Raw genomic sequence first — 57671 nt, 5'->3', positions numbered from 1 at the left:
TTCACCCCAACTGACTACCTGGCGGCCAAGGCGAACGTTGCCGGGGTTATTGCCGATGGAGTAGTTGTGGTAAACGAAGGCATCCAGCAGCTGGACCCCAGCGCCCTTCTGCAGAGGATGGCGGCCGGAGTCATCGATATCATAGAAACGCTGACTGCCGTCCTTGGTTTCGAAATCGTACCAATAGTTACCGCGGATAAAGGCACCTGAATCGCCGTAGCGCAATTCCAGATCGTGGGAGCCCTTGAAGATTTTGGAAAACACATCCCCCTTCTCATAATTCAGACGGCCATCGTCAGACGTTCGCGCAGCAGCTTCACCGCCCTGGTTTACGCCGTTGATTCCGGTCAGGGTATGGATAAAACGCTTGTCCGGATCGGCGGTCGACATGCTGGCACCGATGGAAAGCTGTGAATCGAACTGTCCTTGTATCTCTCCGATATTGAAGGTCGCTGCATTTGCCGAGCCTGTGAAGCTTGCGAGCCCGATTGCCAGGGGCAACGCGGCCAACGCCCAAGCATGCTTTGTTTTTGTCATTGTGCTGCTCCGTTAGTTTATATCCATACCAGCGGGCTTTGGGGAACCCGAAGGTCGGAATCAAGTCTGTCACGGCGCGCTGACATGATTTGTCTGATTCGGACCAATACCTTGGCCCGGGGGGACATTCATCTACTGAATGTGATCAATTTGCGATCAGGAATAGTCTGTTGTGATTTTTTGCACAATCGCTGCGATTACTCTATGTTATGTCTCAACGACAAGAATCGTTACAAATAAAAATAACAAGAGAGGCCGGTCATGAATATGATTCTCCCGCCCCTTCCCTGCCCCCGCCTTCAAGAGCGAGCGCTATGGGCCAAAGGCATCATCCAGACGCTGCCCCCTTATGGAAAACAGGCGCGCGATCTGCCTGAGGATTTGCGCCTTTACAATTCAACAGATGACATGAGTCTGGTGCACGTCAGCCAGACCAATATGAATCGTCTCTGGCACGCCGCCGCCAATCTCAGCCGCGACGATTGTTTTGCACTGCGCATGGGGCAGAGTTTCACCAGCCCAACCTCCCAGTTACTGGCGTTGGCTGCGCGGTCCAGTGAGACAGCCGAAGCCGGTATCCACCGCATAATACGTTTTGTACAAGTGTTCAGTACCCAGGCGCAGCTGTACTCGGTTGAAGACGAGCATCACCTGACCGTGTACTTCGAGCCCAAGGGCGCCGCTCATCCCTTGCACATTGAAGCGCTGCTTTCACGTTGCATCATCATGTTGCGCGAGCTGGAAACCCAGAATCTACCGCTGATCATGGAGGTGCGCCTGAGCGGCGACACTGAGAAACGACGCGAAGAGTGCGAGCGCATACTCGGCGCCCGGGTGCGCGTAGGCTGCAAGCGCGTCTCCGTTCGTCTCAACCGCCGCGCCCTGCAAGCCCCACTGCCGACCAGCGATGCCTTCCTGTTGAAACGCCTGGACAGCTCTCTGGAAGACATGCTGGAGCATCTGCCCAACGTGGATTTTGCCGAGCAGGTCAAACAGCGCATTCGCACCCTGCTTTCCGAACGGGAAGTATCCGAAAATCTGGTCGCCGCCCCATTCAACGTCAGCCCTCGCCACCTGAGACGCAAGCTCAGCGAGACCTGTACGACCTATGAAAAGCTGTTGGATGAAGTGCGTATGGAGCTGGCCATCAAACTGATCCAGGAACACCGCCTGAACCTCGGCCGCATCGCCTTTGAACTGGGATTCCTGGACCCGAGCAGCTTTACCCGGGCCTTCCGCCGCTGGACCGGCATGAGCCCCACCGCCTTCCGCGAGCAGAGCCACGGGAAACCTGAAAGCTCAGCGTTACTTTAGGTTTCTGATGGTGCCCTGGACGCTCCTGCGTCCGGTCTGGCAGCTTGCACGGTGGAGGGTTGGGACGCGGAGCTATCCCCAACCGATGGTGCCCACGCTCCAGCGTGGGTACCGCGCCTTGGACGCTCCTGCGTCCGGTCTGGCAGCTTGCACGGTGGAGGGTTGGGACGCGGAGCTATCCCCAACCGATGGTGCCCACGCTCCAGCGTGGGTACCGCGCCTTGGACGCTCCTGCGTCCGGTCTGGCAGCTTGCACGGTGGAGGGTTGGGACGCGGAGCGTCCCAGCATGCATTCCCACGCTGGAGCGTGGGAGATTCTATGGTTCATGCCAACCTTTTTTATAAGGTTTTGGGCCGATAAACCGTTTGATTCTGCATCAAGGCAAAGGCAATGCGCGCCAGCTTTCTTGCCAGCTTGATCAGCGCCTGAATGGGCTTGAGCCCCTGTGACAGATAGGTCTCGTATAACTCCTTCCAAGCAGCGGTTTTACGGGCAGCCATGGCTGCGTTGTAGAGTAGGCGGCGTAATTCCGGGTCGCCTTTCTTGGTGAGTTTTCGTCGGCCTACCTGCTTGCCAGAGTCTCGGACTTTGACATCCATCCCCAGATAAGCGATGAAGGCGTCACTGCTCTTGAAGCGACCTCGGTGGAAGGTGTTGGCGAGCGCCATTGAGCTCAGCTCACCAATGCCTTCGATGTCCATGCAGCGTCTTGCATCCGCGTCCCAGCCTACGTCTGCCAGGGCCTGTTTCAAGCGTTGGGTAATCAGCAGTTCAACGCGACGAATATGGGTATCCAGCTGTTTTCTCACCTGCTTCAACTCGGGTATGTCCTGCAAGCTCTGGCTCAACGCCACTCGGGTATGAACCAGGGAGGCTCGACGGCGTATCAGGCTTTGGATGCGGTAAAAGGCATCATGGGCAGGGATCCAAGGCTTGAGCTCCTCAAGCTCGTTCCTCAGATAACGCAGGATCAGTCTGGCATCAGACGGGTCGGTCTTGGCCCGGGTACCTACCCCATCGCGGTAACGACTGAGCCGATAACCATCCAGAAAATAGAGCTGGTGTGCTGCTGCATGAGCCAGCGTGGCCAACTGCCGATGATAAGTTCCGGTAGCTTCCAGAGCGATCCTTGAGCCCTGCGGCAACGACTTCAACCAGCGCTTGATAGCACTGGGGGAGTTGCTGATCGCTTCGATCTGAGGGGAGTCACTGCGAGCGATCACCAGTTCAGCCTTGCTGACATCGATGCCCACCAGGATAGATTCAACAGGTTTTGTCATGGCGCGTCCTCCAAGCTAAAGTAGTCTTTGACTTGTCAGGGCTCACCAGACGCTGGCTTGCAACGTATCGTCGGTCCGAGCGGCTTGGCTCTGCCGATGGATTCTCTATTGGCGTTTATGGTGAGGGTGGGGCGAAATCTCCCACAGTCCGTGCCGAAAGGCCGGAAAACGATTGAGCCCCTCCACCCTGACAGGTCCATTGTGAACCTGCAGGTGAACCATACAAACGATCGGTACTACTCAGCTTCCCAGTTTTTCTGATGGTGCCCACGCTCCAGCGTGGGCACCGCGCCCTGGACGCTCCTGCGTCCGGTCTGGCAGCTTGCACGGTGGAGGGTGGGACGCGGAGCGTCCCGGCAGGCATTCCCACGCGGGAGCATGGGAACGATCGGTACTACTCAGCTTCCCAGTTTTTCTGATGGTGCCCACGCTCCAGCGTGGGCACCGCGCCCTGGACGCTCCTGCGTCCGGTCTGGCAGCTTGCACGGTGGAGGGTGGGACGCGGAGCGTCCCGGCAGGCATTCCCACGCGGGAGCATGGGAACGATCGGTACTACTCAGCTTCCCAGTTTTTCTGATGGTGCCCACGCTCCAGCGTGGGTACCGCGCCCTGGACGCTCCTGCGTCCGGCCTGTCAGCTTGCACGGTGGAGGGTTGGAACGCGGGCTACTCAGCTCCCCAGTTTCTGATGTTGCTCATACAACAAGTCAACGATGCCGTTACTCGGCGCATAGCCTTGTACTGTAGACAGCAATGTCTCGCGGACCTGGTTGTAGTCGTCATCACGCACAGCCTGGCGCAGGGTGTCGAGGATGGGCAGGAGTGCGCTCCATGAGATGTGAACCTCGTTGGCACGGTGGATCTTACTGTGCGCGGTGGACTCGGGGTTGTCGCCGATCAGCAGCTCTTCGTACAGCTTCTCGCCCGGGCGTAGACCGCTGAAGGTGATGCCGATATCGCCGTTGGTATTGACCTCGTCACGCACCGTCAGCCCCGACAGCATGATCATCTTGCGCGCCAGATCCACGATGGTCACCGGCTCGCCCATATCCAGCACAAACACATCACCGCCCTGCCCCATGGCACCCGCCTGAATCACCAGCTGCGCCGCCTCGGGAATGGTCATGAAATAACGGGTGATATCCGGATGAGTCACTGTCACCGGCCCGCCGCGACGGATCTGCTCGCGGAAGCGCGGAATTACCGAACCAGAGGAACCCAGCACGTTACCGAAGCGCACCATGGTGAAGCGCGTGCGGTTCACCTGACTTACCGCCGGCTCTTCATCCCACAGACGTGGTGCCTGCTCCGCACTCAGCGCCTGCAATACCAGCTCAGCCAATCGCTTGGTAGAGCCCATCACGTTGGTCGGGCGTACAGCCTTGTCGGTGGAGATCAGTACAAAGTTCTCCACCTGGCACTTGATCGCCGCCTGCGCGGTATTCAGCGTGCCAAACACGTTATTCATGATGCCTTCAGCGATATTGTGCTCAACCATGGGCACATGCTTATAAGCAGCGGCATGGTAGATGGTGTTGATATCCCAGGCACCGATGACATCCTGAAGCCGACCGAAATTACGAATGGAGCCCATAATCGGCACCAACTGAATATCCAGCTTACGGCTGCGAATCCAACCCTCCAGCTCACTGTGAATCTGATACAGCGCAAATTCACTGTGCTCGAACAGCACCAGCGTGGTCGGACCGGATTGCACGATCTGACGGCACAACTCACTGCCGATCGACCCGCCAGCGCCCGTCACCATGACCGCCTGATCCTTGATGCAACGCTGAAACAGCGACTGATCCGGCGGCACCGGGTCGCGACCCAGCAAGTCGGCAACGTCCACCTCTTGCAGGTCATCCATCTTCACCTTGCCACTGGCCAGATCCATAATGCCGGGGATGGTACGCACGTGCACACCGTGACCCTGCAACATCGCGAGGATCTCCTGACGCCGCGCCCGAGTGGCCGACGGCAATGCCAACAGCAGTTCCGCCGCCCCGGTTTCGGCAATCATGCTGCCAACCTCGGCACCGGAATAGACCCGCAAGCCGGCGATGGTACGCCCCACCAAACACTGATCATCATCAACAAAGGCCACTGCCTTATACAGTCGTCCGACCTTCAGCGACGCCAGCAATTGCGTACCTGCCGCACCCGCACCGTAAATAGCCACAGGCCGACCGCCCGGTTCACCCTCACGAGCGGCATGCAGACCGGGCAAACCGGCCGTCAGCCAATCACCCATGAAATATTCACGCGCCAGCAGACGCAAACCACCGATCAGAATCAGGCTCAGCGCCCAATAGGAAAAATACACCGAGCGCGGAACGAGCACGTCCCAGCCGAAGTCCTTGGCTACCAGCAATATGAAAGCGAACGCCAGAAAGCCCAGGGTCACCGCCTTGGCAATGCAGTACAACGCGACGTTACCGAAATGCCGCATCACCGCGCGGTACATGCCCATCCGGACATACAAGGGCACGGCCAGCAGCGGCGCCAGCAAAAACAGAAAACCCTGACCGTTCTCAGGCCACAACCAGCCCTCCTCGCCCAACCGCAAAAACAACGCCAGCCACAGGGCCAGCGACAGCAGAATCACATCTGCCACGATCTGGATGGAACGCTTCTGGTTATGGCTCAGTTCAATTAATTGTTCTTTCAACACAGACTCCAGCATCTGATAAGGATACGCAGGTAGCTCACTCTGAATGCGACATCAGAATGTTACACAATGTTCCAGGTTATGATTTTTGTTCTAGCGGTAGCCTTCCGGGTTGCTCGACTGCCAACGCCAGGCATCGGCACACATTGCCTCCAACCCCAGAGTCGCCTGCCACCCCAGCTCCTTCGCAGCCAGTTCCGGATCGGCGTAGCAGCTGGCAACATCGCCGGGGCGACGCCCCGTCAGCGCATAGGGCAGCTCACGACCGCAGGCCTTTTCGAAGGCGCGCAGCATATCCAGCACCGAATAGCCCTTGCCCGTGCCCAGATTGAACGCCTTGATACCCAGCCCGCGCTCCAGCCATTGCAATGCTTTGACGTGCCCTTCAGCCAGATCCATCACATGGATGTAATCGCGCACCCCGGTACCGTCGTGCGTCGGGTAATCACTGCCGTACACACTCAGTTGCTCGCGGCGCCCCACCGCCACCTGAGCGATATACGGCATCAGGTTATTGGGAATATCCGCCGGATCCTCACCGATACGGCCACTGGCATGCGCGCCCACCGGGTTGAAATAGCGCAGCAAAGCGATATTCCAACTGGCATCGGACACATGCAGATCACCCAGCATTTCCTCGATCATCAGCTTGGAGCGACCATAGGGATTGGTCGCGCTGGTCGGAAAATCCTCGCGAATCGGCAGCGAGGCCGGATCGCCATAGACAGTCGCCGAAGAGCTGAACACCATGTTCTTCACACCGGCACGCTGCATGGCCTGGCACAACACCACAGTACCGCTGACATTATTGTGGTAATAACGCAGCGGCTCAGCCACCGACTCACCCACCGCCTTCAAGCCGGCAAAGTGAATCACCGCATCGATCGCGTGCTGCGCAAACAGCGCGTCAAGCAAGGCCGCATCGCTGATGTCGCCCTCGATAAGAGTCACCGCGTGACGGGCGATGTCTTCCACCCGCCGCACCGCTTCCCGGCAACTGTTGCTGAAATTATCCAGCACCACCACCTTGTACCCCGATTCCAACAGCCTGATGCAGGTGTGCGAGCCAATATAGCCTGCACCACCGGTCACCAAAATCGTTCTACTCATGCTTCTTTCCTTGGTCAGATGGCGCCTATGGCATCCAGCAACTTGTCTGTTTCCTGTTGCATCAGCGCTCGATCGCCCCGACTTTCCACGTTCAGACGGATCACCGGCTCGGTATTCGAGGCGCGCAGGTTGAAGCGCCATTCTGCGAAACGGATACTCAGGCCATCAGTGTAATCCACATCCAGCGCGCCCGGCGCATACTGCTCTTCGATTGTCTTGATAACGGCCGAGGCATCGCTGACCGTCAGGTTAATCTCGCCAGATGACGGATAGGCTGCAATGCGCTCACCCACCAGCTCGGACAGCGGCTTGCTCTTGCGGCAGATCAGCTCGGCCACCAGCAGCCAGGGGATCATGCCACTGTCGCAGTAAGCGAAATCGCGGAAGTAATGATGCGCGCTCATCTCACCGCCATAGGCCGCGTCTTCGGCGCGCATACGCTCCTTGATGAACGCGTGCCCCGCCTTGGTCTGCACCGCCACGCCGCCGTTCTGTTCGACCTGCTCCACGGTATTCCACACCAGACGCGGATCGTGAATGATACGCGCGCCCGGCTCCTTCTGCAGAAACGCCTCGGCCAGCAAGCCGACAATGTAATAGCCCTCGACAAAACGGCCCTGCTCGTCGAACAGGAAGCAACGGTCGAAGTCACCATCCCAGGCGATACCCATATCAGCGCGGTACTCCAGCACCGCATCGCGGGTCACCGCGCGGTTTTCGATCAACAGGGGGTTGGGGATACCGTTGGGGAAGCTGCCGTCCGGCTCGTGGCAAATCTTGACCATTTCCACCGGCATATGCAGCTCGGCGAAAGCCTGCTCCAGCGCATCCACCACCGGGCCGGCAGCGCCGTTACCGGCATTGACCACCAAGCGCAATGGCGTAAAGGCCGCAGGGTCGATGTAGCCGAGCAGATGCTCGATATAGTCGGCGCGGACGTCGATCAGCTCATAGCTGCCACGCTCTTCGTCCGCCACCTTGGGGTCGCGCCCGTCCACCAACTCATATACGTTGGCTTCGGCCAACGCGCGAATGTCCGCCAGACCGGTATCAGCCGAAATCGGCCGCGAGCCTTCGCGTACCAGTTTGAAACCGTTGTAATCGATCGGGTTGTGCGACGCCGTTACCTCGATACCGCCGTCAACGCCCAGATGGAAAGTGGCGAAATACACCTCCTCCGTGCCAACCATACCCAGGTCCAGCACATCCACCCCTTCATCACGCAGCCCATTGGCCAGGGCTGCCTTCAACACCGAAGACGTCTCCCGCACATCACCGCCCAGCACTACACGTTTGGGCTTGAGCCACTGCGCAAAAGCGCGGGCAATACGATAGGCAATGCCCTCATCCAACTGCGTGCCCAACTGGCCTCGGATGTCATACGCTTTGAAACACGTGATCTGCGACATGAATAATTGATTCCTGAGTAAACTCAAAACCTTGTCATCGAATCAATGCTCGACAACCCGAAAACAAGGCGCCCTCCGGGCGCCGTCGCCCCGAGGCGGGCCTCCTACAAAAACCGAACCAGAACCAACTCGCACTCGCGCCTCACCTCATAATGTAGGAGGGGCGCCCCGCCGCGACGGCGTCCGCAGGACGCCCGGGGTTCCCGCAGCAGAGTGCGGCCGCCAGCCCGTCCTACCCTAAAATCCTCCGCAACAACCCCGCCGTAGAAGAATCCACGTCCTCCAGATCCTCCCGCTCCCCACGAATTCGCGCCAGCGTATCCACCGCCAGCCGCTTACCCATTTCCACGCCCCACTGATCAAAAGGGTTGATCCCCCAGATCACCGACTGCACAAACACCTTGTGCTCATACATCGCAATCAGCGCACCCAGGCTATAAGGCGTCAACTCATCCAGCAGCAAAGTCGAACTCGGTTGATTACCACGGTAACGCTTATAAGCCGGCATGCTCTCGGGATCTTTCAACGCCGCATCACCCAGCGCCAGCAACCGTGACTGCGCCAGACAGTTTGCCAGCGCCAGTTCATGCTGCGCGACCAGCTCTTCCACCGTCTGGTCATGCACCGCCTCGTGGTAGCGCCGCGCCGGCATGATGAAATCGCAGGTCACTGCCTCGGTACCCTGATGCAGTAACTGATAGAAGGCATGCTGAGCATTGGGCCCCACGTCGCCCCATACAATCGGACAGGTACTGTGCTCAACGGGTTCACCCTCGCGCGTCACGCTCTTGCCGTTGGACTCCATCTCCAGCTGCTCAAGATACATTGGCAAATGCTTCAGCCGCCCGTCATAAGGCAGCACCGCCTGAGCATTGATGCCCAGCACGTTGGTATTCCAGATACCAATCATCGCCATCAGCACCGGCAGATTGGATTCCCAGGGCGCCGACTTGAAGTGCTCATCCATCAGATGCGCACCCGCCAGCATCTGCCGAAAACCATCCATACCCACCGTCAGCGCGATCGGCAAACCAATCGCCGACCACAACGAATACCGCCCACCAACCCAGTCCCAGATCGCCAACTGGTTCTCTTCACTGATGCCCCACTCGGTCATCTTCGCCGCAGCGGAAGACACCCCGAGAAAATGGCAATGCAGCACACCACTTTTATTGCCAAGCGTGCGCTGTAGCCAATGCCGTGCGGTCTCTGCGTTGCTCAGCGTATCGATGGTGGTAAAGGATTTCGAGGAGATGATAAACAGCGTCGAATGGGGATTCAGTTCACGCAGCAATTGCGACAACTGGCTGCCATCCATGGTGGAGGCAAAATGCACCGTCAAACGGGATGAGGTCGGCACCGCACTGTCACACAAGGCATCGCTGATCATCAAGGGGCCGAGGTCCGAGCCGCCGACACCGATGTTGACCACATCCGTCACCACCTCACCGGTCACCCCACGCCACTGACCCGCGTGGAGCTTGCTGACAATGTGATCCATGCGATCCAGCTGCTCATGTACCTGGGCAGTGATGTCTTCTCCGTCCACCACGCATTCAGCATCCGCCGGCAAACGCAGCGCCCAGTGCATGGCTGGGCGACCTTCAGTGCAGTTGACCGGCTCGCCAGAGAACAACCGACTGATCCAGTCATCCAGTTTGCTCTCACGCGCCAGGCCGAAGAGTTTGGACAGGGTCTGTTCGCTCAGCCGCTGCTTGGAATAATCAAACAACACAGGCCCGCATTCACAATGCAGGCTCTCAAAACGCTGCGGATCCGCCGCAAACAACTGCGCCAGATGCTGCCCCTGCATGGTAGCGGCGTGATCCGCCAGAATGCGCCAGCTCATAATGTGCCTCTTATTAAATATCGCGTCCCCACTCACCGCCGCCCAATACCGTAATAAACAAACCCCCGCCCCTTCACAAACTCCGGATCCCACACATTGCGCCCATCCAGCAACAACGGCACCGCCATATCCGCCTTCAAACGCGCAAAATCCGGGCTCCAGTAGGACTTCCACTCCGTCACCAACATCAAGGCATCCGCCCCAGCGGCAGCAGCGTAAGGATCATCATGCAGCACCAGATCATCCCGCTCACCAGCCCACGCAGCCAAAGCCGGCAACGCCCGCGGATCATGCACATGCACCTGCACACCCTGGGCCCACAGCGCTTCGATCAGCTTCAACGCAGGGGCGTGATCGATGCGTGCCGACTCCGGCTTGAACGCCACGCCCCAGAGCGCCACCTTGCGCCCCTCCAACTGCGTATCGAGGTGCCGCCACAACTTGCGGAACAGCGTCTCCTTCTGGCGCTCGTTGATCTGCAGCACCTCTTCCAACAACTGCGCTTGCAAACCGCTGTGCTGCAAAGTACTCGCCAGACTCATCACATCGCGGGAAAAACTCAGACCACCAAAGCCACACCCCGGATACAGATAAGCCTCACCAATCCGCGTATCCGCCCCCATACCCTGGCGCACGCGCTCGATATCCACATCCAGACTGTCGGCCAGATTGGCCATGTCATTCATATAACTCAGGCGCGTGGCCAACATACCGTTGATGGCCAGCTTGGTGAATTCCGCCTCACGCGGGCGCATATGCATGATGCCATCGCGACGGCGATTGAAGGGGCGCAGCAACTCCGCCACCAATCGACTGGCCCAGGGCATATCCGCCCCCACCAGCCAGTGATTCGGACGAGTGAAGCCCGTCAGGGCAGCGCCTTCAGTCAACAGATCCGGCACACTGACCACCGCCCCGAAGCGCGAATCCGCACCCGGCCGATTCAACAGCGTGTGCTGCAACGCCTCGGTACTGCCCACCGGAAATGTCGACTGGTTGACCACCAGAAATTCCGGATCAATCTCCGCCGGCAGGCTATCCACCAGCCGGTGCGCAAGCTCCAGCGCATCGGGAGCCAGCGCCAACCATAACACCGTACAGAGCGGATCAGGCAGCACACTCAGCGGTGCCACGACCAACCGGCCGGCGCGCTTCTGCTCCAGCATCAAGGGTGCCAGACCGGGCTCGCGAAGCGAGAAGTCATCACTGTCCAGGCTGTTCGCAACCGAACCAGCGGACACGTGCAACGTCACCTGATGCCCCGTCGACGCCATCGCCGCCGCACTCACCAGCGCACACAGCGTATCGCCATACACTTCAAGGAACATGCTCAGCCCTCAGCCTTGATAGCGCGTCAACAACGCACGGAAGTCCGCACCCAACTGCGGATGCTGCAGACCATAGGCCAGCGTCGCCTCCAGATACCCCAGCTTGCTGCCACAGTCGTAGGAGCGCCCGGCAATGTGCCAAGCCTCAACACCCTCGTTCTTCATCAACTCGGCAATCGCGTCAGTCAACTGGATCTCACCACCCGCACCAGGTGCAGTATTGGCCAGCAGATCGAAAATACCCGCGGGCAACACATAACGCCCGACAATTGCCAGATTCGACGGCGCCTCCCCACGCGGCGGCTTCTCCACCACCCGCGTCATACGCGCATGCCCAGCCGGCTGCAGATCAGCGCCGTTCAGATCAACCACGCCATACTGATGCACCAGCTCATCAGGCACAGGCTCAACCATGATCTGCGCCAGCCCCGTCTCAGCAAAACGCCGGGTCATCAGGCCCAGATCAACTGCGTTACCGCTCTGCTCCACCAACACATCCGGCAGCATCACCGCGAAAGGCGCATCGCCGACAACCGGCCGCGCGCAATACACAGCATGCCCCAAACCCAGAGCCCGGCCCTGACGCACCGCCGTCACCTTCAACTGGGGCGGCGCAATATCGCGCAGTATCTGCAGCAGCTCATGCTTGCCGCGCCGTTCCAGCTCCGCCTCCAGCTCATAATTCACATCGAAGTGGTCCTCGATGGCCTTCTTGCTGGAATGGGTCACCAACACGATCTCATTGATCCCGGCGGCCAGCGCCTCTTCCACAACGTATTGGATCACCGGCTTGTCCACCACCGTGACCATCTCCTTGGGAATCGCCTTACTGGCAGGTAGAAAGCGTGTACCCAACCCGGCAACTGGCAAAACGGCTTTAGTGACCTTCACGGTAACTCCTGAATATTTAAAGAATTTTCAACTTTAAGAAAGCGTAGCGGAAAAAGAGTTCAGGAAGTATTGCCCAGATCCAGCCCAAGCGCTCGCAAAGCCTTACCACCATGGCCGGAGCCAGCACAACATCAAAACCGGGACGCAGAGCCCTCATAAACCGATGGTTCCCACGCTCCAGCGTGGGAACCATCGGGGCGGGAGCGGGGGCTGAGTGATAGCTCATGGGAGCCGCGCTAGCGGGTTGGTCCACCGTCCTCTTGGCTCCTCTTTTCTGTGACCTTGCGCAACTTGTCAGCTGCAGGTCCGTGCCTTGCTATCCCTTTAGGCTTCGCCCCCCTTCCGGTGGCATATTCAGGTACAGGCTTTCCGCTTGAATGCATCGCAGCAACCAACGATGACCTTTTACTCGGTGCAATCGCCGCCATGAGCCCCATCCGCAGACCAAACTTACGCAATATCGAATCGACAGTGCTCAAAGTCGGATTACCTTTGTCTGTTTCCAACTGATACAGCGCTCGGGTGGACATACCGCACATCTGAGCAAAGGTTTCCTGATCGAAACCAGTGACCTCCAAACGAAGTCTACGGATAGCCATGCCAAGGGTTAACTCACCATCAGTGTGCATCCGAATGATCTCTTCGATCAGTTGTTTACGCCCTTCTCCAGTCACGGCTTTCATACCAGCCTCCATAACTCAAAGCTCGAGTCCAGATTATTGACTGGAATAGCCTTTGATTGGCGAACATCCAGAGGCATATCTACGAGCAAATCCGGCAGTGCTCTGAACTCATGGGCGGCGCCACGGATTCGCTCATACAGATCATCTGGGGCATACCATTGCGGAAAGCAGGCACAGATCTCACGCCACTGTGGGCTCCCTTTTTTTTCGGCTTCCCATTTCGTTGCCCTGGTTACTCCCTCCGCATCCAGGACCATCGGGGCCAGGTCATAGATCGGGGCCAGATCAAACCTTCCCCTGTACCGGAATATGGATGTGTTGCGACCGTGATTGTCACTGTTGCCAAGGATTCGGTTAAGCAGGTCTCGCCGTATGTATTCAAAGATCAGCTCTGGCACCTCACCGGCTTGCCCGTTTAAGCACCACAACTCAATCAGCTTCGCCAACACAACCTCATGCTTGAGCCTCGACCCCGGCTCTGTGTTACCAAGCAAGGAGTAGACCGACTCTACCGCGATACGCTCAACGCTCCCGCCATTCACAACGCGGTCAAAACGTGGCATCCAAAGGCTGGGCCTTTGAGCTTCTTCCAAGCTCAAACCCTGAGTTGAAACGGTATTCAAACCAAGGCTCGACACTGCTTTGTAGTACTGATACTCAGCACGAAGAATGTTCTTGTCGTTCTCAGTCACCTTGTTCCGCGCGAACTTAACCAGCGAGTGTGACTGCACTAGAGAATCATCAAGCATGGCGTCAGCGTAAAACATCCCGTCACGCCCCTCGACCAACAATAGCTTGGGTGCTTCACCCTGAGCGCCAGTCGCGCCGCCCAGTGCAGCTCCAGCCTCGTAGGCGTACTCAAGAAAATCATTGGTACGCTCAACAACGTCCTGGCGAGCAAAAGCTTCAGCCCCTGTGTCCTCAAGAGCTTCAACCGACTCTTTCACACGTAGATTGCCAATAGGCGATGGCGTACATCTACCCAGTAAAAACAGATCAAGATCCATTTCCGGGGGCTTTTCATCATTGAATCGTTTGATCAGCGACTTCTTTGCATGACCAGCGGGAATGATGTCGAGAACGAAGGCCGGGAAGCCTTTGGTATCCTCAGCACTCCAGTTGGCAGGCAAGTTCACACTGACGGCATGTTCAAAAATGCTATCTATCACATCATAAAAGTCATGCAGATAGGCCGTCTTGTACGAAGCCGTAATGCGCGCACTCGCAACAACCTGCGTATTCGAGATACTCAGATCCAGAGCATCGTGCCATTGGCCGTTTACATAGGTTTGTATAGTGAGGGATTCGTCCATTGCAGCCAACCAAATCGGCATTAAGATGCTGATAACCCTAGTTCACAGCGACCTAATCAGCAATATAAATCTTTAAATCAGTTCCAACCGATCTAGATTCGGCAATTTAATGCCGACTATGACTTACCCCTCTGATGGTCCCCACGCTCCAGCGTGGTAACCGCGCCCTGAACGCTCCAGCGTCCGAGCCACCCGCCTGCACAGCGTTAAAACCGGGACGCAGAGCGTCCCAACAGGCATTCCCACGCTGGAGCGTGGGAACGATCAGTGGGAACGATCGGGTGCAGTGGCGTGGGGTCCTAGGGCGTGGTAACCGCGCCCTCCACCCCGCTGAGATCAGCGTGCAAAGCCCTTCAATCACACCCAAACAAATCCCGCGTATACACCTTGCCCGCCACATCAGCCAACTCCGGCGCCTGCCGGTTAGCTACCAGCACATCACACACCCGCTTGAACTCATCCAGATCGTCCATCACCTGCGAGCCGAAGAACACCCCCTCCTCCAGCACCGGCTCATACACCACCACCTCCACGCCCTTGTCCTTGATGCGCTTCATCACATCCTGAATGGCCGACGCACGGAAATTGTCCGAGCCGGACTTCATCACCAGCCGGTAAATCCCCACGACCTTCGGCTGGCGCGACAAAATCGAATCGGCAATAAAGTCCTTGCGAGTGACGTTGGCGTCAACAACAGCCTTGATCAGATTGTTCGGCACCCGGTCATAGTTGGCCAGCAACTGCCGAGTATCCTTGGGCAGACAGTAACCGCCGTAGCCGAAACTGGGGTTGTTGTAGTGATTACCGATACGCGGGTCCAATCCCACCCCTTCAATCACCTGACGACTCTGCAGGCCACGGGCCTCGCAATAGCTGTCCAGCTCATTGAAGTAGGCCACGCGCATGGCCAGATAGGTATTGGAAAACAGCTTGATGGCTTCCGCCTCGGTCGAGTCGGTGAACAGCACCGGCACATCCTGCCGGACGGCCCCCTGCTGCAACAACCCGGCAAATAACCGTGCCCGCTCACTGCGCTCGCCCACAATAATCCGCGATGGATGCAGGTTGTCATGCAAAGCCCTGCCTTCACGCAAAAACTCCGGAGAGAAGAGGATGTTGTCAGTGGCAAAACGCGCCTTGATCGACTGCGTATAGCCCACCGGCACGGTAGACTTGATGACCATCACCGCAGTGGGGTTGATGGCCAGCACATCGGCAATAACCGACTCCACGCTGCGGGTATCAAAACAGTTGGTATCGGGATCGTAATCGGTAGGCGTGGCGATGATCACAAACGCCGCCTCATGCAACGCCACCTGCTTGTCCAGGGTCGCGCGCAGTGTCAGCGGCTTGTTCAAGAGAAAATCGGAGATATCCGCGTCTTCGATGGGAGATAGACGATCATTCAACAGATCGACTTTCTCCGGAAGGATATCCAGCGCCACCACGTCGTTGTGCTGTGCCAACAACACCGCATTGGACAGCCCCACATAACCGGTACCCACCACCGCGATCTTCAACATACCCCTGCACACTCCCAGCCGATGGACCAGGACATGGTGCAGGGTGAATGTGACAACGCATGTGCAAAGCCCAGCGTCGGGATATTCCAAAGATCATCAGTTCTTAGCCGTTCCGGGTGATACGCCGCCGACGCCAAATACGTTATACAGAACGCTCACCCCCCCATGACAAGGAGCAAGTCATGCCCAAACGTCGGCTCATCCTCTGCCTGGACGGCACCTGGAACTCCAACGACAAAAGCAGCAAGGTCACCAACGTCGTTAAACTCCTGCGCTCCATCCCACCGGTCGCGGACGACGGCACCAGCCAGATTCTCTACTACGGCCGCGGCGTCGGCACCGCCAAAGGAGACAAGATGCGCGGCGGCTTCAGCGGCGCCGGGCTGGATGACAACGTCATCGATGGCTACCGCTTCCTCGGCAACAACTACCAGCCAGGCGATGAAATCTACCTCTTCGGCTTCTCCCGAGGCGCCTACACCGCCCGCAGCCTCGCGGGTCTGATCGACCTCGCCGGCATATTCCACCCATCCTGCCTCGGCCAGCCACTGGATCAACTGCTGGACATTCGCCTCTCGGACCAATACTCCGACAACGACGCAAGAAAAGCGGCCATTACCGCCATCGAGAAGCTAGAGCGCCACGAACAGATCACCATCAAATGCGTAGGCGTCTGGGACACCGTCGGCTCGCTGGGCATCCCCGGTGACTGGGCAAAGACCCTCTCCTTCGCGTCCCGCTGGTACTTCCATGACGTCCACCTGGGCCCACATATCGAAGTCGCCCTGCACGCCCTCGCCATCGACGAAAAGCGCGCCGCCTTCCCGCCCACCCTATGGGAGAAACCCATAAACCAACCGCTCCCGCCGGGGCAGATAGTCGAACAGGTCTGGTTCTCCGGAGTGCACTCCAACATAGGCGGCTCCTACCCCGACAGCGACCTCTCCGACATCACCCTCGACTGGATGATCAAACGCCTCCGTGCCCACACCGGCCTGGCGATCGACATACACAACGTCACCATGGACGCCAACCGAGCCATGCAAGAACGCATTAAAGGCAAAGGTATCGAAAGCCGAACACTGCTGTACCGCGCCATGCTCAGCCACACCTACCCCTACCTACGCACCCTCTGCAACGTACTCACACCGCCCACCGGCAAACTCGACAGCCTGATCCGCAACCATATCAGCCTCGTCAACAGCCGGCGCAACGCACCCAAGCCAGGGGAAGAAACCGTCAACGAACGCCTGCACATCTCCGCCCTGCAACGCTGGCAACTCGAACAAGTCCAGCATGACGCGCCTGCGGACAAAGACACCGACCCAACACCCTATCGACCACCCAACCTGACCGCCGTGATCAAACAGGCACAGACTCAGCAATCCGCGACCATTCCCGTGGTCGGCTGGGACGGCAAACTGATCCCACCAGAAGAAGTGCCCTGGCCCACTAACAACTAAAAAACCACACCCCAGAAACAACCAAGCCGCTGCCTGCAAAAGCAGAGCAGCGGCTTGGGAGCAACTGAAGAAGCGAATTACAACCCAGCCTCCCCCATCACCTCATCAATAACCGCACAGGTCTTCCCGATCTCATCCTCAGTCAATGTCGGATGCACCAGGAACATCAAGCTGGTCTCCCCCAGCTCCCGCGCCACCGGCAACCGCTCCGCCGGGCGCCAGTTGGTATTATCGAAGGCCTTTTCCAGATACACCTCGGAACATGAACCCTGAAAGCAAGGCACTCCACCGGCCACAATCGCCTCGATGATCCTGTCCCGCGTCCAGCCTTCAGCCAACTGCTCGGGCCGCACCTGTACGTAGCACTTGTAGTGCGCATGAACATAATCAGCAGGCAACACAGGCACTCGCAGCGCCGCATGCTGGCGGCAGGCTTCCCAGATCCGCTCCGCGTTACGTGTACGGGCAGCAGTCCAATCGGCCATACGCTTGAGCTGAATGCGCCCAATCACCGCCTGAACTTCAGTCATCCGCCAGTTGGTACCAAAGTTCTCATGCAACCAACGAAAACCCGGCGGGTGCTCTCGCTCATAAATGGCATCCCAGGATTTACCATGGTCCTTGTATGACCACATACGCTTCCACAGGTCCCGGTCGTTAGTAGTCACCATGCCACCCTCACCGCCGGTGGTCATGATCTTGTCCTGACAGAACGACCAAGCACTGATATGACCAATCGAGCCAACCGAGCGGCCCTTGTAGCGAGTGCCATGGGCCTGGGCGCAATCCTCGATCACATACAGCCCGCGCTCCTGCGCCAACGCCATGATCGGGTCCATATCACAGGACCAACCGGCCAAATGCACACAGATCACCGCCTTGGTGCGTTCGGTCAGTACCGCACGCACAGTCTCAGCAGTAATGTTCTGCGAATCAGCATCCACATCTGCGAAAACCGGTACGGCACCGGCGGTAACAATACTCGACGCCGAAGCGAGGAACGTACGTGACGTGACCACCACCTCATCACCCGGCCCGATATCCAGCGCCTTCAACGCCAGATCAAGCGCTACCGTGCCATTGGTCAACGCAATGGCATATTCGGAATCAGCCCAGGCAGCAAACTCCTTCTCGAACTCACGGCCTTCCTGACCAGTCCAGTAGTTGACCTTGTTGGAAAGCAGCACATCACGTACAGCATTGGCTTCTTCCTCGGTAAAGGAAGGCCAGGGAGAAAAAGGAGTGTTAAGCATGGAGTACTCTACTAGACATAAAAAAGTGAGGATGGTGTCAGAGCTCAACCTACCGGCACTTCAACCAAGGTGTCGCATTTGGCAAACCCTTGACCCACCCGGTAACTATATGGCGTCAGAGGTTTCCGCTGATAATCATCTATCAGCATCTGCACATGGTTGGCCCCGGCAAGATGGGTGAACGGATAGCCCCCACCAAAACGGGGGTTGAACTCTAACAGGTAGAACCGACCGTCCCGTTCGAGAAAATCGCAATCCAGATTGCCACGGTGCGGCAGTACGCTAGCAATTTTGGTCACCAGCTCCTCGAACAGTTCGGGAGCAACGGTTACAGCCTTGTCTGTTTCCCCGGCCCGCATGGCCAGCTTTTTCTTGGCAGCAAAGCCGATAAAGTTATCATTCTTGCCATATAGCAAATCCACACCGTACTCGGGCCCCTGAATTACCTCCTGAATAATGACAGGACTTTCAGAGCCGAGTGCCGCCAATGCACTGCTTGTCACTGCCCGATGGCACTGTGCAAAGCCAGCCAATAGCTCCTCGGATGAATCCACCATAAAAAGCCCGATGGAAGCGCTTCCCCAGCGAGGTTTAACGATCAGCGGATAAGAAACCTCACCCGCGGCCAGTGCTGCCTCGGCATCCTTTACATTCAAGTAGGTTGCAGGTGTGTCAATTCCGATTTCACGGGCAAAGCAATAGGTAAGCCACTTATCGGAGCATACTTTCAGCGTTTTGGCCGGCGGTACGTATACAGTAGCGCCGGTTTCTTTCTCAAACCGCTCTCGGTTTTCTGACAGAAGGCCTACTTCTAGATCATTAAGAGAAAACACCATATTGATATTTTCTCTTACGGCGACTTCCTTCAGGGAATTTAGATAATTCTCAGCAAATACTCCTGGCACTTTCACAGAGACATCGCAAGCCTGCAAAGCAGGTGCGGACAAATCCATATCTGTGCCTACGACCTTACCGGAGCCAGTAAGTACGTCTTGAAAATACGAAGCGAGATAATGCCGACGGCCAGCACAGGTGAGCAAAACGGAAGGCATAGAATATTCTCTTGGACTCATATTTGTTTATAGATATCGTTTTGTTCCCATTCATCTCTCAGAATGGATAAAATATATTGATCCTTGAGTTCACCGTGGGACCAAATATCTTTACGCAACAAACCCTCCGTGTACCAGCCTAATGCTTCCGTAGCCTTGACTGCTTTCTCATTTTCAACCAGCTGATGCAGATAAATTCTTTTCAACCCCAACTCGCCAAATCCGTAATTCACTAATAGCTTATACCCGTCTCGCCCCAAGCCCTTGCCCCAATGGCTCTTATCCCCGATGAAGATATAGAGCTCTGCCTTCTGAACTTTTTGATCGACATTTATAAACCCGCCAAACCCTATAACTTCTGAGCTGTCTACCAACTGAAAAGCAAAGTCCACCCGATTTGACGCCAGTACATTCTTAGAGAACCAAGCCTCAGTTTTCGCAATTGATGTCGGATAGTCAAAATTCAATGTTTTTTGCACTTCTGGGTCATTCAAAAACAAAGCGCGTTTTTTTAGATGCTCTTTCTCTAACAAAACCAGTTGAATTCTCGTACCCGTCAGATTAAATTCGGCCATTCATACTCCCAATAATACTTACAATGTTGTCGAAGTAAGATTAAGCAACCCACCAGTATGCCAAAATACAACCCTGCTTCCCGGCGCGATCTCACCGCTCAAAACAAGCTGATGGAGACCAAACATAGCTTTACCTGTGTAGGTTAAATCTAGTGGAGCTCCCTCTTCTCTGACGAAAGAACGAACGAATTCAACCAACTCCTCATTAAACTTTTCGTAACCGCCAAAGCGAAAGTCATCCCGAAAATCCAGCTTTTCCCGTGGAAAACCATCCGGTAGCAGCTTGGCAATTTCGTTGACACCTCGATCTCTCGCTCTAGCGACGGAAAAACCTATCACGCGGCTATGCCAGCCGACCGACTCAATACCAAGCAATAACCCTGCCTGAGTCCCACCAGTTCCGGATGCATGCACAATATAGTCCGGCTGTTCATTAAGCTCAGTTACAGCCGCCGCGTAAGCTGAAGCACCACCATGAGAGTGGCCGCCGCCAGGAATAACAAAAACGGAACGCCGCTTATCCATCTCTTGACACTCAATCATCGCAATAGTCCCAGCGATAGCATCACCGCCGACGTAATGAGCCTGAGCTCCCGCACTCAAATAAAAAAAAGAGTTACCTCTTGCACTTCCGGTAGCAGGACGCTCTCCATGCAGAACCAGGTGTACCTCACACCCCAACTGCGCTCCCATCAACGCGACCACACGCGCATGATTCGACTCAGCACCGCCATTAGTGATCAAAACATCCGGCACGCCTGACATTTCAATTTCTTCCTGCAGTATCCTGTAAGTTTTACGAACCTTATTACCACCCATAAATTGAGGGATCAGGTCATCACGCTTAATCCACAGGTCGATGTTCCACTTCTTAGACAGACGGTCAAGGCGATAACACGGCGAACGCAACACGGTCGAAGCAATCATTATTTCCGCCTTTCATCGCTGAGTTTCTGATAAATCTCCGACGGAACAACCACCACGCCCTCGCGTTTACACACTTGCTTTATGGTCTTGAAAATAATCCTGATGTCCATCCATAAGTTGTGCGTTTTGGCGTATTCCACATCATACTGCAGCCGTTGATCCCATGTGGTTGCATTACGCCCTGTTACCTGTGCCAACCCGGTCACTCCTGGCCGTACGCTATGGCGAAGCTGTTCCTCTTCCGTGTAGTAATCCAGATATTCAATCAGCAGAGGCCGCGGCCCAACAATACTCATATCTCCCTTTAATACGTTCCAAAATTCCGGTAGCTCATCTAGGCTGGTCGAGCGTAAGAATCGTCCAAAAGGAGTGATACGCTCAGAGTCTGGCAAAGGATTGCCATTTGCGTCAACGGCGTCCCGCATGGTGCGGAACTTAATCATTTGAAAAGGTTTGCCATCGACCCCAGGGCGGATCTGACGGAAAAAAATGGGGGAACCAAGCTTACGGCGAACTTGCCAAGCTACGATGGCAAAAACTGGGGACAACAAAAGCAGGCCGGTTGCCGAAGCAACCACATCAAAAATACGCTTCAACATAAACGCTCTTACTCCTTCCGCCATAGGGTGCATTCCAGCCAATCCACCCATTGATCAGATAGTTTCTCACGATCAAACTCCCGCTTCGCCAATGCCCTGCTATTAGAACCCATGATCTTCAACCCCTCACGGTCAGCAGCTGCACTTTCCAAAGCATCAGCAAATGCTGACGGATCAGCAGGAGATACGGCGTAGCCGCATTGCTCATTTTCGATCATCCCTGCCAACCAGCCTGGGTAGTTATTCAGTACAGGTAAGCCAGCGGCGATGTAATCAAAAAACTTGTTGGGTGAGGTTCCGTAATAGAAGGCAGGTATATTTACCAAGACCTGCATGCCCAGATCGGTGGACTGCATAAGGCCGGCAAGGCGAATTTTGATCACTGGATCATGAAACACCACATTATCCAGCGCTTCCCTATTTGCACGCTCCTGCAAGGCCGGTTTGAGTTTTCCGTTGCCGATCAGCAGGAGTTTTATATCACTACGGCCCCGGCGCTTTAGCTCAACAGCTGTATCTAAAACCGCATCCAAGCCGTTTGCCATTCCGTGCGTGCCGGCAAAGATCGCCATCAAATCCGAGTCAGCAATCCCTTCAGGCCGCCATGGCTCAACGTCCGTCGCAAAAATATCTAGATCACAGCCGTTAGGAATCATGGTTATGCGCTCAGCCGGTACACCGCGTTTCTTGATCCCCTCAACAATCCCCGGCGACAACCCTATTACACGATGCGCTGAACGATAGCTTGCCCATTCCAGTATACCCATGATCCATAACAAAACCGGGTTGGTAATCACCCCCATTGCCTTGGGCAGCTCCGGCCAGAGATCTCGCACTTCAAAGACAAAAGGCTTGCCGCGTAGCCACCGCGCCAGAATTCCGGGTATACCTGCGGTTAGCGGTGTCGTTGTTGCAAAGACGAGGTCATACTTTTCGGTAAGGGCCACATTAACGCTACGGAAGGCAAAACTGAGGAAAGTCTTGATACGTTTGGCAAAACCATCGCTATTGGAATACTCGAGATTCAGTTCCAGTACATCGATTCCCTCCACCAGCCCACGTCGTTGGCCGTTGATAAACTCACCAGTCAAACCGGTAGTGCCCCCTTCTGCGCTGCCGCATACCATAGTAACGCTATGACCGCGCTCAACCAGCTTACGTGCCATGGCATAAGATCGTATGCCTCCTGCTCCTTTCGGAGTTTTAAAGTGTTGGTGAAAATAAAGAACTTTCACGGATTATCCCATTCGATGGTAGTGGTTAATACCCCTGGCAGAGCGACTTCTACTTCCAAAACTGGAACAGGAGTTTTTTTAAAGTAGTATCTTGATTCCCAACCCTCGACAACCTCGAAACGTTTGATTGGGGTAGTTGAGGTTACCCTCAGACTAAATCCGTTAGTTTGGATCCGCTGACTCGCTGTATCAATGGTCCAGGCGCCGGGCCTAAGGCGCCACCTTAATATAGCTTTTCTTTCGAAGTTATCGATTTTATCTTCTACTTCCATCACTCCTTCCGATAAAGAGACGCTCCTATCGTGTGCCGCGCCCTTCCAGTCGCGGTAACCCGCAGAACAGTTCTCTTCACTGTCAAAGACGAATAAAGGACTAACATTGCGAGCTTTTAGCCATGCTCCTAGCAGAAAACGACTTAAGCGCGGCATTTGGTCACGACTATCAAACTGTACTGTGTTATGCGACTCCGTTCCGCGGAAATAAACGAACCAACGTTTCTCAGTGTTGTAGCTAAATGAGCCAGCATCCCTCAACCAGTTTTCCCCATTCCACCAAAAATCGAGATGCAAAGCATCTGCTTGACCAGGACGAAACCGATAGCGGGGATAACGCAGGAGCGCCATTGCTCTCGATCTCCTTAAAATGAAATAACCGCCATCATCAAATTGGACGCTTGACGCTTCTGGCAATTGTTCTTCAGGTATGGACAGCCTCAACCAGTGCAGAGGTTGGTTCCAATCCCCGTCGGAGGAATAAGCACGCGCTGAGTGGAATAATACAGAAGCTAATTGTATCGTTGGACGATAATCTCGATAATCAGTATCGGTAAGCGGTAATAACCGGGCTCCGTCATTAGCCCCCAAGTTAGGTCCATCACCGCCGCAGGTCTGAGTGACGTAACGCAACCACTCACTGGCCGCCGCCGCACGTGAGTAAAACTTAAGGCTGAAAGATGGCAATGCCAGTTGGCGCCGCCACAGTTCTACCATGTTAATGGTGTCCAGCATCACCCGATGATAATTGAGGGAGTGCTGGCTAAAGCTCCCGTCCTTCGCTATCAGACGGCAAGCACGATCTTCCAGCCACTTGCGCCCCGACCGCATGAGTTTGCGTCCAATAGCCCTGCCGTTAAGCTCCAACCAAGAACCACCAATGAACAGCGCAGCCGCCTCAGAAGTTCCGTGGTTGTTGTCTTGAGCCATTGCATAGAGCAACGTAGGAGCGATGCGTTGTAGATGTGCTTCGATAAGGTCCAATAGGCCGTCTCTGGTTTCAGTTATTTGGCCAAGCAAGTGAGCAGCCATAGCAAGATGCATCACCCGTATCGATGCTTCTTGTCCGCACTTCCAGTTCGGACCCTTATAAGGAGGATTGGCCTGTAACCAATCCTCAATCCAATAATTCAAACGCTGCAATGCATCTGCTTCGCCTTTGGCTGCGTGCTGGGCGGAAGCTAACACCCAATCAAACCTAGAAAACTCCCAAACTGTTTTAATATCTCCAACCGCGGGGTCGAAATCAGGTATTTCCCACCAATTCCGCACCGGGTCAACAACGCATTTCTTGCTAAAACAGCCACTAAGCCATTGAGGTGGCGTTTGGCTCAACATGTCTAATGTCAGTCCAAATGCCTCGGCTTTCAGATACCATCCAGTGCGCGGAACCGCGCGCTCACTGGCTAACTGCACTGCTGGGATAAAAAATGGACCTGAGGGAGTCACCGATTTCAAGCGTCGAACAGGGTTGAAGCCTGTTTTAACCCCGAGCTTATATAACGCCACACGACCCAAGTTAATTAGCCCAAGCCGGAAAACAGTGGTAATTGTAATCAACAAATTTCTCATTTAATACCCAATCACCCTGAAAACTCTACACAGTTATTCACCCGTTTTATCATTGTTTCAATATTCCAGAAATCGTCCACTTTAGAGCGTGCATTGGCTGACATTCTTTCCAGATTTACCGGTAACAATACAGTTCCAATTGCATCAGCCATACTATGCGGAGAATAATCCTTTAACAGAAACCCCGTCTCGCCATCTACGATTAGGTCTAGTTCGGTTCCATCTGCTAGTCTGGACACCACGGGCTTCCCAAAAATCATTGCATGATTTATAACCAAACCACCTAACCCTGGAACCACTACCACATCTGACGCCGTGAAAAAATTTCCAACTCCTTTAAAGACCTTCCCAAAAAACTTGACTTTCCCTTCTACACTTAACCGTTCGGCTGTATCCTGTAAACATTTTTTTTCTGGCCCATCCCCTACAAACCAAAGCTCGCAATCTAGAAACTCTGGCTTGTTACACAATATCGAAAATGCTTCCACCAAGTCTTTAGGTCGCTTGTGTTGAGTCAAAGCTCCAACATATAAAATCACACGACTAGCGCTTGCGCTCTTCAGGTTTCTTATAATCGCCTCATCTACCTCTGAACGCGCTATTTTCTCATCCATACTGTTAGGCGCGACGATAACCTTACGCTCAGGGACCATTTTAACATTCACATAATAATCTTTTGCCCACGTAGTTCTAGTCATGACGCAGCTTGAACGATGCAAAAGAAAATCAACGATGGGATCAAGAACTTTATTCAGAATATTTTTATTTCTCGTCCGTACTTTGCCTAAGCTCCACCAAACATATCGCTTCTTAAAAAAAAGACAATACACATAAATCGACATGTTATTTATAAAATTAATCTCACCTTCAGTAACCACAACATCAGGCCGATCTTTAATCAGCCCAAAGAGCAACCCAGGGGAAAAGTAGAGAGGGTATCGCTGCCCCTTATAATTGAATACAGGCGACCAAGAAAGAAATTTTTTTAAAGGGAACCCAACATCATTATTTGATAAAGACTTAATATCATTTTTTTCTTTAAAGCCACCATCATACACAATAACCTCATGTTCGGTCTCTTTCATATACCGCGTCAAAAACTGAATACGCCACATAGCCAAATAGGGTTGAAAAAAGGCAACTTTCATATCAATACACATTCTTAAGAAGTTGGTAGATATCCACCTCTATTGTTTTGATAACCTTAGCAGGGACTCCTGCAACAATAGAGTTTTCCGGAACATCCTTAATCACCACCGCATTTGCGCCAATAATTACATTATCCCCCACCTTTATACCCCCTAAAATTCGAGCGCCAGCCGATATATATACGTTGTCACCAATGCTGGGTATCCCCGCCGGATCAAGTTGCCGTCCAATAGTAACGCCCTGCCCAATTATCACATTTCGACCAATCCTGCAGCGAGAATGTAAAACTACGCCTATCGCTCCATATGCAAATTTTGACCCCCGACCGATTTGGCAGCTATAAGGTATTACACTATTGAAAACAATAAAAATTGTATACTTTATTAGCAAAGGGAGAACAGGGACTTTTTTCTTATACAAATAATTCGACACTCTATATAACGCTATTGCATTCATTTCAATAACCTCAGATCACTTAAACTCCAATCCAACCATCAAATATCGTCACATAGATACTGCTAACACCACGAAGCATCTCGCGAAAGTAACCTTCAAACTGACTACAACCATCCAACTAACTCGCTAAACAGAAATCAGAGCAATTGATTTTCGTGAGAAAATGGCCTGCATCAATTGGATTACAGCAACTACAGCAAGCTTCATGCCCTAAATCTCCGGAACTTCAACCACGTTCATACTGACAGGATCACCGGCGTGCGCTATTCATTACATGTATCTGTCAAGAGAACAGGAGTACCCCACTGCTAAAAAGCCATGCGGCAAGCACAATGGCGATATCCACCTTTGGCATCTTAACGCCAGTTATAGACACCGACAACATGGACATACACATAGCCAGCAAAGTACTACTTACAAATGCACCGAACGCGGCTGCCTGAATACCAAACATGGGAATCAACATCCAGTTCAGTAAGACGTTCACCAAACATGCCCCTACAGTTACCGCGGAGATAGATGCCGACCTCTTGAGTGCATACAGTCTATAGCTGGACTTAAGGTATACAATATTCATAGAGAACGAAGCAACCCCCACCAATATAACTGCAAGATCAGTTTTCTCAAAAAAATCGCCAACCACCCACTCATAAACTATTGCTAAAACACTCAGAGCAACACAATACACGGGGACCAAGCACAATGCATAACGACCAAACTGATCAATATAATACTCTCTACGCTTTTCATCTTCACTATACTTATAAATACTAGACTCTATTTGCACAGCCAAAGCAGCATAAAAAAAAGTTACCCCACTGGCAAGCATAAATGAAAATGCATAAACCCCCACATCATGAGCTCCAACATATTCATTTATAAAAAACCTATCTACATTTCCTAACAAAGACGTCGCCAGAAGATGAACCGCAACAGGAGTACCAAAATACAGTGCACTTTTCGTACTCTCAGGCCATCCATTAATAGGCGATTGAAAAACTTTCGGCAAGGTCAGAAGAAACTTCTTTGCAGCAACCAAGAACCCCGAAACAGCAAAGCCAAGCATGAATGCAAGAGCAGGATCTATACCCTGCCATAAAAGAAGATAGAAAACACCGAACCGGCTAATCAATGCCCCCAGACGATGCAGTGAGAACGTAACAACGTCATTATCAACTCGCGCCTCCATAACGTGGACGCGATTCAACACTGTAAACATGGTCCCAACTAAAAGCAAAGCAATTAAGCTAAAGCTATTTTTATAGCCAAAGTACGCCCATAGCAACAACGGCGAGCTTATAATCAATACAAATAAGAGCGGTATCAGATAGCTAGGATCATCTCCCACCGCCGGCCCATTCCTTAACTTGTATTTATCTTGACCCAGCACCGCTAAATTGCAAAGTATAATCTCCATACTATACAGAAGCGCAATCACACCAAACTCTGAGATATCTATAAAAAACGGTAAACTAACAATAGAAACCCAGCTCACTCCTTTTGCCATCATTTCGACAACAGAGAAAAGATTTCTCCCTAGTACTTTTACAACCGCATCCATTTTAAAAATCAATAACCCATCCCCATCAGCCGACTGAAACCTCTAACGGTTTTTCCTGTTCAACACAAAACCATAGAAGAGGTAGGCGGATAAAAACGCCGCAATCATTAACACTACTGGATTAGTAAAGCCGCCTCGAGCCAAGTGAAACAAGGGCATAAAAGATGCTAGCGCAAAGAAAATCAAATACGGTTTTTTTATCTTATCAAGAGAGGCTGCAATTACACCATAAAAAGCAAACACCAAAACACCCAGTATTCCAAAGTTTATATAGGCGTCACCTTGAGCTCCAGCGGGTAAGCTATAGTACTCCACCTTACCCCCCATAGTATTTCCAATAATTTGCTGAGTATTACGCGGCTTGTTTGGCCATATGGAACGCGGTATCGGTGTGAAAAGGAGTCTATAATAAGATTGTCCATTCAGACGAGCCCCGTTATAGTCCATGGTCTCCATAATATCTATTATGGTATAACCATAACCAAGATCCCCCCCTTCCGTTGATCTTTCATACACTGCTGAGAGATCGACGCTACCCTCACCTGCTTCCATAATCCCACGGTAGAACCTAAGGTACGTAGACGCCGACACGATTATTAAAGCAGAAATCAAAATAAAGACCAAATGCCTAGGCTTTATGCCTAGCTTATTAACACCATATTTAATTTGGTCTTTTCTTGCGGCGAGCGAATAGAACACAAAGCCTCCAGCATAAGATATAACTGGGCCCACGATATAACTTCTAGTTCTTAGCGCGTAAAAAATAGCAGCAGCAAAAACTAAAACCAAAATTGTATTTAAAGCAGATACCACCCCCCTGCTGCTAGAGCTTTTAACACCCAAAACAAAAAGTGACGGGAGGGAAAAAATTATAAAGTACTTCCCCAACTCAGCATATATGCCAAACCCTTCCTTGGTCATCGCTCTCGTTAAAGTCGCCACCCCACCAGCCTTATAAACATCTATATAGAGAAGCAATATGGAAGCGACAATTGGAACATATACCAACTTATACCGCGCGCCTTTGAGTCGGCTCGACAAGGAGATCAAATGAATCAAGTCGTCGTATTCCGCATATCTTGCACGACTCCTATTGAACACCAGTCTATAGGACAGTACAAATATAGACACACTTGCACCGGTAATAAATAAGTAATTGAACTGCGTCTCACTCAAGCTATCAGAAGCCATCACTCCGAGATAAGTTATTAAGTTCATCCCGATATAGCTAATAAGAAATAGCGTGAAAAACGATGCAAGCCGCACCGAAGGCAACACAGAAAATAGTGACATCAGCAGAAAAAAACTTCCTAGCCAACCTAAGTAAATCACATTATTAAAAGCAAACCATAGAATATAAAATACTAGGGTGAGACTGCAGAGGGCGAGTTCTATTAAATAGCGCCGAGGGTACGGTGAGCCCACTTGCAATCTGGCGTTCATATACTTACCACCTGCTTCTGAATTAGATTGGCTAGACTTGATCACTACTTCCAAACCCCTCGACAATCTACAACACTACCGCCAGGTGAGCATACATTTTTAAACTGAGTATGATCCACCAGCATCACATGTACATGCGCTTGCGTTGCAGCCTCTTCATATGACACTAACATCTGATTTTCGCCATAGAGACTTAGCTGATTTATATTTGGCTCCACAACATATGTCAAACCAGAATGTTCTTTAATAACTTCCGCAACAATTGATAGCGCCGGGCTTTCTCGCAAGTCATCAATATCGGGCTTAAATGCCACTCCATAACAAGCGACAACCACATCCTTTTCTGTTTTATGGCTATTCTCCTCCAAATAATTTCTTATCGCAGATTTCACCTTTTGTAGCACCCACTTTGGCTTAGCATCATTCACCTCACGTGCAGTTCGAATCAACCTCGCTTCGGATGGGGTCTTACTTACGATGAACCAAGGGTCGACAGCGATACAGTGCCCACCAACGCCCGGGCCTGGCTGAAGGATATTAACACGTGGATGGCGATTGGCCAGCCGTATCAGCTCCCAAACATTGATATCCAACTTGTCACATATAACTGAAAGCTCATTTGCAAAAGCGATATTTACATCACGGAAGCTATTTTCCGTCAACTTGCACATTTCTGCAGTGCGCGCATTAGTAGTAATACACTCGCCTTCCACGAACGTTTTATAAAGCGCGCACGCAACTTCAGAGCACTTAGGAGTCATGCCGCCAATAATACGATCGTTCTGAACTAGCTCACGAAGAACATGGCCCGGCAGCACCCGCTCAGGACAGTGCGCAATCCGTATATCCGACTCCTCTCCATGACTTTGGGGAAAGCTAAGGTCGGGGCGAGCCTCAGCAAGCCATCCCGCCATTTGCTCTGTTGCACCAACCGGAGATGTGGATTCAAGTATTACCAAGTTTCCTTTTTTAAGAGCAGGCGCAATTGCCTTAGCGGCTGATTCGATATAGCTCAGATCCGGGTCGTGATCATCACCACGGAAGGGGGTAGGCACAGCAATCAAAAAGGCGTCGGCCGGCTCGGGAACTGTGGTGGCACGTAGGTAGCCCTCTTTTACTGCCGCATGGACCACCATATCCAGATCAGGTTCTACGATATGAATTTCTCCGCGATTGATAGTGTCGACGGCCTTTTGATTAACATCCACACCGATCACTTTGATCTTGCGCGAAGCAAACACGGCGGCAGTGGGCAAGCCAATATAACCGAGACCAACCATAGAGACAGTATTGAATTGCATTGCAGTTCCTTCAAGGATATTGAGTCGTAGAGTTAAATCAATTAGCGCGCCATGCTAGCAAGCTTTCCCGGATCCGCTTGCATGCTTGGCCATCCCCATAAGGGTTGTGCGCGCGTGACATCGCTGCGTAAGCCTGCTCATCGTTAAGCAGGACGTCCAAATTGTCGCGTATAGCATTCACTTCAGTGCCCACCAGCTTCACAGTTCCAGCTTCTACTGCTTCGGGGCGTTCGGTTGTATCACGCATGACCAAGACTGGCTTGCCTAGCGAAGGGGCTTCTTCCTGAATTCCGCCGGAGTCGGTGAGGATGATGTGCGCGCGATTCATCAGATAGACAAAGGGAAGATAATCCAGCGGCTCAATCAGGTGCACATTGTTGATTCCCTGCAGCAACCGATTTACCGGCTCACGTACATTGGGGTTGAGGTGGACCGGGTAGAGGATTTCTGTATCTGGGTGCGCCTTGGCAATGTCGACCAAAGCCTGGCAGATACGCTCAAAGCCGCCGCCAAAGCTCTCCCGGCGGTGGCCAGTCACCAAAATCAATTTCCTCTCTGCATCAAGAAAGCTGAACTGTTCGCTGAAGGACTGTTGTAGCTGATGGTTGCTGTCGAGTTTTGCCACCACATCCAGCAATGCATCAATTACGGTATTGCCGGTAACGTCGATGCTGCTTTCCTTGATGCCTTCGTTGAGCAGATTCTGCTTTGAGGTCGCGGTAGGAGCAAAATGCAGTGTGGTCAGCGTACCGGTGAGTTTACGGTTACCTTCTTCAGGCCACGGCGAGTAGATGTTGCCTGTACGCAGCCCCGCTTCTACATGCCCTACGGGTATTTGTTGATAGTAGGCAGCCAGGGTCGCAGCAAAAGTTGTTGCGGTATCACCATGGACCAGAACAATATCGGGTTTGAATCCACTCAGCACCGATTTAAGTCCTTGCAAAATTCCTGTCGTGACGTCCGTCAGGTCTTGTCCAGGCTTCATGATATTCAAATCAAAATCTGGCTTGAGTTCAAACAGGTCGAGTACCTGATCTAGCATTTCCCGGTGCTGGCCAGTTACGCAGACCTTTGCGTCGAACCGTTCATCTTCTGCCAACTGGATTGCCAGAGGTGCCATTTTAATGGCTTCCGGCCTGGTGCCGAATACGCAGAGGGTTTTGAGCTTGTTCATAAAATTACCTTTCAGTTGAGCAGAGCTTTGCCCTGCTTTATCGAGATAAAACTCGACATTCTCTATGTGATTGAGGTGACTAGTTGTCTGTTATTCCACGGTGACGGATTTGGCTAGGTTTCTGGGTTTGTCTACGTCAGTGCCTTTCACCAGTGCCACGTGATAGCTGAGCAGTTGCAACGGGATGGTGTAGATGATGGGGGATACGGCTTCGTATACCCAGGGCATCTTGATGTGGGTTATTCCTTCGCCGTTATCTAGGTCGGCCCTTTCGCAGGCGAAGTTGATCAGTTGGCCACCACGGGCGCGGACTTCCTGCAGGTTGGATTTCAGTTTCTCCAGCAGGCTGTCGCTGGGGGCGACGCTGACTACGGGCATGTCTTCATCGACCAGCGCCAGCGGGCCGTGTTTGAGCTCGCCGGCGGCATAGGCTTCGGCATGGATATAGGAGATTTCCTTGAGTTTCAGGGCTCCTTCCATGGCGATGGGGTAATGGGTGCCGCGGCCGAGGAACAGGGCGTGGTGCTTGTTGGCGAAACGGGCGGCCAAGGCTTCGATTTCGTCATTCAGCTCCAGGGTTTGTGCAACCAGTGCCGGCAGATTGCGCAACGCGCGAACGTTGGCGGCGATAAATTCATTGGCGCGGCCACGCTCCTGGGCCAGGGCGGTCGTCAGCCACAGTAACGCCACCAGCTGGGTGGTGAAGGCCTTAGTGGAGGCAACGCCGATTTCCGGGCCGGCCTGGGTGAGCAAGCGCCAATCAGCTTCGCGCACCAGAGAGCTACCAGCTACGTTGCAGATGGCCAAAGTGCTGAGGTAACCCTGTGGTTTGGCGTGGCGCAGCGCGGCCAAGGTATCGGCGGTCTCCCCGGATTGGGAGATGGTAATAAGGAGGGTATTCGGCGGCACAGCGACTTGGCGGTAGCGGAATTCACTTGCCACTTCCACTTGGCATGGCAGGCCGGCTTGTTCTTCTATCCAGTATCTGGCAACCAAACCGGCGTGATAGCTGGTGCCGCAGGCGACGATATGGATATTCTCGATATCTTTGAGGCGGCTTTCTGCATCTGGGCCGAGGATAGCGGTGAGAACGTGGTCATCGCCCAGGGTGCCGCTCAAGGTGTTGGCGATGGCCTCGGGCTGCTCGTAAATTTCCTTGAGCATGTAGTGGCGGTACTCGCCTTTGTCCAGACTGTGTGCTGCGTGCTCATAACGCAGCACGGGGTAGTCCACCGGCTCGTTGCGTTTGTTCCATATGTCGCGGCTTTCCAGGGTCAGGCGGGCGTGGTCGCCTTCGTCCAGGTAAACGAACTGGTCGGTGACCTGCAGCAGTGCCAGGGGATCGGAGGCGATATAACGCTCTTCGCTGCCCTCGCCTATTACCAGCGGGCTGCCCATGCGGGCGCAATATAAGGTGTCGGGCTCGTCCTGGTGAATGACGCCCAGTGCATAAGCGCCGTGCAGCTCGGACAAGGTGGTGCGGAAGGCGCACAGCAGGTTCTTCTTTTGCGCGTAGTTGTGGGCCAGCAGGTGGGCGACAACTTCGGTGTCGGTCTCGGAGGTGAAGGTGTAACCGAGATCGATGAGTTTTTTGCGCAGGAAGCTGTGGTTTTCGATGATGCCGTTGTGCACTACAGCCAGGCGCTCGGATACATGCGGATGGGCGTTGTGTTCGGCGGGTTTACCGTGGGTGGCCCAGCGGGTGTGAGCGATGCCGAGGTGGCCGTGGGCTGGGGATAGCTCCAGGGCTTTTTCCAGCTCGGCGACCTTGCCTGCGGCGCGTACGCGCTTTATGCCGTTGCCTGTGGCCAGTACGGCGACGCCGGCGGAGTCGTAGCCGCGGTATTCAAGGCGGCGCAAGCCTTCAATGAGGATGGGGGTGATGTTGCGTTTGGCGATGGCGCCTACGATTCCGCACATGGTCTGGATTGTCCTGATTGTTTAGTGATTTGTTCGACGCAGGGCGTCGGGACACTTGGAGCAGGACCCATCCATGGGTCGTTGTGACACGCTACCGCCACAAGATTTACCGTCGCTTTCTTGAGGACGTTTACATATCAATTGTTGACGCCGGTATTTTGGCGCGCGGCGGCTTTAGGACCGCTGTTATTACAAAATGTTCAGACTGTCGATTTAAGTTGGTGCAGCGGTACGTGGATTTGGTGTTCGCGGTGCAGCAGGGTCAGCAGGATGATCGCGCGCTCTTCACCGTCTGCCTTGCAGAAGATGGCGTCGAGGTCCTTGAAGGGGCCTTCGGTAACGGTGACTTTGCCGCCCTCTTCGAACAGAGGTTTGCTGTCGGTGTTGGCCAGGCGCATTCTCAGGGTGTCGATGATTTCATCCGCTACAGCCAGGGGTTCATTGGCGAAGGTCACCATCCGCAGTACGCCACGTGTGGAGCGTATGCTGTGCCAATTATCGGTGAGCTTGCACAGATTGATGAAAAGATACCCCGGAAAGAGTGGCTGTTTTATGACAACTCTCTTGCCAAGCTGGATCTTCTCTACCGTATGAAAGGGGCAATAGCAGGGGAAGTGCTGGTTGCGCAGGTTTTCTTCCGCACGGGCTTCCTGCCGTGGCTTGCATTGAATCAGATACCATTGCGCTCTCGTGGAATCATTAGCCACACACTTTTCCCTTTTATTTTGCTCAGGCTCACCGGATAAGGCATGTCTTACATGCCGCGTGATACCCACAAGGAGCGCGATACTACCCAGTCTTGGCGGATTATGACAAGTTTTGATTAATCCGCTGATGATCTATCTCCGGCTGCCACGTTGCGCAACACAACCTTGGTTATATAGTCTGCCAATTAAGGAATAACGATTTCAAACATACGTTTGCATACTTGCGCCTTCTCTCTCAACTGACTTGCCAGCACCCGCTTTGCTTCGGCCTCTCCGTGTACCAGTCGCACTTCCGTTGGCCAATGGCGCATGCGCGTGACGAAGTTAACCAGGCCTTTCTGGTCGGCATGCGCAGAGTAGCCTCCGAGTGTAGTGACGCCAGCGCGGATATTGAACCGCTCCCCTTCCAGGTCCACGTAGCCGCCTCCCGGGCCATGTTGCTGGATGGCTCTGCCGGGCGTGCCCTGAGCCTGGTAGCCGGTGAAGATGATGTTATGGCGCGGGTCTTCCAGCATGGCTTTGAGGTAGTTGATAACGCGCCCGGCGCTGCACATGCCGTTACCGGTGATGACGATAGCCGGCTGGCGAGTGTGGGCCAGCCGGTTGACCATACTCAGGTGCTGCGAGTGGGTGCTGACGGTCAGCAATTGCTCGAAGCCGAGCGGTTTGCGGCCTTTGGCGATTTTGCTCAGCGCTTCTTTTGCCCAGTAGGGTTTGAGTTCGCGGTAGAGCTGGGTGAAACGGGTGGCCAGTGGTGCGTCGAGAATGATCGGCATTTCACTCCAGTCGCCCTTTTGGTTGGTGATGATGTCTTCCAGTTCGTAGAGCAGTTCCTGGGTACGACCGATGCTGAATGCGGGGATCAGCACCGTGCCGCCGTCTGATAATGCCTGCTCCAATGCTGCCTGGAAGCCTTGGCGGCGGGTGCGCCGGTCTTCATGCAGGCGGTCGCCGTAGGTGCTTTCCAGTACGACTACGTCAGCGCGGTAAGGGGTGTCGGGCGGCGGCAGTAATGGGGCGTGGGGTGCGCCGAGATCGCCGGAGAAGATGATACGACGGCTGCGATTTTCTTGCGGGTAATGGACGTCGCATTCTACCCAGGCGGAGCCGAGGATGTGGCCGGCGCGCTGAAAACGTATGCGACATGTGAGATCCGGTTGCTCGATGATGGTTGTCCATTCGCGATAGGGCTTGCCGTTGAGCATGGGTTCGACCAGCTTGATGAAGCGCTCGGCCAGTTGTGCGTCGCGCTGGATGCCGACCATGAAGGCGTCTTCCAGCACAGTGGGCAGCAGCATGGCGGAGGGTTCGGTGCAGTAGACCGGGCCTTTGAAACCGGCTGCGATGAGCCAGGGGAGCCGGCCTACGTGGTCTATGTGAACGTGGGTGAGGATCAGGGCTTTTACGTCTGTTATGGGGAATTCGATGGTCAGGGCGTCGGCTTTGGCGCCACGGTTGGAGGCTTCGGCGCCCTGGAACAGGCCGCAGTCAATGAGGATGCTGGCGGTGGGGCTCAGGTGGAGTTGGTGGCAGGAACCGGTTACGCCGTTGGTGGCGCCGTGGTGTTGGATGTGGGGGTAGTTGGGCATTGTAGAGTCCTTTCTTGTTGTTTTTGTAGGAGGCCCGCCTCGGGGCGACGCTGGCCGTGAGGCCAGCCAATGTCGGCGGGTACGGAGTTGGCCGGCAGGCCCCGGGCGTGCTTTGCACGCCGTCGCGGCGAGTCGCCCCTCCTACAGTTTTTTGTGTTGGGAGAGCGTAGCGTGAGGGCGGTATGCTTTGGGAACCTTGTTGCGTAGATTGTGGTCGAGTACACAGTTTGAAGGTGAATTGAGCTGCGTCATTAAAATCGCATAGTCACTAGGTACTGTTCAGCACTTCTTGACCTTGAATAGGCTTCTCACTAAAGTTGCGCATTAGATCGCCCGCATAACATCGGATGTCACGGTACTGCATGTTTAAATCTATTTTGGTTGTGTGTGTGGGCAATATTTGCCGTAGTCCTACCGGCGAAGCCCTGTTGAAGCAAAGATTGGCAGACAAAGATATAACAGTAAGCTCCGCTGGCCTGGGCGCATTGGTGGGCAAACCGGTCGATGCTACCGCCGATGAGCTGCTTTGCGCAGCGGGTTACGCCCTCCCCGATCATCAGGCGCGCCAGCTCACGCCGCAGATGTTACGTGAAGCCGATCTGGTCCTGGCGATGGAGCAACGCCACCTGCAATCCATTCATTCGCTCGCTCCTGAAGCCCGTGGTAAAACTTTTCTGTTCTCCAAGTGGTCTGATGGCCGGGACGTACCTGACCCCTACCGTCAGCAACGTCCTGCATTTGAGCACGTGTTCAAGATTCTTGATGAGGCTGCCACTGCCTGGCTGCCCTATCTCAAGTAATGTCATTTCAGTTTAAAGAGAGCCCCTGATGCAGAATACGCCTGTCGCTGCGCCACAGAAAACCAGTGATGAAATAGACCTATTGGCGCTGTTGGGCGCCTTGCTGGACAACAAAGCCATCATCATCGCCTGCACAGCTTTCTTTGCCGTGGTCGGGATTGCCTATGCACTGTTGAGTACGCCGGTGTATGTGGCCAACGGCATGATCCAGATAGAAGAGAAATCGTCAGGCGTGGGTAGCTTGCTGGGTGACAGCGAGATGTTCGCCACCAGCTCTCCTGCCGTGACAGAGATTGAGCTGCTCAAGTCCCGCCAGGTGATCGGTCAGGCCGTGGACAATCTCAAGCTGACCATTACCGCCGAACCCAAGCTGTTTCCGGTGATCGGCCCATTTATGAATCGTCGCTTTCAACCTGAGCCGGAGCAGCCGGTGGCGGGAGCCTTTCTCGGTTTTGACAGCTTTGCCTGGGGCGGCGAACGTATTGATATATTCCAGCTTGAGGTTCCACCGACCTATGTAGGCAAGCCACTGACCCTGGTCGCGGGTGAAAATGGCTTTTATACACTGCTCAATGAAGACAGCCAGAAATTGGTGAGCGGCACCGTTGGCGAAGCGGTGGATGCTGACGGTTTCAAAGTCCAGATCGCCGAATTGATAGCTCGACCCGGCACAGAGTTTGATGTTGTCAAGCGCGGCAGACTGAGCACCATTCTCAGTTTCCAGCGCGGAGTCGGTGCCAGCGAGAAGGGCAAGGACTCGGGCATCATGTCCATTTCGTTGCAGCATACCAAGCCGGCTTATGCAATCGCCGTACTGGATGAGGTCAGCCGTCTTTATGTGCGTCAGAATGTCGAACGCAAATCCGCCGAGGCCCAGCAGAGTCTGGAATTCCTGACGGATCAGCTGCCCAAGATTCGCAAGGATCTGGAACAAGCTGAAAACGCACTGAATGCCTACCAGGCCAGCGCAGGCTCGGTTGATATCACCATTGAAACCCAGTCCATTCTTGAGCAGGTCGTTGAGCTTGAGGCTGCCATTTCCGAGTTGACACTCAAACGCGAAGAGCTGCAGCGCCGCTTCACCCGGGATCACCCGAACTATCAAGCGTTGATCAGTCAGATGGGGCAGCTTGAAGGCCGCCGCAATCGTTTGCTGGAAGAAGTCGGTGGTCTGCCGGAAACTCAGCAGGAGCTGCTGCGTCTCGCGCGGGATGTGCAGGTGAGCACTGAGATATACACTCAGATGTTGAACAAATCCCAGGAGCTGGACGTTATGCGTGCCGGCACAGTGGGCAATGTGCGGATCATTGACGAGGCCGCTGTGGACACCAGCGCCCCCGTCAAACCGAAGAAAGCGCTGATCGTGGTATTGGCAACATTGTTGGGCGGCATGCTCGGCGTAGCTATTGCCCTGCTGCGTCATGCACTGAACCGTGGCATTGAGAATCCAGAATTGATCGAACAGATCGGCCTGCCGGTGTATGCATCGGTGCCGTTCAGTAAGGATCAGGAAGTGATGGAGCGCGGCTTCAAGGGTAAGCCTGGGCATGCCCAAGGCTCGCACCTGCTTGCGGCAACCAACCCAGCGGATCTATCTATCGAAGCACTGCGCAGTCTGCGCACCAGCCTGCACTTTGCGATGATGGAAGCGAAGAACAATATTCTGATGATTTCCGGGCCGAGCCCAGGGGTCGGTAAGTCATTTATTTCGGCTAACCTGGCAGCCATCGTCGCCCAGAGCGGACAGAAAGTGCTGTTGATCGACGGCGACATGCGCAAGGGTTATCTGCACAAGCTGATCAGCACGAACCCGGATTCCGGGCTGTCCGGATTGCTGGTGCACACTCACACGCTGGCGGATGTGATTCACAAGACCGAGGTTGAGGGCCTGCACTTCATCAGCCGTGGCACCATTCCGCCGAATCCGTCTGAATTGCTGATGCACTCCAACTTCCAGACGTTGCTGGATCAACTCAGCAAGATGTATGACCTTGTGATTGTCGATACACCGCCTATCCTTGCTGTGACCGACGCAGCCTTGGTAGGCCGCCTGGCTGGCACCAGCCTGATCGTGACGCGCTTTGGCCTGAACCCCGTGAAGGAAGTGGAGCTGACCGTGCAGCGCTTCCGTAATAACGGCATTGAAATCAAGGGTGCTATCTTCAACGCGGTTGAGAAAAAAGCCGCTGCATACGGCTACGGCAATTACGGCTATTATCAGTACGAATACAAATCGGACGCTAAATAATAGATTTGCAATACGGAACCATTATGGTTAAGTGGGTTCCCATGGGTATTCAAGTCGGTATAATCCGACAGACACGCAATTTAAGGAGTCGAGTTATGAAAAAACAAGCAATCGCATTGGTGGCCAGTGGTCTTCTGCTCGCCTCTGGTATGACTTTCGCACAGCAAGATGTACCTGCTGAAGCAGGCGCGCCTGCAGCTGCAGCTGGAACTACCGGCGCTGGCACAGGTGCCGGTGCAGCAGGCGGTCTGAGCTCCTATGGCGGCGTCGCCCTGGGCGTTGCAGCAGTAGGCCTGGCTGCAGCTGCAGCTTCTGACAGCAATGGTGGTGGCAGCGGCACTTCCACTTCGACAACCACCGCTACTACTCCGTAAGTTATAGCAGCGGCTGGATAGAGCCACCTGAAACCTCGTTTTGGGTGGCTTTTTTTTACTTGGAACTCCCACGGAAGAACACCAACCATGATCCGATTCCCGCTTGTCGCCCTGGGCGCCTCCACTCTTCTCCTGCAGGCTTGCATGTTCTCCCCCGGCATGCACATGGATACCGACCGCCTGATCAGTCAGGACTCCGCTGAAAACAGCATGGTGGAGATGGTCCAGATCACGCCCAAGCTGATCGCTCAGGATCAGGCTGTTGCTGACAGGCTGGTAGTGCCTCAGGCGTTGCTTGACTATACCCCTGAAAATTACCGGATCGGCGCTAACGATGCGCTGTTCATTACCGTTTGGGACCATCCTGAGCTCACAGTCCCAGGTGGTCAGCAACAAACCAATGCAGCGAACGCACGCGTGGTTCGAGATGACGGCACATTGTTTTACCCATTCATCGGCAATGTCCGTGTAGCCGGGCTGACCCTCGAAGAGCTGCGAGAAATCATCACCACGCGCTTGGCGCGCTACATTGAGCAGCCGCAGGTGGATGTCAACGTCATTGAGTACAACAGCCAGAAGATCTATTTCAGTGGTGCCTTCGAGAATGCCGGCATCATGCCGGTCAACGCTCAACGGCTGACGCTGTTGCAGGCGGTTGGCCAGGCGGGTATCAATCCTGACACCGCTGATCTGTCCAATCTGCAGATCATCCGTGATGGGGTTACCTACAATCTGGATTACGACCGATTGACCAGCGCTCCCAGCCGCATTGGCGATGTGTATCTGCGCCCCGGCGATAAAGTCCACATGGGCCTGAATGATTCGCGCAAGATACTGGTCATGGGCGAGATCAACAGACCGGGTGCTCTGCCTTACCGCACCAGCAAGATGACCCTCAGTGAAGTGCTGGGCACCGTGGGCGGTCCTTCGCCCTTGAGCGCCAGCGGCAAGGAAGTCTATGTGATTCGCGGTGTCGAGAATCTCGAAACCGAGAAGGCGACGGTTTTCCAGCTGAACGCACAATCGCCCTCGGCCTTTATCCTGGCCAATCAGTTCGAGATGCAGCCACAGGACGTAGTGTTTATTGGCGCGGCGGGTGTGACACGCTGGAACCGCTTTATCAGCCAGTTGCTGCCCACAGCAACCATTCTCTATACCGGCGCACGAACTGAAGATGAAGTAAGAAGCAACAACTGAGGACACCCGGGTGAAGACCATTCTCCGCACGGTCGTACTGGGCATGGCCATGGCTGGCGTGACCGGATGCAATTCGCTGTCAGGCGATGCGCTGCAAACCATGAAACTGGCCATATCTGGTCCTGAGTCGCCGGTAACCATTGAACGGGTAAATGCCGTCAATGGTCCGGCGTTGTCTGCCCGCCTGGGCGCAGCCGAGGCCATGCTGGTCAGCAATGGCGCGGCAACCGGCCTCGTTGAGTGGTACGGAATAACCGAGATGCTGCTGACGCAGCATGGGCGGGTTATTCAGTCTGCGGGGCTGCCCTCTGATTTTATCGCTCCCCTGGTTGCTGGCGACCCCTTCAACGAAGGCCTGCTCAATGTGACCGATGGTTTCGAGATCACCCGTCAGGTGGATTACCCCGCGCAGTACCTGACCGGTTTGCGCCAGCATGCCCGCTACAAGCGTGGCCCCGTTGAGGCCGTCGAATACATGGGCCAGCGCCATATGCTGCAGCGCGTGGATGAGCATATCCGTATGCCGGAGCTGGGTTTCAAGGCAACCAACCACTACTGGCTGGAGCCTGATACCGGTCTGGTACGCCGCAGCACCCAGTACATTGCCCCGGACCTGCCGCCCTTGCACCTCACTCTGTTGAAAACCACAGGGGGTCAGCCATGATCGCCCTGCGCTCTTTTTATCGCGTCGCCGTGGCGGCGCTGCTCACCGGCTCTCTGGCCAGCCCTCTTGCTGCTGAAACCATCACAGTCGGTGGAGCTGTGCTTAAACCCGGTGAATACCAATGGCACCAGGGCGCTCGCCTGCATGATGCGGTGGTCGCCGGCCAGGTCAGCGCACAGGCCTGGCCGCTGGGCGCTGCCCTACTCCGCCAGAGTGCCATTAAACCGCAACAGCGACTGAAGGCTGGCGTGCTCTATGAGTTGCAAGCCAACCGGATGCACGCCCTGAGCGAGAACAATGCCGAGCTGCAGCAGTTGCTTGAGCGCGTGGAGTCCTTTGTACAGCGCCTGCCGGTGACTGGCCGAGTGGTCGCCGAGCTGAACCCCTTTCAGTTGCTCCTGGCCAGCAAGAACGATCTGCTTGAAGCCGGTGATGAGCTGGTCTACCCGAGGCGTCCTGACGCCATCAGGGTGCTCGGTGCGCTGGCGGCTGACTGCCAGCTGACATTTGATGCCCAGCTGCGGCTCAAGGACTATCTGCGCCAGTGCCCTGCTCACCCCGCTGCGGATCGCAATTACGTGCATGTGATACAACCCGATGGCACCACCGAACGGGTCGGCACGGCCCACTGGAACCAGCAGCAGGCCACACTGGCCGTTGGCGCCATCATCTATGTACCGGTGAATCCTTCTGCCCTGTCGCCGGATGCGCAGGATCTGAATAAAGACATGGCGGCGTTACTGGCTACCCAGTACAGCCTGGGAGGCCGCTACAGTGAGTAAAGCATTCAAGAAGCAGGCGTCGGTTTTTGTACCCGCTCTGCTGGCCTTGGCCATTCTGCCGCAACATGCGTCAGCTGATCGCTACCGCACCACCCAAAGTGATTTTGGCGGTGTCGGTCTGTTGCAAACGCCAACAGCGCGCTTTGCCGAGGACGGCGGGTTCAGCTTCAACGCCAACCGGGTATCGCCCTATAGCCGCTACAGTATTTCGGTTACGCCGCTGCCGTGGATGGAAGGGACGCTGCGCTATACCACCCTGAACAACCGCAGATACAGCTCATCCGAAGAGTTCAGTGGTGACCAGAGCCTGAAGGATAAGGCGATGGACGCCAAGTTCCGCCTGTGGCAAGAGTCCTACTGGATGCCGCAGCTTGCGCTGGGCTTTATCGATGCGGCCGGTACCGGTCTGTTTTCGAGCGAATATCTGGTTGCCAACAAGCGCTTCTGGGATCTGGATGTGAGCCTGGGGGTTGCTTGGGGCTATCACGGTACTCGTGGCGATATCAGCAATCCTTTCGGTGGTCTGCGTGACAGCGAGCGTGCGGGCCGCGCCGAAGGTGACCGCGGTGGTAACTTCAATACCAGTACCTATTTCAGTGGTCCGGCTGCGTTTTTTGGTGGTGTTGAATACCAGACGCCGTGGGATCGGCTGCGCTTGAAAGTGGAAGTTGACGGTAACGATTATTCGTCCGAGCCGGGCGATCCCGACTTCGATACGGCGGATTCGCGCTTCAACCTGGGCGCGGTATTCAAGGTCAGTAATGGCATTGATATCAGCGCGGGTTGGGAACGCGGCAACACTGCGATGATCGGCATCACCTTCCATACCAACCTGAAATCGCGCGGACCGGACAAGTTCCTTGATCCTGATCCCGAGCCGCGCCGTCCGCTGCCTGCGGGTGTGTCCGGGCAAAGCGTGGATTGGGCGAACGTCAGCGAACGTCTGAAAGACAATGCCGGCTTCCAGGTGGAAGAAATCGCCATCAGGGACCGGGAAGTCATCATCACCGGTGAACAGCGGACCTATCGTAACGAAGCCGAAGGTGTGACCCGTGCCTCCCGTGTGCTGGATAACAGCCTGGGCGAAGGCACTTATGACTGGTACACCCTGGTCAACAAGCCCCGTGGCATGGCCGTCAGCGAAACCAGCATCAAGCCTCAGCGGCTGCGTGATTACGAACAGAACAGCGCCGATGTTGAAGACCTGCGGCGCGGCATGGTCAACGCCACGCCCAGCGTAGTGGGCAAGGATGTGGTGCACGCCGCCGAGCTGGACAAGTTCGACTGGGGTCTGTCGTTGGGCTACAAGCAGAACATGGGTGGCCCGGACGGCTTCATTCTCTATCAGTTCCTGGCACGCGTTAATGCCGAGTACCGCTTCAACCGCAATAACTGGGTGCGCGGTAACCTGGGCGTCAACCTGCTCAACAACTTCGACAAGTTCGATCAGCGAGGGACCAGTAACCTGCCGCAGGTACGTACCAATATCCGGGAGTATCTGGTCACCTCGGATGTGGTGCTGGAGAACCTGCAGTACACCCATACTCAACGCCTTGATCGTGATGTGTATGCGATGGGTTATGTCGGCCTGCTGGAAAGCATGTTCGGCGGTATTGGTGGTGAGGTGCTGTACCGGCCGTTTGATGCGGGCTGGGCGATTGGTGTGGATGCCAACTGGGTGAAACAGCGCGGCTTCCGTCAGGATTTCGACTTCCGCGATTATTCCACCTGGACCGGGCACATCACCGGTTATTCCCAGACGCGCTTCTGGGATATTCTCGCCAAGGGCAGCGCTGGTCGCTACCTGGCCGGCGATTACGGTGCGACGCTGGATCTGTCCCGTCGCTTTGCCAATGGGGTGACTGTGGGCGCCTGGGCGACCAAGACCGATGTGTCGTCGGAAGACTTCGGTGAGGGCAGCTTCGACAAGGGGATCTATTTCACCTTCCCATTCGACGCCTTCTTCGCCAGGTCCTCGACCTCCAGCGGCACCATCGCCTGGAACCCGCTGACCCGGGACGGCGGCGCGAAACTGGCAAGACAGTACTCGCTCTACAACATGACCAACGCTCGCAACATTGATCATTTCAATGATGGCTTTGGGCAAATGGTGGAGTGATGAGCCACACCACCACCCCGGACGCTGGAGCGCCCAAGGCGCGGGTTCCCACGCTGGAGCGTGGGAACCATCAGGGTACTCCCGCTCTGCATCCCAGCCGAGCCGCCTGACACCATGTGGCTGAACCTCCTCCGCCATTGGGGCCGTTACCGCTTGCTGTACAGAATCCTGTTCTTCTCGGTGCTGTTGCTCGGTATGTACCTCGGTATGCGCCCAGGCCCGCCCCCTACGCCGTTCAAGTTTAGCTTCGTGGACTCGGTCTATCACGCTGGCGGATTGTTCGTCTGCACGCTGCTCAGTTACCTTGCCTTCCCTCGGTGGCGATGGTGGTTGCGTGGCGTGTTGATGTTCAGCGTCGGCGTGGCGGTGGAGTTCGTGCAGTCCTTCCACCCTACCCGCTCGGCGGATATCCACGACATCTATGCCAATAGCGTCGGCGTCGGTGCGGGTTTGCTGGTGGTATTGGTGTGGCAGTGTTATTCCGCACGCAGGGTGACGTCATGAGTACGCGTAAATTCAGAACGGTGTCGGTAGTGGAAGCCATTGCTGAGCAACTCAGCGAAGACATCTTCAGCGGCATGTTTCGCCCCGGAGAGACGCTGATTGAAACGCAGCTCGCCGCACGCTTCGACGTCCCACGCCAGACCATTCGTTCCGCCATCGTGGTGCTCATACATGATGGGATTCTGCGCCGCGAGCCGAACAAGAGTGTTTACATTCCGCAGTTTTCAGAAAGCGATATTCATGACCTCTTTGCGGTTCGCCGGCTGATTGAGCTTGAGGCAGTCCGTATTGTGACCACGGAAAAAACCCTGCCGAAAGAGGCCGAGAACGCCGTCAGGATCATGGAGGTGCTGTGCGATGAAGACAGTTGGGATGAGGTTCTCAAGTTCGATTTCGAGTTTCATCAGACCCTGATCGCCGCCAGCGGCAGCACTCGCCTGCAGAAATTTTACCGCAGTATCTCTGCGGAACAGCGACTGGCGCTGACCTACTTTCGTTCCAGCCATGAAGCTCCCAGCGAGATCGCTCGCCAGCACCGGGTGCTTCTGGATGCCATCCGCCTGGGAGACCCTGAAGCGGCCGTCGCGGCCTTCAGAGCCCACCTGGATGAGTCCGAGGCCTTTCTCAATCAGGCAATACAGTCGCACCGGGAGCGCGCCGGCAACTGAGCTGCCGGGGCACGCTCAGTTGCCGGACGTCAGTTGCCGAGCCAGTTGGGCAGGAACATCGAGATCTGCGGTACGTAGGCCACCACAAATAGCATCACGATCAGCGCGGCCACGAACGGGAGCGCGGCCAGACTCACCTTTTCAATCGACAGGCCGCTGATCGCACTGGCGACGTTGAGGTTGTCCCCCACCGGCGGTGTGGCGAAGCCGATCATCGAAGCAAGAATCATGACCACTCCAAAGTGCACCGGGTCCATGCCCATTGCCGTGACTACCGGCACCAGAATCGGGGCGAGAAGAATGATGCCGGCGATGGTTTCCATGAACATGCCAATGAATACCAGCAGGATCAGGATCACCGCCAGAATCACCCAGAACGGCACGGGCAGTGCGCCGAGAAAATCAGCGATGAGTGAGGGGATGCGTTCGAGTGTCAGAACCCGGGCATAGGTCGATGCCGTGGCAATGATCACCAGGATCATCCCTGAGATGAGGAAGGTCGCTTTCAGCATCACCGGGATCTCAGAGAGCTTTGTCTCACTGTATATGAGTGCCAGCACCAGACTGTATGCCACGGCCACACCTGATGCCTCCGTGGGGGTGAAGACGCCGCCGTAGATACCGCCGAGTACTACGACAGGCATCAGCAATGTCCACTTGGCACGCCACAACGCCACCCTGCGCTCCTTCCAGCTGGCTTTGGGCACATCACCGCCATAACCATGCTTCCTGGACATGTGGCGGCTCATGAAATACAGCAGGAGGACGATGATGAACCCCGGGACAAAGCCCGCCAGGAACAGATCGCCGATTGAGGTGTTCGTGGTAATCCCGTAGATAATCAGCGGAATGCTGGGTGGGATCACGATACCGATACCACCCGCCGTTGCTACCAGGCCGGCGCTGAACCCACGTGCGTACCCCTCGCGGATCATGGCCGGGATCATGATGCCGCCGATCGCGGCGACGGTAGCCGGCCCTGAGCCACTCAGCATCGCGAACACGGCGGTGCCCAGCAGGGTGACGGCGGGCAGACCTCCGGTCATGTGACCGACGAAGGTTTTCGCCGCATCGATGAGCCTGCGAGAGAGCCCGCCATATTCCATGATGACGCCGGAGAGCACAAAGAGCGGGACGGCCAGCAGCGAATAGGAATCCACCGCGCCGAACATGGTCTGGGTGAGATAGTTGACCGGGACCACGCCGGTCACCATTACTGAGAACAGTGATGAGATGCCCAGCGCAAACGCGACCGGCATGCCGAGGATAAGCAGAATCAGGAAGCTCAGAAAGAGAGTGGCAATGCCCATGTATCAGTCCACCTCGGTTTGTGACGGCGGGATGGGAGCAAAGGGCTGTCGGACAATATCGACGATGGTTCCGACCGTATGCTGGACAACGCGGAAAGACATCAGCAGGAGCCCGAGGGGTAGTCCCAGATAAACCAGGTACATGGGGATTTGCGACGCTGGCGCACGCTGACCTGTGCTGAACTGCCGACTCACCATCTCAATTGAGAGCTGTAGCATGAAGAGGAGGAAGGCGAGCCAGAGTAATAATATGAAAAGGCGGATGATGCGTTGGGCGAGAGGCACCTTCTTGCCAATCAGGTCGACGATCACATTAAACCTGACGTGCCGCTGGTATTTCACCGCGTAACTGCCGCTGAGATAGACGAACCAGACCAGGGCGTAGCGGGCGACTTCTTCAGACCAGACTGATGGGTTGTTGAATGCGTACCGCATGATGACTTGAAAAACGACGAGCGTTGCGAAAACGGTTAATGCCACTGTCGCCAGATAGGTCTCCACGTGCTCATCGAAATGCGCATAGATACGTTTGAGCATAGGCAACGATCCCCCGGTGCAGCGACAGTCAGTACGCCCCTGCCGGGGTATTTCCCTGGCAGGGGCTCATTCAGCAGCGTTTACTGGATGGCTTCGAGGTAGGTGGTGTTGCCGGCTGCCTCGAGAATGGCTTTGAGTTTCTCCGTGTCGACTTTGGATGCATTCTCCTTATAGAAGGGGATGGCGGAATCTATCCACTGTTGGCGTTCTTCATCGGTCAGGTCGGTTACCGTGCCGCCTGCTGCGACAATTTTGGCGCGGATCTCGTCGCTGATCGTTGCCTTGAGCGAACGGATCTTGGCGACCATTTCATCTGCGGCGCCCTGGATAATCTGCTGGTCCTCGGCGGAAAGGCCTTCGAAGAAGTCCTTGCTGATGAGGATGACCTCAGGGTCGTAGATGTGTCTGGTCTCGGTGAGGTAGTGCGCAGGCTCGGTGAATTTCGCCGAGAACAGCAGTTCGTATGGGTTTTCAACGCCATCCACTACGCCCTGTTGCAGGGAGGTGAATACCTCAGGGAACGGCATGGGCGTCGGCGCTGCGCCAATACTCTTCCAGTAGGCGATGTGCATCGGCACTTGCATGGTGCGTAGTTTGACCCCTTTCATCTCGTCAGGTGTTTTGACCGTCCCCTTGACCATCGCGAGGTTGCGGAAACCATTTTCGCCCCAGCCCAGTGCAATCAAGCCACTCTTTTCGAGTCCGGCGAGCATCTCGTCGCCCAGTTCGCTGTCGAGGACTTTATAGGCCGTTTCAGCATCTTCGAAGATGAAGGGAAAGTCGAAGACTTCGAGGGATTTATCGAAGTTGGCGAGTACGCCGACCGAGGGCGCTGTCATCTCGATATCACCGAATTGCGTAGCCTCGATCATTTCACGTTCGCCGCCGAGCTGGCTGTCGGGGTAGACCTGCACCTTGATGCGTCCGTCGGACCGCTCTTTCACCAGGTCAGCGAACAGCGCATATCCCTGGTTCTGCGTGTCACCGATTGAAATCACGTTGCCGAATTTGATGGTGTAGCTATCGCCTTTCGCCATAGCGCTGCCACCCCAGAGGGAAATGCCGAGTGCTGCGACAACACCCACAGCAATAAGTCCAGTCTTGCGAATCATCATGAAGCTCCTTTTTTTAGACTTGTGTCCGGAGTACCTGGTTGAATTGCACTGACTATCTGGTTTCACGCCTGGCTATATTGTAGTAGCGAACCTCCTGATATTCCTCGAGACCTTCATGGCTCCCTTCCCTTCCAAGACCCGATTGTTTCATACCGCCGAACGGAGCCGCGGGGTTCGAGGGTACGCCGTTGTTGATACCGACCAGTCCGGTCTCCAGCTGGTCGGCGACGTTCAGTGCGCGGTCGAGGTTTTCGGTGAAGACGTAGCCGGCCAGCCCGAATGGCGTGTCGTTGGCGCGTTGAATTACCTCTTCTTGTGTGGAGAAGCGGGAAATAGCCGCAATCGGGCCGAATATCTCGGTGCTGGCGATGTCGGCGTCGAGCGGGACCCGATCAAGAACCGTCGCCTCGAAGAAGTATCCGGCACCTTCGGGAGCACGGCCGCCGGTGCGCAAGTCGGCACCGCGCGTGACGGCGTCATCAACCAGGCGCTGGAAGCTGTTGACTGCATCCCGATTGATCACCGGGCCCAGGTCCACGCCGTCGGCGATCGAGTGGCCGAGCACCATTTCCGACATGCGCTTGCTGAACGCGTCGACGAAGTCGTTGGCGATGCCGTTCTGCACATAGATGCGGTTGGCGGCGACACAGGATTGCCCGCCGTTGCGCAGTTTGGCCAGCAGCGCGCCCTCCACTGCCCGCTCCAGATCGGCGTCGTCGAACACGATGAGCGGCGCGTTGCCGCCCAGCTCCATTGAGCTCTTGACGATATTCTGCGCAGCCAGGCCCATGAGCGTGCTGCCGACGCTGGTGGAGCCGGTGAAGGAGATCTTGCGTACACGCGGGTCCGCGAGTACGGCCTCGCTGAAGGCTGATGACTGAGTGGTGGTGACTACACGCATCAATTCGCGGGGTACGCCGGCTTCGGCCAGCAGGTCAACCGTGAGCAGCGTGGTAAGGGGCGTGAGGCTCGCTGGCTTGATCACCGAGGCGCAACCGGCGGCAATAGCCGGGGCGATCTTGCGGGTAATCATCGCCATGGGGAAGTTCCATGGGGCGATAAGCAGCGCCAGACCGACCGGCGCACGCTTGGTCAGAATGGTCGAGCCACCGGCGGGGTTATCCCGGTAGCCACCGGCCGGTCGCAATAACTCATCGGCGTACCAGCGCACATAGTCGGCGGCGTATTGCACCTCGCCCTGGGCCTCGGCGAGGGTTTTGCCCATCTCCCGGCTGATGACGTAGGCAAGCCGCTGCTTGTTGGCGATGAGCACCTGATAGGCATTGTGCAGTGTGTCGGAGCGGTGGCGCGGCGTGGTCTTCGCCCATTCGCGGCCCGCCTGGTGAGCAATGCTGACCTCCTCGATGGCCTGCTCCGGGGTCAGGCTCGGCAGCGTGGCGATACGCTGCTCGGTAGAGGGATCGAGCACGGAGAATTCGTTCGCGCCCGGTTCATGGTTGCTGAAACCCGGAAGACTTCGCAGCGCCTCGTCGGACGCTTCCAGGCGCTGGGCTGAAGGTGTTGGCAGACTCATGCTGTGGCCCTGGCTTTACTCGTCCTGGCCTGAGCAGCGTCCAGTACCGCGCGCACCGCACCGACGAGATCGCGGACTTCCTGGTCTGTGGTGATAAAGGGCGGGCTGATCTGTACGGCATTACCGCGCAGTGGGCGGGTAATAAAGCCCTGCTCGATTACCTGATCCGTCACGAACTCGGCGCTGACGTCGCTGGAAAGTTCGATAGCGCCGAGGAAGCCGCCGACGCGCGTGGCAGCGACAAACGCGTGGGATTCAATCGCCTTGAGTTCGCGGGCCAGTACCTGCTCCAGTTCCGAGGAGCGGGCGACCAGGCCTTCGCGCTCCAGGATCTCGAGGTTTTTCAGCGCCAGTGCGGCGGTGACGGGGTGGCCTGAGTAGGTGGTGCCGTGACGGTAGATGGGCGAGTCCGCGCCTTGTTCAAAGAACGGATGCCAGATGCGCGGCGCGACGAGAAGACCACCGAGGGCTGCGTAGCCCGAGGTTACCCCTTTGGCGAAGGCGATAATGTCCGGCTGCAGCTTATAGCGGCTCGACGCGAACATCTCACCGGTGCGGCCGAAGCCGGTGATGACTTCATCGGCAATAAAGAGAATGTCATTCTCGCGGCACAGGCGCTGGATCTCTTCAAAATAGCCGTCCTGCGGCGGATGCACGCCCCCGGTTCCCAGGATCGGCTCAGCGATGTACGCAGCGATGCTCTCTGCGCCCAGGCGCTCGATCGTGGCTGCGAAGGCCGCTGCGTCGTGCATGCCAACGCGCTCGGTGCCGTCGACGAGCGAATCGGTGCCATAGCCCTCTCGGTTGAAGTCGAGACCGGCGATGCTGGTGCCGTAGGCGTGCAAGCCATGGTAGGAGCCTTCGCGGCTGATGATGACTTTCTTGCTCGTGCGACCCACATGGTTCCAGTAACGGCGAGCAAGCTTCAGCGCAGCATCAATCGAGTCGGACCCGCCGCTGTTGAGAATGACCTTGGCATCATTGATGGGCGCTATGCTGACCAGCTTCTCGGCGAGCTCGATCGCGCGGTTGTTGGTGTAGCGGCCGAACACATGGTAGACCTCGAGCGTCTTCATCTGCTCGTAGGCGACCTGTGCCATCTCTTCGCGACCGTGGCCGATATTCGCGTACCAGAGTGACGCGGTTCCGTCGAATAATCGAGCCCCGGTGTCCGTGGTGAGGTAGGCACCTTCAGCCGACACCACATTGATCTGTCGACCGATTACCGAGGGCATGTGCGCCTGGGCGCTCCATAATGCCGGGCTAGTCATATGAGCCTCCTGTCACGTTAGAAGATAATGCACATTGTCATACAATCTCGACAATACCAACTGTAGTACCGCCTTACAATCTGTCAAATCTCCCACGCCGCCGCCCCCGATCGTTCCCATGCTCCAGCGTGGGAACGCATGCTGGGACGCTCTGCGTCCCGGTTCCAACGCACGCAGGCAGCAAGCCCGGACGCTCCTGCGATTGATGAAGGGTCGAGGCGTCGCCCCTTGTCTGCTAGACTCCCGCCCTTACCAGCCGGGAGTCCACCATGAATATCAATCTGCCCTATCACCGCTACCACTTCGCCTTGCTGATGAGCCTGTACGATACGCTGCGGGCGGAGTCTGTGCTGATGGCCCAGACACCAGAGGAAAGCAACATCCTGTTTCTGGAGCGTTTCGAGGAACTGATTACCCAGCTTGAGGCAGGCGATCAGGACGCACTGTATTCCGGCCAGGAGATTCTCTGCCAGATCATCAGCCGCTACCCCCAGGTCGCCCATATGATCCCGCGTGATCTGCTGTGGTATTTCGGTGGGGATTGCCTGCATTACATGCCCGACGATGAGATTGCTCAGTACCAGTTGCTGGACGAGCACCAGGCCGAGGCCGAAGCGCGTGGTGAAGAGTTTGACTGGGAGCAGGCGCGCCTGCTGCTGATGAGCGAACAACTGCGTAACTCCTGAACGCCCACAACCACTGAGCCCACCTCAAGCACCCCACCACCCGCGCCCCACCCGATCGTTCCCACGCTCCAGCGTGGGAACGCATGCCGGACGCTCTGCGTCCCGGTTTCAGCGTCGTGCAGGCGACAAGCCCGGACGCTGGAGCGTGGGAACCATCGGTTGGGGGCAAGCTCTGCGCCCACCTGCCACTCCAGTCACGCCCCACCTCACAACCCCTGCCCTGCGACCCCACGCCGCTACACCCGATCGTTCCCACGCTCCAGCGTGGGAATGCATGCCGGGACGCTCTGCGTCCCGGTCTCAACGCTCCCCCCCTCACCCCAACGCCGTATCCAGAAACATCATCACCCCAAACCCCACCATCAACCCGATGGTCGCGGGGGTCTGATGACCGTTGCGGTGGGTTTCCGGGATGACTTCGTGGGAGACGACGAAGATCATCGCGCCCGCTGCGAGCCCCATGCTGACCGGGTAAGCAATCGCGAAGGCGCTGGACATGCCGATACCAATCATTGCCCCCAGTGGCTCCATAAGCCCGGTTGCGGCGGCGACCAGCGCCGAGCGCAGCGCTGACAGCCCGGTAGTACGCAGTGCCAGGGCGACAGCCAGGCCTTCGGGAATATCCTGGATGGAGATGGCGGTAGCGATGGACAGCCCTACCGGCATATCCCCCGCCGCGAAGCCGACGCCAATGGCCATGCCTTCGGGAATATTGTGCAGTGTGATCGCCATGACAAACAGCCAGACACGGCTGATGCGATCAAACTCGGGACCGTGCCGGCCGCTGAACTCATGATGGTGCGGGGTGAAGTAGTCGAGGCCGAGCATCAGCATCACACCGAGTCCCAAGCCGAGCACCACGGTACCGGCCGCAGCCAGGCTGTTACCGAGAATCCCCTGCGCAGCATCGATTCCGGGGAGGATCAATGAGAAGGCGCTGGCGGCGAGCATCATGCCGGCAGCAAAGCCGAGCATGCTGTCCTGTCGTCGGGTGGAGATGGTCTTCATGCTCAGCGCCAGAAAGGCACCCAGCGTGGTGGCCGCAAAGCCCGCGCTCCCACCCAGTAACGCATGACGCAGGTTCAGGGCGTTGCCACCGCTGACTGCGCTGATGATGCTGACGATGATCAACGCCATGATAATGAGCACCGCCCCGGCCAGGCCGTAGGAGATGTAGGGGCTGCGCTGCGCCTGATCAGCCCATGCGCTGCGCAATTCTGCTGCCAGTGAGATGGTTTTTTCCATGATCGCTTTTTTCGCCAGTCGGACACTTGGATGAAGTCTATCAGCAGACAACGCCAGCACAGCGTTGATTCACTGCAAGCATGTCATTGAGCAAATGTATCGGTGCAGTGGTTGTCGAGAAGGTGTGGGCTCGGACGCTGGAGCGTCCACGGCGCGGTTACCACGCTGGAGCGTGGGAACCATCGGTTTATTTCTGCAGCAATGGTGTTGGTGATGGCCCGGACCGTCTGCGGCCTCGGCATAGCAAGATGCTGAGCCCCCACCCGATCGTTCCCATGCTCCAGCGTGGGAATGCTGCAGGGACGCTCTGCGTTCCGGTTTCAGCGCTGTGCAGGCGGCCAGCCCGGACGCTGGAGCGTCCACTGCGCGGTTACCACGCTGGAGCGTGGGAACCATCGGTTTATTTCTGCGGCAATGGTGTTGGTGATGGCCCGCCCCGTCTGCGGCCTCGGCATAGCAAGATGCTGAGCCCCCACCCGATCGTTCCCATGCTCCGCGTGGGAATGCTGCAGGGACGCTCTGCGTTCCGGTTTCAGCGCTGTGCAGGCGGCCAGCCCGGACGCTGGAGCGTCCACTGCGCGGTTACCACGCTGGAGCGTGGGAACCATCGGTTTATTTCTGCGGCAATGGTGTTGGTGATGGCCCGCCCCGTGTGCGGCCTCGGCATAGCAAGATGCCGAGCCCCCACCCGATCGTTCCCATGCTCCGCGTGGGAATGCATGCAGGGACGCTCTGCGTTCCGGTTTCAGCGCTGTGCAGGCGGACGGCCCGGACGCTGGAGCGTCCACTGCGCGGTTACCACGCTGGAGCGTGGGAACCATCAGAAACGGAGCGCTGGCTCCCTCAGTGCGCGGAAAACCGAGCCCCCACCCGATCGTTCCCATGCTCCAGCGTGGGAATGCATGCCGGGATGCTCTGCGTCCCGGTTTGGGTGCTGCAGACGGTGATCACCGAATTTCAGGCACAAAAAAACCGCCCATTGGGCGGTTCTTCTGTATTTGGAGCGGGAAACGAGACTCGAACTCGCGACCCCGACCTTGGCAAGGTCGTGCTCTACCAACTGAGCTATTCCCGCAAATCTGACGCCGTAATGGCGTCCCCTAGGGGACTCGAACCCCTGTTACCGCCGTGAAAGGGCGGTGTCCTAGGCCACTAGACGAAGGGGACGTATCCGGACTTCACAGTGCCGAGGTGTTAACCCTGGCTACTTGCTGCTTACTTCGCTCTGCGTTGTTTGCTGCAAGTGGCGCGCATTTTAGGCATGGTCCCGAGGTCCGTCAACCCCTCAAGCTGATATTTTTGCAGGTATTTTTCATTTTCCACGAAAACCGTGGCCTACAGGGGAATGAGAACATAATCACGCCTATTGAATCACTTGATTGTATTGGCAGAAGGGATATGGCATAACGACAGCTTTTCGATTATGGAGAAAGCCCGTGTCGCCAACACTTATTGCCGCCCTCGTCGTGGGCGGGCTGATCATATTGATTTGTATCGGCTTTCTCAATCAGACCCTCGAACGCTCACGTTTGGAGCGTGCCCGTGCGTTGGCCGAGTTGCGATCAAGGATCAATTGCTGCGTCAGCATCAGTCACGACTTGCCTGGTCAGTTCATGTCAGCCGAGCTCAAGACCCAGTTATTGCAGATAGAAGCCACTCTGCTGGAGCGTTTGATAAAACTGGATGGCAAGAATGCCAGCCATGTCGAGCAGCTGTCTGACGTACGCCAACAGCTCGACAAGGGCGAACCGCGGATTGCGAACGCGCCCTTGGTGATTACTGATGAAGCGGCGGCGCAACAGGCGAAGCAGTTGCTGGGTGATCTTCTGCAGCTGTTCGAGCAGTCCCGACGCGATGGTGTGATGGATAGCACCACCTTTCAACGCTGGAGCCAGTTGCTGAATCAACATCTTCTCCAGACCACGCTGACCATGTACCAGGCGATGGCCAACGCTGCCATGCAGGCCGGTAAGCCGCGCGTCGCCAAGTTGCAGTATGAGCGCGCTATCGCCTACCTGAACAAGCAACAGCACCCTGACAGTGGCGGGCAACTGGCGGTGTTCCGTCAGCTCTTGGCAAACGCTGAGCAAACTGCGGCGAGCATCGAGCTGGCGGCCGAGGCCACTACCAGCGAGCTGAGCGCGGGTATCGAGGCGTTGGAAGAGGATGACGAAGCCTGGAAGAAGAAAACAATATACGATTGAATATCCCGACGGAGCTTAATACATGTCCCTGACTCTCTACGGGGCGATTCTGTCGCCCTTTGTTCGCAAGATTCGTGTTCAGCTGGCCGAACAGAACATCGCCTATGAACTGGTAACCCAGCCGCCCTTCAAGCAACCTGCCTGGTATTACGAGATCAGTCCCCTGGGGCGTATTCCGGCGCTCAGGGATGGTGATTTCAATATCGCAGACTCGAGCGTGATCGCCCAGTATCTTCAGGACACCCGTGGCGGTGTTTCTCTGTACGGCACAACGCCTCAACAGACAGCGCGCGTGCGTTGGCTGGAAAAGTACGCCGATTATGAGTTGGGCACGCTGGCGACCCTGACTGTATTCCGCAACCGGGTGTTGAAGCCGTTGATGGGCCAGGACTGCGATGACGCCGCGATCCAGCATGCGCTGGAAACAGGATTGCCGCCTTTGCTTGATTATCTGGAGACGCAGCTGGGCGACGGGCTGTATTTTCTCGGCGAGCAATTCAGCATGGCGGACATCGCTGTGTGCTGCCAACTGATCAACATGGCCCACGCCGGCGAGCTGATCGACGAGCAGACCTGGCCGGGGCTGTCATCCCTCCTGAGCCGAGTAACCGCGCGTAGCAGTGTCAGTAGCTTGCTGCCGGCGGAGCATCAGCTGGTGGCGAAGATGATGGGGCGAGTTTAGAGCCGCGGGTTGTTTTGCGGATCAAGCGCCGGGGTTTTGTTGGCCAGACTCCGTACCCGCCGATTTTAGCTGGCCTGGCGGCCAGCGTCGCGGCGGGGCGCCCCTCCTACATTGACCGCGCAGCGGACGCTCCTGCGTCCGGGCCTGCCTTCTGCACAACGTCAAAACCGGGACGCGGAGCCCACCCAAAATGATGGTTCCCACGCTCCAGCGTGGTAACCGCGCAGTGGACGCTCCCGCATCCGGGCTGGCGGCTTGCTGGGCGGTGGGACGGGACGCAGAGCATCCCGGCAGGCGTTACCACCAGAGTAGTTTGATGGCTCCCACGCTTTGCGTGGGAGCCGTGCTGTGGACGCTCCTGCGTCCGGGCTGGCAGCTTGCTGGGCGGCGGGACGGGACGCGGAGCATCCCGGCAGGCATTCCCACGCTGGAGCGTGGGAACGATCGGCTTTGAGTCAGCGTGGGAAGGAGCGGTTGGCGGGCGCGGTCACTGTCCGCTTAGCAGCTCTTTCCCTACCCATGACCGTGCAAACTGCCAGGCGCAGCGACCGTTGCGGTTGCCACGGGCCTGCGCCCAGCGGATGGCTTCTCGTTGCAGCTCGTCGCTCCATTCCCATTGCAGGCCGTGCTCCTGCGCCATGATTGCCAGCCAGTGGCGGACGACGTCCAGGTAGTGCTCCTGGCTAAAGGGATAGAAAGACACCCATAGCCCGAAGCGATCCGACAGGGCAATTTTCTCCTCGATGGCCTCTCCTGGATGCAACTCGCCATCAATCATGCTGGCGGCGAGGTTGTCGCTGCGGTGCTCTGGCAGCAGGTGGCGGCGGTTGGAGGTGGCGTACAGCAGCGTGTTGTCCGGCGTTGCTTCGACAGAGCCGTCGAGCACGGTTTTCAGGGTCTTGTAGGCGCTGTCGTCCGCTTCGAATGCGAGGTCATCACAGAACAGCAGGAAGCGCCAGGGCTGCTCGCTGATCTGTGCGACCAGTGCCGGCAGGTGTACCAGATCACTCTTGTCGATCTCGATCAGTCGCAGCCCCTGATCTGCCCACGCTACCAGCAATGCTCGCACCAACGATGACTTGCCCGTCCCGCGCGCGCCCCACAGCAGGGCGTTGTTGGCGGGCATGCCTTTGACAAATTGCTCGGTGTTGGCTTCCAGCAGGGCTTTCTGCCGGTCTACGCCGACCAGGTCACTCAACCCATGCCCTGCGGTGATCTCAAGCGGCTTGAGCCACCCTCCATCGCCCTGCCCCACCCAACGCGCGGCTTGGGTGTGCGCCCAATCGATAACGGGCGGCACAGGCGGCAGGTTCTGCTCGTAGCGGTCGAGAAAGCGCACGACGCGCTGCATGAAGTCGGCGGTGGAGATGTCGGGCATAGGGGGGTTCCTGGTTGGTGGTTAAGTAGCGCTTGATCGTTCCCACGCTCCAGCGTGGGAACGCCTGCCGGGATGCTCTGCGTCCCGGTTTCGACGTTGTGCAGGCTACCCGTTCGGACGCAGAGCGTCCACGGCGCGGTTACCACGCTGGAGCGTGGGAACCATCTGAAACCGAGTGCTGGCTCCGACCATGATCG

49 protein-coding genes and 2 tRNA genes (1 of these 51 running past the window's edge) are annotated in these 57671 nt (G+C 55.8%); 14 read left to right on the top strand and 37 right to left on the bottom strand.

Annotation, left to right across the window (positions count from 1 at the left end; translation table 11 throughout):
• On the bottom strand, positions 1-537 hold the beginning of the coding sequence (locus tag INT39_RS17435) for a DUF1302 domain-containing protein (protein ID WP_193075279.1). It extends 1305 nt beyond the left edge of the window; the window shows 537 of its 1842 coding nt (coding positions 1-537); the start codon lies at positions 535-537; its stop codon lies beyond the left edge, outside the window.
• Positions 538-798: 261 nt separating this feature from the next.
• Here INT39_RS17435 and INT39_RS17430 point away from each other — a divergent pair, with 261 nt between their 5' ends.
• Positions 799-1851 carry a helix-turn-helix transcriptional regulator gene (locus INT39_RS17430; RefSeq protein ID WP_193075278.1) on the top strand — a complete coding sequence of 351 codons (1053 nt, stop codon included), beginning with the start codon at positions 799-801 and terminating at the stop codon, positions 1849-1851.
• 339 nt (positions 1852-2190) lie between these two features.
• On the opposite strand, the gene INT39_RS17425 is transcribed toward INT39_RS17430, so the two are convergent.
• The 10 genes from INT39_RS17425 to INT39_RS17380 form a co-directional block, all read right to left on the bottom strand.
• Positions 2191-3132: an IS110 family transposase gene (locus tag INT39_RS17425; protein ID WP_193075277.1), complete on the bottom strand. Its 942-nt coding sequence runs from the start codon at positions 3130-3132 to the stop codon at positions 2191-2193.
• 669 nt (positions 3133-3801) lie between these two features.
• Entirely contained in the window at positions 3802-5817 is a 2016-nt protein-coding gene (locus INT39_RS17420; RefSeq protein WP_193075276.1) for a polysaccharide biosynthesis protein, read from the bottom strand.
• A 78-nt stretch (positions 5818-5895) separates the two neighbouring features.
• Complete coding sequence (galE, locus tag INT39_RS17415) at positions 5896-6912, bottom strand: UDP-glucose 4-epimerase GalE (protein WP_193075275.1); 1017 nt, start codon at positions 6910-6912, stop codon at positions 5896-5898.
• A 14-nt stretch (positions 6913-6926) separates the two neighbouring features.
• Positions 6927-8321, bottom strand: coding sequence for a phosphomannomutase CpsG (locus tag INT39_RS17410; protein ID WP_193075274.1), 1395 nt, complete (start codon positions 8319-8321; stop codon positions 6927-6929).
• Between the two features lie 232 nt (positions 8322-8553).
• A complete protein-coding gene (gene pgi / locus INT39_RS17405; RefSeq protein ID WP_193075273.1) occupies positions 8554-10170 on the bottom strand; it encodes a glucose-6-phosphate isomerase in 1617 nt (538 codons plus the stop codon).
• A gap of 32 nt (positions 10171-10202) precedes the next feature.
• Complete coding sequence (locus tag INT39_RS17400) at positions 10203-11498, bottom strand: nucleotide sugar dehydrogenase (RefSeq protein ID WP_193075272.1); 1296 nt, start codon at positions 11496-11498, stop codon at positions 10203-10205.
• A gap of 9 nt (positions 11499-11507) precedes the next feature.
• A complete protein-coding gene (galU, locus tag INT39_RS17395; protein ID WP_193075271.1) occupies positions 11508-12389 on the bottom strand; it encodes a UTP--glucose-1-phosphate uridylyltransferase GalU in 882 nt (293 codons plus the stop codon).
• Positions 12390-12625: 236 nt separating this feature from the next.
• On the bottom strand, positions 12626-13072 hold the full coding sequence (locus tag INT39_RS17390; RefSeq protein ID WP_226944869.1) for a helix-turn-helix domain-containing protein: 447 nt from the start codon (positions 13070-13072) through the stop codon (positions 12626-12628).
• Positions 13069-14385, bottom strand: a complete 1317-nt coding sequence (locus INT39_RS17385) for a HipA domain-containing protein (RefSeq protein WP_193075269.1) — start codon at positions 14383-14385, stop codon at positions 13069-13071. The genes INT39_RS17390 and INT39_RS17385 overlap by 4 nt, the downstream gene beginning before the upstream one ends.
• Positions 14386-14738: 353 nt before the next feature.
• On the bottom strand, positions 14739-15905 hold the full coding sequence (locus INT39_RS17380) for a nucleotide sugar dehydrogenase (RefSeq protein WP_193075348.1): 1167 nt from the start codon (positions 15903-15905) through the stop codon (positions 14739-14741).
• A gap of 119 nt (positions 15906-16024) precedes the next feature.
• Between INT39_RS17380 and INT39_RS17375 the strand changes: the two genes are divergently transcribed.
• Entirely contained in the window at positions 16025-17371 is a 1347-nt protein-coding gene (locus tag INT39_RS17375; protein ID WP_319021382.1) for a DUF2235 domain-containing protein, read from the top strand.
• A gap of 77 nt (positions 17372-17448) precedes the next feature.
• Here INT39_RS17375 and INT39_RS17370 read toward each other — a convergent pair whose 3' ends face one another.
• From INT39_RS17370 to INT39_RS17295, 16 genes are all read right to left on the bottom strand, one after another.
• A complete protein-coding gene (locus tag INT39_RS17370) occupies positions 17449-18624 on the bottom strand; it encodes a DegT/DnrJ/EryC1/StrS family aminotransferase (RefSeq protein ID WP_193075268.1) in 1176 nt (391 codons plus the stop codon).
• A 44-nt stretch (positions 18625-18668) separates the two neighbouring features.
• Complete coding sequence (locus INT39_RS17365) at positions 18669-19676, bottom strand: ATP-grasp domain-containing protein (protein ID WP_193075267.1); 1008 nt, start codon at positions 19674-19676, stop codon at positions 18669-18671.
• 17 nt (positions 19677-19693) lie between these two features.
• Positions 19694-20251, bottom strand: coding sequence for a GNAT family N-acetyltransferase (locus INT39_RS17360; protein ID WP_193075266.1), 558 nt, complete (start codon positions 20249-20251; stop codon positions 19694-19696).
• An 18-nt stretch (positions 20252-20269) separates the two neighbouring features.
• Complete coding sequence (locus INT39_RS17355) at positions 20270-21178, bottom strand: 1-aminocyclopropane-1-carboxylate deaminase/D-cysteine desulfhydrase (protein WP_193075265.1); 909 nt, start codon at positions 21176-21178, stop codon at positions 20270-20272.
• Entirely contained in the window at positions 21178-21777 is a 600-nt protein-coding gene (locus tag INT39_RS17350; protein ID WP_319021381.1) for a sugar transferase, read from the bottom strand. The genes INT39_RS17355 and INT39_RS17350 overlap by 1 nt, the downstream gene beginning before the upstream one ends.
• A gap of 8 nt (positions 21778-21785) precedes the next feature.
• Positions 21786-23012 carry a glycosyltransferase family 4 protein gene (locus INT39_RS22855; protein ID WP_193075263.1) on the bottom strand — a complete coding sequence of 409 codons (1227 nt, stop codon included), beginning with the start codon at positions 23010-23012 and terminating at the stop codon, positions 21786-21788.
• Positions 23009-24856, bottom strand: a complete 1848-nt coding sequence (locus INT39_RS17340) for a heparinase II/III family protein (protein WP_193075262.1) — start codon at positions 24854-24856, stop codon at positions 23009-23011. Before INT39_RS17340 ends, INT39_RS22855 begins: the two co-directional genes overlap by 4 nt.
• Positions 24857-24867: 11 nt before the next feature.
• Positions 24868-26004, bottom strand: a complete 1137-nt coding sequence (locus tag INT39_RS17335; protein WP_193075261.1) for a glycosyltransferase family 4 protein — start codon at positions 26002-26004, stop codon at positions 24868-24870.
• A gap of 1 nt (position 26005) precedes the next feature.
• The gene (locus INT39_RS17330; RefSeq protein WP_193075260.1) at positions 26006-26461 is read right to left on the bottom strand and encodes a serine O-acetyltransferase; all 456 of its coding nucleotides are present in this window, start codon (positions 26459-26461) and stop codon (positions 26006-26008) included.
• A 283-nt stretch (positions 26462-26744) separates the two neighbouring features.
• Positions 26745-28022: a hypothetical protein gene (locus INT39_RS17325; RefSeq protein WP_193075259.1), complete on the bottom strand. Its 1278-nt coding sequence runs from the start codon at positions 28020-28022 to the stop codon at positions 26745-26747.
• A gap of 42 nt (positions 28023-28064) precedes the next feature.
• Positions 28065-29465, bottom strand: a complete 1401-nt coding sequence (locus INT39_RS17320) for a hypothetical protein (RefSeq protein WP_193075258.1) — start codon at positions 29463-29465, stop codon at positions 28065-28067.
• Positions 29466-29509: 44 nt separating this feature from the next.
• Positions 29510-30766 (bottom strand): UDP-N-acetyl-D-mannosamine dehydrogenase, encoded by a 1257-nt coding sequence (gene wecC, locus INT39_RS17315; RefSeq protein WP_193075257.1) that lies wholly within the window; start codon positions 30764-30766, stop codon positions 29510-29512.
• A 37-nt stretch (positions 30767-30803) separates the two neighbouring features.
• Positions 30804-31940: a non-hydrolyzing UDP-N-acetylglucosamine 2-epimerase gene (gene wecB / locus INT39_RS17310; RefSeq protein ID WP_193075256.1), complete on the bottom strand. Its 1137-nt coding sequence runs from the start codon at positions 31938-31940 to the stop codon at positions 30804-30806.
• 90 nt (positions 31941-32030) lie between these two features.
• Complete coding sequence (glmS, locus tag INT39_RS17305) at positions 32031-33860, bottom strand: glutamine--fructose-6-phosphate transaminase (isomerizing) (protein WP_193075255.1); 1830 nt, start codon at positions 33858-33860, stop codon at positions 32031-32033.
• A gap of 200 nt (positions 33861-34060) precedes the next feature.
• Positions 34061-34567 carry a transcription/translation regulatory transformer protein RfaH gene (gene rfaH, locus INT39_RS17300; protein ID WP_193075254.1) on the bottom strand — a complete coding sequence of 169 codons (507 nt, stop codon included), beginning with the start codon at positions 34565-34567 and terminating at the stop codon, positions 34061-34063.
• 185 nt (positions 34568-34752) lie between these two features.
• Complete coding sequence (locus INT39_RS17295) at positions 34753-36156, bottom strand: MBL fold metallo-hydrolase (RefSeq protein ID WP_193075253.1); 1404 nt, start codon at positions 36154-36156, stop codon at positions 34753-34755.
• A 362-nt stretch (positions 36157-36518) separates the two neighbouring features.
• Here INT39_RS17295 and INT39_RS17290 point away from each other — a divergent pair, with 362 nt between their 5' ends.
• The 9 genes from INT39_RS17290 (at position 36519) to INT39_RS17250 (ending at position 45512) form a co-directional block, all read left to right on the top strand.
• Positions 36519-36956, top strand: coding sequence for a low molecular weight protein-tyrosine-phosphatase (locus tag INT39_RS17290; protein WP_193075252.1), 438 nt, complete (start codon positions 36519-36521; stop codon positions 36954-36956).
• A gap of 28 nt (positions 36957-36984) precedes the next feature.
• Positions 36985-39204, top strand: coding sequence for a polysaccharide biosynthesis tyrosine autokinase (locus INT39_RS17285; protein ID WP_193075251.1), 2220 nt, complete (start codon positions 36985-36987; stop codon positions 39202-39204).
• A gap of 95 nt (positions 39205-39299) precedes the next feature.
• A complete protein-coding gene (locus INT39_RS17280) occupies positions 39300-39578 on the top strand; it encodes a hypothetical protein (protein ID WP_193075250.1) in 279 nt (92 codons plus the stop codon).
• 87 nt (positions 39579-39665) lie between these two features.
• The gene (locus INT39_RS17275; protein WP_193075249.1) at positions 39666-40775 is read left to right on the top strand and encodes a polysaccharide biosynthesis/export family protein; all 1110 of its coding nucleotides are present in this window, start codon (positions 39666-39668) and stop codon (positions 40773-40775) included.
• Positions 40776-40785: 10 nt separating this feature from the next.
• Positions 40786-41439, top strand: a complete 654-nt coding sequence (locus tag INT39_RS17270; RefSeq protein WP_193075248.1) for a YjbF family lipoprotein — start codon at positions 40786-40788, stop codon at positions 41437-41439.
• Entirely contained in the window at positions 41436-42221 is a 786-nt protein-coding gene (locus tag INT39_RS17265; RefSeq protein ID WP_193075247.1) for a capsule biosynthesis GfcC family protein, read from the top strand. The genes INT39_RS17270 and INT39_RS17265 overlap by 4 nt, the downstream gene beginning before the upstream one ends.
• Positions 42214-44340 (top strand): YjbH domain-containing protein, encoded by a 2127-nt coding sequence (locus INT39_RS17260; RefSeq protein WP_413468943.1) that lies wholly within the window; start codon positions 42214-42216, stop codon positions 44338-44340. The genes INT39_RS17265 and INT39_RS17260 overlap by 8 nt, the downstream gene beginning before the upstream one ends.
• Positions 44341-44454: 114 nt before the next feature.
• Positions 44455-44844, top strand: coding sequence for a VanZ family protein (locus tag INT39_RS17255; RefSeq protein WP_193075246.1), 390 nt, complete (start codon positions 44455-44457; stop codon positions 44842-44844).
• Positions 44841-45512, top strand: coding sequence for a GntR family transcriptional regulator (locus INT39_RS17250; RefSeq protein ID WP_193075245.1), 672 nt, complete (start codon positions 44841-44843; stop codon positions 45510-45512). Before INT39_RS17255 ends, INT39_RS17250 begins: the two co-directional genes overlap by 4 nt.
• 29 nt (positions 45513-45541) lie before the next feature.
• Here the strand turns inward: INT39_RS17250 and INT39_RS17245 are convergent, their stop codons facing one another.
• The 5 genes from INT39_RS17245 to INT39_RS17225 form a co-directional block, all read right to left on the bottom strand.
• Positions 45542-46822, bottom strand: coding sequence for a TRAP transporter large permease (locus INT39_RS17245; RefSeq protein WP_193075244.1), 1281 nt, complete (start codon positions 46820-46822; stop codon positions 45542-45544).
• 3 nt (positions 46823-46825) lie between these two features.
• Entirely contained in the window at positions 46826-47359 is a 534-nt protein-coding gene (locus INT39_RS17240; protein ID WP_193075243.1) for a TRAP transporter small permease, read from the bottom strand.
• Positions 47360-47439: 80 nt separating this feature from the next.
• Entirely contained in the window at positions 47440-48471 is a 1032-nt protein-coding gene (locus INT39_RS17235; protein ID WP_193075242.1) for a TRAP transporter substrate-binding protein, read from the bottom strand.
• Positions 48472-48526: 55 nt separating this feature from the next.
• The gene (locus INT39_RS17230; RefSeq protein ID WP_319021380.1) at positions 48527-49903 is read right to left on the bottom strand and encodes an NAD-dependent succinate-semialdehyde dehydrogenase; all 1377 of its coding nucleotides are present in this window, start codon (positions 49901-49903) and stop codon (positions 48527-48529) included.
• Between the two features lie 101 nt (positions 49904-50004).
• Entirely contained in the window at positions 50005-51279 is a 1275-nt protein-coding gene (locus tag INT39_RS17225; protein WP_193075240.1) for an aspartate aminotransferase family protein, read from the bottom strand.
• Between the two features lie 269 nt (positions 51280-51548).
• Between INT39_RS17225 and INT39_RS17220 the strand changes: the two genes are divergently transcribed.
• Entirely contained in the window at positions 51549-51965 is a 417-nt protein-coding gene (locus INT39_RS17220) for a PA2817 family protein (RefSeq protein WP_193075239.1), read from the top strand.
• Positions 51966-52280: 315 nt separating this feature from the next.
• On the opposite strand, the gene INT39_RS17215 is transcribed toward INT39_RS17220, so the two are convergent.
• The 4 genes from INT39_RS17215 to INT39_RS17200 form a co-directional block, all read right to left on the bottom strand.
• Positions 52281-53210, bottom strand: a complete 930-nt coding sequence (locus tag INT39_RS17215; protein ID WP_193075238.1) for a ZIP family metal transporter — start codon at positions 53208-53210, stop codon at positions 52281-52283.
• A 320-nt stretch (positions 53211-53530) separates the two neighbouring features.
• Positions 53531-53818, bottom strand: a complete 288-nt coding sequence (locus INT39_RS17210; protein WP_193075237.1) for a hypothetical protein — start codon at positions 53816-53818, stop codon at positions 53531-53533.
• A gap of 391 nt (positions 53819-54209) precedes the next feature.
• Positions 54210-54285, bottom strand: a tRNA-Gly gene (locus tag INT39_RS17205).
• A 16-nt stretch (positions 54286-54301) separates the two neighbouring features.
• A tRNA-Glu gene (locus tag INT39_RS17200) sits at positions 54302-54377 on the bottom strand.
• Between the two features lie 269 nt (positions 54378-54646).
• On the opposite strand from INT39_RS17200, the gene INT39_RS17195 reads away from it, so the two are divergent.
• Together INT39_RS17195 and INT39_RS17190 are read left to right on the top strand one after the other, a co-directional pair.
• A complete protein-coding gene (locus INT39_RS17195; RefSeq protein ID WP_193075236.1) occupies positions 54647-55414 on the top strand; it encodes a hypothetical protein in 768 nt (255 codons plus the stop codon).
• Positions 55415-55436: 22 nt separating this feature from the next.
• Positions 55437-56096, top strand: coding sequence for a glutathione S-transferase family protein (locus INT39_RS17190; RefSeq protein ID WP_193075235.1), 660 nt, complete (start codon positions 55437-55439; stop codon positions 56094-56096).
• Positions 56097-56583: 487 nt separating this feature from the next.
• Here the strand turns inward: INT39_RS17190 and INT39_RS17185 are convergent, their stop codons facing one another.
• Complete coding sequence (locus INT39_RS17185) at positions 56584-57474, bottom strand: ATP-binding protein (protein WP_413468942.1); 891 nt, start codon at positions 57472-57474, stop codon at positions 56584-56586.
• Positions 57475-57671 lie beyond the last annotated feature (197 nt).

It is taken from the genome of Pseudomonas sp. FME51 (assembly GCF_014897305.1).
The sequence above is the reverse complement of the archived record's forward strand: the minus strand, read 5'-3'. Positions and strand labels throughout refer to the sequence as shown.

Bases quoted from the DNA above. Each gene is read 5' to 3' on its own strand.
- INT39_RS17430 (WP_193075278.1), top strand. From the start codon at position 799: ATGAATATGATTCTCCCGCCCCTTCCCTGCCCCCGCCTTCAAGAGCGA.
- INT39_RS17425 (WP_193075277.1), bottom strand. From the start codon at position 3,132: ATGACAAAACCTGTTGAATCTATCCTGGTGGGCATCGATGTCAGCAAG.
- INT39_RS17420 (WP_193075276.1), bottom strand. From the start codon at position 5,817: ATGCTGGAGTCTGTGTTGAAAGAACAATTAATTGAACTGAGCCATAAC.
- galE (WP_193075275.1), bottom strand. From the start codon at position 6,912: ATGAGTAGAACGATTTTGGTGACCGGTGGTGCAGGCTATATTGGCTCG.
- INT39_RS17410 (WP_193075274.1), bottom strand. From the start codon at position 8,321: ATGTCGCAGATCACGTGTTTCAAAGCGTATGACATCCGAGGCCAGTTG.
- pgi (WP_193075273.1), bottom strand. From the start codon at position 10,170: ATGAGCTGGCGCATTCTGGCGGATCACGCCGCTACCATGCAGGGGCAG.
- INT39_RS17400 (WP_193075272.1), bottom strand. From the start codon at position 11,498: ATGTTCCTTGAAGTGTATGGCGATACGCTGTGTGCGCTGGTGAGTGCG.
- INT39_RS17390 (WP_226944869.1), bottom strand. From the start codon at position 13,072: ATGAAAGCCGTGACTGGAGAAGGGCGTAAACAACTGATCGAAGAGATC.
- INT39_RS17385 (WP_193075269.1), bottom strand. From the start codon at position 14,385: ATGGACGAATCCCTCACTATACAAACCTATGTAAACGGCCAATGGCAC.
- INT39_RS17370 (WP_193075268.1), bottom strand. From the start codon at position 18,624: ATGCTTAACACTCCTTTTTCTCCCTGGCCTTCCTTTACCGAGGAAGAA.
- INT39_RS17365 (WP_193075267.1), bottom strand. From the start codon at position 19,676: ATGCCTTCCGTTTTGCTCACCTGTGCTGGCCGTCGGCATTATCTCGCT.
- INT39_RS17360 (WP_193075266.1), bottom strand. From the start codon at position 20,251: ATGGCCGAATTTAATCTGACGGGTACGAGAATTCAACTGGTTTTGTTA.
- INT39_RS17355 (WP_193075265.1), bottom strand. From the start codon at position 21,178: ATGATTGCTTCGACCGTGTTGCGTTCGCCGTGTTATCGCCTTGACCGT.
- INT39_RS17350 (WP_319021381.1), bottom strand. From the start codon at position 21,777: ATGTTGAAGCGTATTTTTGATGTGGTTGCTTCGGCAACCGGCCTGCTT.
- INT39_RS17340 (WP_193075262.1), bottom strand. From the start codon at position 24,856: ATGAGAAATTTGTTGATTACAATTACCACTGTTTTCCGGCTTGGGCTA.
- INT39_RS17335 (WP_193075261.1), bottom strand. From the start codon at position 26,004: ATGAAAGTTGCCTTTTTTCAACCCTATTTGGCTATGTGGCGTATTCAG.
- INT39_RS17330 (WP_193075260.1), bottom strand. From the start codon at position 26,461: ATGAATGCAATAGCGTTATATAGAGTGTCGAATTATTTGTATAAGAAA.
- INT39_RS17325 (WP_193075259.1), bottom strand. From the start codon at position 28,022: ATGGATGCGGTTGTAAAAGTACTAGGGAGAAATCTTTTCTCTGTTGTC.
- INT39_RS17320 (WP_193075258.1), bottom strand. From the start codon at position 29,465: ATGAACGCCAGATTGCAAGTGGGCTCACCGTACCCTCGGCGCTATTTA.
- wecC (WP_193075257.1), bottom strand. From the start codon at position 30,766: ATGCAATTCAATACTGTCTCTATGGTTGGTCTCGGTTATATTGGCTTG.
- wecB (WP_193075256.1), bottom strand. From the start codon at position 31,940: ATGAACAAGCTCAAAACCCTCTGCGTATTCGGCACCAGGCCGGAAGCC.
- glmS (WP_193075255.1), bottom strand. From the start codon at position 33,860: ATGTGCGGAATCGTAGGCGCCATCGCCAAACGCAACATCACCCCCATC.
- INT39_RS17295 (WP_193075253.1), bottom strand. From the start codon at position 36,156: ATGCCCAACTACCCCCACATCCAACACCACGGCGCCACCAACGGCGTA.
- INT39_RS17290 (WP_193075252.1), top strand. From the start codon at position 36,519: ATGTTTAAATCTATTTTGGTTGTGTGTGTGGGCAATATTTGCCGTAGT.
- INT39_RS17285 (WP_193075251.1), top strand. From the start codon at position 36,985: ATGCAGAATACGCCTGTCGCTGCGCCACAGAAAACCAGTGATGAAATA.
- INT39_RS17280 (WP_193075250.1), top strand. From the start codon at position 39,300: ATGAAAAAACAAGCAATCGCATTGGTGGCCAGTGGTCTTCTGCTCGCC.
- INT39_RS17275 (WP_193075249.1), top strand. From the start codon at position 39,666: ATGATCCGATTCCCGCTTGTCGCCCTGGGCGCCTCCACTCTTCTCCTG.
- INT39_RS17265 (WP_193075247.1), top strand. From the start codon at position 41,436: ATGATCGCCCTGCGCTCTTTTTATCGCGTCGCCGTGGCGGCGCTGCTC.
- INT39_RS17255 (WP_193075246.1), top strand. From the start codon at position 44,455: ATGTGGCTGAACCTCCTCCGCCATTGGGGCCGTTACCGCTTGCTGTAC.
- INT39_RS17250 (WP_193075245.1), top strand. From the start codon at position 44,841: ATGAGTACGCGTAAATTCAGAACGGTGTCGGTAGTGGAAGCCATTGCT.
- INT39_RS17245 (WP_193075244.1), bottom strand. From the start codon at position 46,822: ATGGGCATTGCCACTCTCTTTCTGAGCTTCCTGATTCTGCTTATCCTC.
- INT39_RS17240 (WP_193075243.1), bottom strand. From the start codon at position 47,359: ATGCTCAAACGTATCTATGCGCATTTCGATGAGCACGTGGAGACCTAT.
- INT39_RS17235 (WP_193075242.1), bottom strand. From the start codon at position 48,471: ATGATTCGCAAGACTGGACTTATTGCTGTGGGTGTTGTCGCAGCACTC.
- INT39_RS17225 (WP_193075240.1), bottom strand. From the start codon at position 51,279: ATGACTAGCCCGGCATTATGGAGCGCCCAGGCGCACATGCCCTCGGTA.
- INT39_RS17220 (WP_193075239.1), top strand. From the start codon at position 51,549: ATGAATATCAATCTGCCCTATCACCGCTACCACTTCGCCTTGCTGATG.
- INT39_RS17215 (WP_193075238.1), bottom strand. From the start codon at position 53,210: ATGGAAAAAACCATCTCACTGGCAGCAGAATTGCGCAGCGCATGGGCT.
- INT39_RS17210 (WP_193075237.1), bottom strand. From the start codon at position 53,818: ATGGTTCCCACGCTCCAGCGTGGTAACCGCGCAGTGGACGCTCCAGCG.
- INT39_RS17190 (WP_193075235.1), top strand. From the start codon at position 55,437: ATGTCCCTGACTCTCTACGGGGCGATTCTGTCGCCCTTTGTTCGCAAG.
- INT39_RS17185 (WP_413468942.1), bottom strand. From the start codon at position 57,474: ATGCCCGACATCTCCACCGCCGACTTCATGCAGCGCGTCGTGCGCTTT.